Below are 57671 nucleotides of genomic sequence, written 5' to 3'. Positions count from 1 at the left end.
ATAGAGTCTACAGGAAGACTCGAATTAGAGTTTGTTTGCGCCGCCGACAAAGCAGGATTACCTGTTGTTGTTTGCAACCCTTCGCAGATAAGAAGCTTCGCTAAATCCGCAGGGCGCCTCGCCAAAACTGACAAGCTAGATGCAATGGATATTGCACATTTTGGTGAGGCCATGAAACCAAGGCTGTCGGTGCTAAAGCCAGAAAAGCTTAGGGAGATCAGTGACTTACTGGCGGTAAGAAGTCAGTGTTTAGAGATGAGCACAATGCAAAAGAATCGGCTTCAGAGGATGCCGAAATCAGTACACAAGCCTATCCAGACCATTCTAAACACCATCAAGAAGGAGATACAAGGTATCGACAAGCAACTGGATAAACTGGTTAACAGTGTGTCTGAGTGGCGGCAAAGGCGCGACCTATTGTTGAGTGCTAAAGGGGTCGGAAATGTATTGGCTTATACGTTGATGAGTGAGCTTCCCGAGCTAGGAAAATTGAACCGTAAAGAAATCGCTGCACTTGTCGGTGTCGCCCCGATGAACCGTGATAGCGGCAGCTTCCAGGGAAAGAGGTATATTCGAGGCGGAAGGCATCGTGTACGAACGGTTTTGTTTGTTTCCATTATGTCGGCCATACAACATCATCCCAAATTAAAACCGATGTATAAGCGATTGGTCGACGCTGGCAAACCTAAAAAGGTCGCTCTGATTGCCTGCATGAGAAAGCAGATTACGATCCTGAATACGATGGTGAAAAATAACACCTACTGGGATGAAAGCATGGCTTAAAAACTTGACGAGCAACCATAGTCACTTGTTATGTGGGTCTCAGGTATTTCTTGCCTACGAAGTAACAAACTATCATTGATACGAGTATGGATGAAACACACCAGGCAAAAACCCTACTGTAGTACTCAAGGCCACTAAAGAGCAAAAAACCATTAGGCACGAGTGCTATGAACATGCCAACCGGCATTGGAGCAAGTAAGACGGCCGAAAGTGGAACAAAAAGCAACAGTTTTATTGCCATATTCCACTGCACGCTTCTGATTTTCTTTGCATAAAAGTAGAGAACGATTATCAATGGTGTGGACAACAACAACCAAAATGGAATACGCACAAGTAATTGCCAAGCTTGATCAATCATTTGTATCGCGATGTCCATATGCTCTATTTCCTGCTCACATAACGCCGCTAGCAAGGGCAGCCGAAGCAACGCGTAGGCTGTCCAGCCCAGCCCCGTAGGGGTTGGGCGAGCTTGCCTAGCCTGGTTATGGTTGGCGCGCTCGGGACCGACTACTAGCACTTTGCCAGCCATAGTTTGGCTGGCCGCTGCCCAACATTTACGAGGAAAGAATACCGCACTTTCCCCAACCAATTCCTATCTTACTGGCACTCCACGAAATTGCAGCAGACTGCCCACCTCTACCACACTTGAGCAAATACCCTAGGAACGAAACTGCTTGAATAGCAACCAGTAAAAAGGGCTCAATATCGGCTGCAATTTAGTGGCACTAAAGCTTCAGTTACTACGAAAAATCAATAAAATCGACCGCCACAATAACGCCTTGCTCAGCCGCCACCGGAGCGTAGCTGCTTTGTGCTAGCGTAAGCGTACAGCACAAAGCAGGCGGAGTGTAGGTGGTCGGATGCAGCAATTTGTTAAGCGCGTGTTGCAAAACCGACAACTATTGCCTGATTGGAAGCCGGAACTACCAAGTAGATGTATTCACCATGAAACTCTGATTTGGCCTGGAAGATCATAGATTGTTCTTTGTAAATTGGGTTGGCTTCTTCATCAACCTCTCTGCAAGCCATTTCAATGTATTCGGTTATATCCCATTCAATGAGATTTTTTTGGTCTTCACTTACACAGGTTACTTTTTGAAATACGTGTTTGGATAACTCAGCGCTGATGCCTTCGTAATTGGTTCTATACGATTTACCAATGGACACATCTTGGCCATTTAGGTGGCTTATAAGCCCCTTTTCAAGATTGCCATCATGTACATACGAATTTGCCCAGAAGTCGCAAGCATTGTTGCTAAGCCTTCTAAGGCACTGAAGATAGCCATCAAGATTATTAACGATAGTTGGACTTTCCATGTTTGCGCTTAACGTTGCCAACAGGGGCAGCCGGAGCGTTTGCGTGCGAAGCGCGCTGCGTAGGCTGTCCAGCCTAGCCCCACAGGGGCTGGGCGAGCCTGCTTGGCCTGGTTATAGCTGGCGCGCACTGAACAACCTACCTGCTCTCTGCCAGCCAACTTTGGCTGGCCACTGCCCAATATTTACGAAGAAAGAATACCGCACTTTCCCCAACCAATTCCTATCTTACTGGCACTCCACGAAATTGCTGCGGACTGCCTCTTTTTACAGCACCTGAGCGAACGCTCTAGGAGCGAAACTGCTTGAATAGCAATCAATAAAACTGCTCAATACTGGCTGATATTTAGTGGCACTAAACTTTCAGTTACTACGAAAAATCAATAAAACCGACCGCCACAATAACGCTCAGCGCAGGCGCAGCCAGCGCTGAGCGCAATTTGTGTTAATGTTTGAGCGCCAGCGAGTAACACAAAAGGTGCGTAGCGTTGGCTGTCGCTCTGCCGCTGCTTGTTATGTGTTGGATACATTAACTACTTTACGACCTCACACTCTTTACTGTCATACATGAACTTACCGCCACTATCTAAGCACTTATCTATTTTTAACTGAAGCATGATGGCCGGCACGCCCACAGCAAGTACGAGCAGAAGAAGAACAATTGAAACGGGTATGAACCAACTTTTCATGCGACCTATTGAAAATCCATATTTCTGTTGAATATCCAAGCTTGTGCTAACGGTGACACATAACGCTTAGATAACCTGCACTGCAGGCGGTAAAAAAAATGACCTGGCATTGAATTTAGGCCGAACTAAAGAGGCCCATTCCTGCAGTGTCTGGTTCATCGCCATGTTGTACATTCCCGCCGGCACTATCTTGCCGAGCCGCCCCCTTTATAAAGGAAATTCCTTTTTTCGCCTTAGACCACACTCTGCCAGTCAACTTTGTAGATTCATGGCACTGCCCACACTCTACCACCAGATCTTGGATTTGCAATCCAGCTGGGAGTCGTTGATCTTTCATTAAACCCACTTGACTACTACATAGATCGTGCTTTTTCTTATTACACCCAGCATATAATCCATAACTCCGTACCATGTGTTTTCCTATTGGAGGTATGTGCTGCAAGACACGTCTTAAGAACTCTTCAGGCTTTAACCTTAGTCGCTTGCGTCGCTGGTCACGGTGATCAAAATAACGAAATTCCAGCCCCTTATGATCCACGTTTAATATCTGCTTTGGCTTCAGCGGGCCACCTTTGATATATCGTGAAAAATACAGAAGCACTCCTTGTCCATGCTCATATCGATCCTGAATACGAACTGACCATTCTTTGCGATAGCAAGCTTTAAAGAGAATATCAAACTGGCCAATGGGCCAACTGGGAGGGATCTTGATTAACCCAGCACGATACTGCTCTAGTAACAGCGCTTGAAACTTTCCCCTATAAAGACTCTTAACCACTCGAACAGGTAATAAATACTCACCTGTTTCTTTCCACTTTTCCCTTAAGGTCAAACCACCAGCGGTTATCAAGCAGTGTATATGAGGGTGTAAAGTTAACTGTCTTCCCCAAGTATGCAGAGCCATAAGCATCCCGGGAGTTACTCCGTGATAGTCTTTACTCGCCATTAATTCAAACAGGGTTTCTTTGCTCGACAAAAAGAGTATATCTGCAAGCTTCTCTTCGTTGTATTGCCATAACGGCAGATACTCATGAGGTATAGTAAAGACCACATGAAAATGTTCTGTATCAAATAATTTACGACGCTGCTGATCAACCCACTGGAGCTGTTTTCTGCCTGAGCAGAGGGGGCAACTTCTATGCCTACAAGAATGATGCTGCTCAGTGACATGGTTGTGCTTACAACGATAATAACTGCTTCCCATCGATTTTGTACGGCATTCTTGTATCGAGGAGATAGCCTTTAAATTTTTTAGTGGCTGCGCAGTTTTAGATAAATAACCACTGTACGCAGAAAATATATTTTGCAATACCCGGTTATGCATTTTCTAAAATGCCTCTTATAATTTAAAAGTGGCACCACTCCCGCGCAGCGGGTTTGTACAACAGTTAATTCAAAAGAAGCGTCTTTATATCACCCTTCTATATAATTCTACTCACTTCTTTCAAGATAACCTCAAAAACCCAATAATATCAAAAAGTTAAGAACTTTGGCATATTTCTCAACAGGTAGATATATAGCAGGCGCTATATATCTACCTGCTTTTTCTGCTCTTTATAACATTACCAACCCTATAAAAATCAAAGAGATAGATCGTCACCTCCAGAAATAGGAGAAGCTTCTCTTGAATTCTGATATTGACAGCAGGACAAAAGAGCAAATACTGTATATAAAAACAGTCTAAGGGCAATATCATGGACGACATTCGCCACAAAATCCCAGGTAAGCCTGAACGATTTATGGACAATCTGCGATTTCACATTCGAAAGCAGGGACTATCGTACCGAACAGAGCAAACTTACACGCATTGGGTTAAACGTTTCATTCATTTCAATAAAAAGAAGCACCCTGACGATATGGGAGCTGTTGAGATTGAGACGTTTCTCTCTCACCTTGCAGTTCAGGGGCTTTGCTCCGCAAATACACAGCGAATAGCTCTGAACGCTTTGATATATCTGTACAAGAGATTCTTAGGTAGGGATATTCAGGCTCTGGACTTTAAACTGGCAAAACAACAGAAGTACTTGCCTGTGGTTTATAGCCGAAGAGAAATATCAGCAATTTTGGATTGTCTTGAAGGCACCTACAGATTACAGGTTGAACTAATGTACGGTAGTGGTCTTCGCAGTGCCGAACTGCTTTCTTTACGCATAAAGGATATAGACTTCGACAGCAATAATATTTTTGTCCGAGGTGGTAAGGGGGATAAGGATCGCACTACGATATTACCTAATGGGTTAATTGTGCAGTTACATAGGCAGGTAGAGACTGTTTCCCTATTACACCAACAAGATCTTTTGGCTGGTTTTGGTTCGGTTTATTTACCTAACGCTTTGGAAAGAAAGTATCCAAGTGCAAGCCGACAACTCGCTTGGCAATACCTTTTCCCTTCCAGCACCATCGGCCAATGTCCTCGCTCCGGTGAAAACAGAAGGCACCATATGCACGCGTCAACTTTAGCGCGCCAGGTTCGTATAGCTGTCAAGCTAGCGGGAGTCAACAAACCGGCTCGTTGCCATGCATTTCGCCATAGCTTTGCGACTCACTTGCTCGAAGCGGGTTATGACTTGCGTACGATTCAGGAGTTGCTAGGGCATTCCGATGTAAGTACTACTGAAATTTATACCCATGTCGTAAATCGGGGAAATAAAGGCGTTTTAAGCCCTTCAGATCGACTCCGCAACATTAATAAAATTGAGGAGGCTGGAGCTAACTATTTTGTTGGGAATAAGGTAGGGGAAATGCAGGGGCTTGGCTTATTGGCTGCATCTTAGTAGCGAAGAGATTGGATACCGAGCTTTCGCCGGTATCCAATAGAAAAAAGCCGATCGAATTATCCCGGTGTTACATCTCCGTTTTGCGCGCGGTGGCGCAGTGCGTGATCGATCAGAACCAGGGCCATCATGGCTTCGGCGATAGGCGTTGCTCGAATACCAACACAGGGGTCGTGGCGGCCTTTGGTAACGACTTCAATGGGATTGCCGGAGCGGTCAACGCTGCGGCCGGGAATGCGCAAACTGGAAGTCGGCTTCAGGGCGATATGGGCAATGACATCCTGGCCACTGGAAATACCACCCAACACACCACCGGCATTATTCGACAGGAACCCCTCTTCTGGAGTGATCTCATCTCGGTGCTCAGTACCCTTTTGCTCCACGCTGTCAAAACCAGCTCCAATTTCCACGCCTTTTACCGCATTAATACTCATTAAGCCGTGGGCCAGATCTGCATCCAGGCGATCAAAAATAGGTTCACCCAATCCAGCAGGAACGCCGCTAGCGTGTACTGAGATACGCGCACCGATAGAGTTCCCCTCTTTGATCAGCTCCTGCATATAGGTCTCCATCTCGGGGACCCGATCGGCATCCGGGCAAAAGAAGGGGTTTTGCTCTACTTGGTCCCAATCCAGCTTTTGTACTTTGATCGGGCCCAATTGTGAGAGATAACCGCGCACTTCAATGCCGTATTTTTGTTTTAGCCATTTTTTGGCGATGGCCCCAGCGGCAACCCGCATGGCAGTTTCACGGGCGGAGGATCGGCCACCCCCACGGTAGTCGCGAATGCCGTATTTTTGCCAATAGGTGAAATCGGCGTGGGCAGGCCTTACCTGCTCGGCAATATTGCTATAGTCCTTGGAGCGCTGGTCGGTATTTTCAATCAACAGACCAATAGGCGTGCCGGTGGTTTTTCCTTCGAAAACACCGGAAAGGATTTTTACCTGGTCGGGTTCGCGGCGCTGGGTGGTATAGCGGGAAGTGCCCGGCTTGCGGCGGTCCAGCTCTCGCTGAATTTCTTCTTCACTAATCTCCAGACCCGGAGGGCATCCATCGACGATACAGCCGAGCGCGGGGCCGTGGCTTTCGCCAAAGGTGGTGACACAAAACAGCTTGCCAAAGGTATTGCCCGACATAGACGACTTTTCCAGCTAGTAGGTGGTAAAACAGGATGGCCCACAATAGGGGCGCGCATTATAAATGATCTGCCCGCCCCAGTGCGCAGACTGGGGCAAAAAGCACAAGTGTCCGCAGAACCGGGCTTGTACCCATAACCCAGCAACCGAGATTGCCGGGGAGGCAAAAGGAATTATTCCTTTTCGAAGTAGGGTTGATAGGCGAGCAGTTCTTCCCGGCTGATTGCAAAGACACCGTGGCCACCATCCTCAAACTCGGGCCACATAAACGGCACCTCCGGGAAGGCTTTTTCCAGGGCTTCCCAGCTATTACCCACTTCGCAGATCAACAGGCCGTCGGGCTGTAAGTGGTTGGCAGCCTCGCGCAGCAGGCGGCGGGTAAAATCGAGACCGTCATCGCCAGAGCCCAGGGCTATATCCGGCTCCGCGTGGTATTCCTCAGGCATTTCGGCCAGATCGCGGGCATCCACATAGGGCGGGTTGCACACGATCAACTCATAACTCATACCGTGCAGGCCGGAAAATAGGTCCGACTGCACTGCGCGCACGCGTTCGTTCAACTCGTGACGATTGATATTGATCTGTGCCACTTCGATCGCGTCCTCGGAAATATCGCTCACATCGACACGCGCTTCCGGGAAGGCCTCGGCGCAGGCGATACCGATACAGCCGCTACCACAACAGAGGTCCAGAATCGCCAGGGGCTCAACATTGAGCCAGGGCTGGAAGTTGTGGCGAATCATCTCGCCAATCGGTGAACGGGGTACCAGTACCCGCTCGTCCACATAAAATGTCATATCGCAGAAATGCGCTTCCTTGGTCAGGTAGGCCGCCGGTACCCGCTCGCTAAAGCGCCGCTCCAGGATAGTGAGTACGTCGCGGCGCTCCTCCATGGTCAAACGGGCCTGGAGTATCTCCGGCTTACTGTAAGGGGGGAGATGCAGGGCGTGGGTTACCAGTAAAACGGCCTCGTCCCAGGCGTTGTTGGTGCCATGGCCGTAGTAGAGGTCGGCCTCATTGAATCGGCTGGTCCCCCAGCGGATATAGTCCAAAACCGTGGTCAGTTCGTGGAGGCTTGTTTCACGCCTTTCTATCATCAATCTATCCTTAAGTGCTTTGTATCTTGTCGGGGCCCACTGTCACCTGCGGGTGCCCTCTGTTGTTGCTTCAGAGGGGCCAATCAATGCCCGGGGAGTGTAGTTTGCTCACACCAAATAAGCGACGAGTAAGGTTAAGTGGCCATTTTACAGCTGCTACCTAATGGCCCTAAGCCATTTTTCCGCCCAACTTCCTCTGCCCTGCTAACAAAACAGCCTTCGCCAGTGGTCGTCAAATCAGCTAACAGGCTCCTGGGGCCGCGTGGATCTTTACTCTCGGGTTACAAACGCTTAGGGTAGCGCACCCGCCCTTCGGGCTGAGATGTTGGAAAGAGCAGCATGAACGAACATTACGCGCGAATTATTGAAGCAATCGGCGAAGATCCGCAACGCCCTGGGCTCAAAGACACCCCGGAGCGCGCCGCCAAAGCCATGGAATACCTGACACGCGGCTATAAACAGACCGTGGAAGATGTAGTCAACGACGCGCTCTTCCCGTCCGACTGCAGCGAAATGGTGCTGGTTAAGGATATCGAACTCTACTCCCTGTGTGAGCACCACCTGCTGCCGTTTATCGGCCGCGCCCACGTAGCCTATATTCCCAATGGCAAGGTCGTTGGCCTGTCCAAGGTAGCACGCATTGTGGATATGTTTGCGCGCCGCCTGCAGATCCAGGAGCAGCTGACCGTAGAGATCGCCGAGACCCTGCAAAACGTTACCGGTGCTGCCGGTGTCGGCGTGATCATCGAAGCCAAGCATATGTGCATGATGATGCGCGGTGTGGAAAAACAGAACTCTGTGATGAAGACTTCGGCTATGCTCGGTACTTTCCGCAGCAACCAGGCCACCCGCAACGAGTTCCTCTCCCTGCTGCGCCAGTAAACGCCACAGGTACCCAGCGGCCGCCAGGGCCGCTTTGACCGAGGAGTGACCGCTATGCCTCACCTGATCATAGAGTATGCGAAAAATCTGGAAGAGAAGATTTCTATCGCTGCACTGGTCAGCTCGGCTCAGGAGGCGATGCACCGTTCCGGTTTATTCGCCTCTCACAATATCAAGACTCGCGCCAAGTCCTACGATCAGTTTATCGCTGGGGACAATGGCAACAGCTTTATCCACGCAGAGATCCGCTTGCTTGAAGGGCGCTCTACGCGGGAAAGGGAAGCATTGAGCTCGGCGGTTTTTAACAGCCTGTGCCAATTTGCCGAGGGAGTTCCCGCAGTCTCGGTAGAGGTGCGGGAGATGGATGCCAGCTGCTATTCCAAGCGGGTTCCCTTCTAAGCGGTTTCACCGCGCAAGAAAGGCCCAAACCACTCTGCAATCGCCTGGGCACCACTCTCCTCCAGGTGTAAGTGGTGGCTTCCGGGAATCTCGCGCGCCTCAATACCCGGAAACTCTTGCAGTACAGGGCGCAGGCGCTTGAGCATATCTGCAATACCGTCTTCAGCGAGAACCAGCTGCACCGGCATCTTCAATCGGGATAAGTAAGCTTTAATCTGTGGCTCATTGAGCTTGGCCGTGGAAGCCGCCATCAGCCGGGGATCATTACTCCACATATAGCCACCCTCCACTTCCCGGGTGCCCCGCTCGGTCAATACCTTCGCAGCCCACTCAGTTAGCGGAAACATGCCATTCTTGCGCGCTTCGACAGCCTCTTCGAAGGTACCGTAAACCCGCAGCTTGCGCGTGCCATAACGGGCTCTCTGGGCAATGGCCTTGGCCAGGTTCTCCGGAGCTTTTTCATCTTCGGTGGAGGGGGGCACAAGGCCATCGATCAGTGCTAGGCGCTTTACCCGATCGGGAAAAGCACCAGCGGTTATCACCCCGGCGATAGCACCTCGGGAGTGCGCCACAATGGAGAACTTGCGCCAGCCGAGCGCGTGCACCGCCCCCAAAATATCTTCCGCCTCTTCCCAGATGTTGTAGTTGGCATCGAGTGAGCGGTGATAGCTGCGTCCGTGGCCCGGCATATCTATCGCTACCAGATTAATTCCGCTCAGCAGGGGAGCCAGCCGACTGAAGGTGGCACAGTTATCCAACCAGCCGTGAAGAGCAATTACCGGCTCTCCCTCCGGATCGCCCCACTGGCGTGCAGCAATCGACTTGTGATCAAACTCAAGGGTGATTTCACGGGGAGTGATTTGATTTATCGCCAAAGTGATATCCACCGGATAGTGACTAAAACAGGTGGTGAAATGGTGCGGCCCACCAACAACATCCGCAATGACAGTTGTGATCAGCGCAATAGGGATTTACTGGCAGACACGACCGGAAAAATTACTCTGCGTGCTGCAACCACTCCAGGTCAGCGCAGCCATTAGCCCATACATCCGCACTGACACAGGCGAGGCTGGAAGTGCCCATCGGGTGTTCGTTACCGCTGCCACAGAGGCCATTGAGCAGGCTGCCCACCAGAGGCTGGTGACTAACCAGGAGAAGCGGGAAGGTATCCTGGGTTTGCAAATGGTCGAGCAGTTGCTGTGGGTAGGTATTGCCGATCAGCAGCGGTTCGGTAATAACAGGCAATCCCAGTTGAGCGGCAGCAATTTCAGCGGTTTCCTGGGTGCGTACAAATGGACTGGCCCAAATAGCCTTTACCGCCGCCAGTTCCTCGGCGCGCTTTTTACAAACCTGTGCAACCTGCCTGCGCCCGCGCTCTGTCAGGGCTCTCTCTGCATCATTGGCGAGCATGGGCTCGGCTTTACCGTGACGCAAAATAAACAGCTGCATGGGGCTTCCTCAAGGGTAGGTTGTTACTTTGTTGATATCTGCGGGAATATTCGTAGGGAGGGCAGCAGATATTTATCCGGTGCCCACGGATAAGGCACCGGATAAATTAGCGATAGGAAAAGCAATCAGTTCTTGTTCGACAGGTTTGTCGGCGTCGTCGGCACTTTCCTCAACCAGCTCTGGCTTTTCACTGCTCTCGGGCTCGGAGCTACCCAGGATAATGGCATCCTCGGCTTCGTCTTCAGCCTTGTCCTTTTCACGCTTTACTTCCGTAGAAACCACTTCTGCAGAAACATCTTCGGCGCCCTCGTAACCGGACAAATCCTCTACTTCAGATTCAGGCCACTCGGCAAACGGGAAAGGTTTTTCGTCGGAGTTGTAGATCAGGAACTGGATCGCCTGGTAAACATAGGAGGCGAGCTGATCGCCAAAGCGACGCAGATTATCGTTGGATTTCCCGCTGATAATCGAAAACAGGAATTGCAGTATCACTACCGCCATCAGTAACCACGCGGCAACCTGAAGGCACACTGCAAACAGCACCATATAGATAAGGCGCACCCACTGGTTGCCGGAAGTAAGATTGCGCTTTAGATCGTCATTTTTCATATGAGGCTTCCATTTAAGGCTTGGCCGAGTAGGCCACATCAAAAGTTTGCGCGCCCGACATCAAATTGCGAATCACCTCAGGAATCGGCCGCTGTTCAAATAATATGGCGTGAATCGCGGAAACCAAGGGCATGTAGACACCCATTTCGTCAGCTTTCTGTTTAATCAGACGAACCGTATTCACACCTTCGGCCACCTGACCGATTTCTGCGACAGCCTGATCGAGCGGCTTGCCTTTACCGACCATATACCCCACCCGATAATTTCGGCTGAGATCTGAGGAACAGGTCAGAATCAAGTCGCCGACACCGGCGAGGCCGATAAACGTCATGGGATCGGCACCCATCGCTTCGGCAAAACGCATCATTTCTGCCAGGGAGCGGGTGATCAATAAACTGATGGTATTTTGCCCGCGCTCCAGTGCCGCAGCCATACCAGTGATGATCGCGTAGATATTTTTTAGCGCACCGGCAAGCTCTACTCCAAACACATCGCTACTGGAATAAACCCGGAAAGTCTCCGAGTGCAGTGCCGATTGAATCGCTTTGCAAAGTGCCTCGTCTTCACTGGCCACCACCGTTGCAGTGTAGTGCCCCGCAACAATTTCTTTTGCAAAATTTGGTCCGCTCAAGACCCCGACACGCATGTTGGTGGTTTCCTCGCGCAGGATATCGCTCATTAAGTGGAAGTTGTCATGCTCGATTCCCTTAGTGGTGGAGATCAGCATGGTGCCCGGCGCCAACAACGGGGCTACTTTTTTTACCACCTCGCGAAAGGACTTACTGGGTATCGCAACAAAAACGATACTGCAACCATCGACCGCTTGCTCCAGGTCGCTGGTAAGTTGTAATTCCGGGTGCAGGGGCACGCCGGGCAGGTATTTATGGTTTTCTCGAGTGTCGCGACACTCAGCCGCCGTCTCCGCGTTGCGCATCCACTGGCGGGTGTCGTGGCCGTTGCCCGCCACAATGTTAGCAATCGCGGTTCCGAAACTGCCGCCGCCCAATACGGCAATAGCGAGGGGGTTGGAAGTTTCTTTTTGCATTGTCACACCGATAAAGCTTCTTATAAGACTTGCGGATTATAGAGGCATGACCCGCTGAGCCCAATGGGGTCAATTTGTTTTAAACTTCTGCCAATTGTGCGAAACGGCACAGTAAATAGCAAAAACGGCCCTCTGCCTTGACCAACCGATAAAACACCGTTCGATCCGGCAGGGGCCGCTTCTGGGACCAGCAAAGTCTAAAACAACTCCGCTGGCCATCGCTTAGCACCAATCAATAGCGCTGACTTAGCCGTGCATTTCCAGCAGCAGCGTGTTCAGGCGGCGCACATAATCCGCCGGATCTGCCAACTGGTTACCGGCAGCAAGGTTAGCCTGGTCCATCAGGATATTGGTGAGATCCGCAAAGCGATCTTCATCCGCCTCCTGGTCCAGACGCTGTACCAGTGGGTGGGACGGATTGATTTCAAAGATCGGCTTGGCATCTGGCAGGGCCTGGCCGGCCTGCTCCAGAATGCGGCGCATTTGCGGGCCCATATCCTGTTCGCTCACCACCAGACACGCTGGGGAGTCCACCAGGCGAGTGGTTGCGCGTACGGATTCAACGCGACCCTCCAGAACTTCCTGTACCCGCTCAACCAGGGCACCGGACTCCTGCTCAACTTTTTCGCGCTCAGCCTTGTCCTCATCGCTCTCGGCTTCACCCAGGTCCAGCGCACCTTTGGCCACGTCCTGGAACTGCTTGCCGTCGAACTCGTTCATATGGCCCACGAACCACTCGTCCACCTGATCGGTGAGCAGCAGCACTTCGATACCCTTCTTGCGGAATACTTCCAGGTAGGGGCTGGACTTGGCCGTAGCGAAGTTGTCGGCACACACGTAGTAGATCGCCTTTTGGCCATCCTTCATGCGACCCACATAGTCTTCCAGGGATTGATCCTGCTTCTCGGTATCGGTATGGGTGCTGGCGAAGCGCAGCAGCTTGGCAATTTTCTCTTTGTTGGAGAAATCTTCAGCCGGACCTTCTTTTAATACATTACCGAACAGATCCCAGAACTTCTGGTACTCATCGCCATCTTTTTTCGCCAGTTTATCCAGCATATCCAGAACACGCTTGGTCAGCGCACTCTTGATCGCATCGGTATTGCGATCTTTTTGCAGGATTTCACGGGATACGTTCAGCGGCAGATCGTTGGAGTCCAGAACACCTTTCACGAAACGCAGGTACAACGGCAGGAACTGCTCCGCATCGTCCATGATAAAAGTGCGCTGCACATACAGCTTGAGGCCGCGAGCGGCATCGCGCTGGTACAGATCAAACGGTGCGCGCGCAGGGATGTATAGCAGGCTGGTGTAATCCTGTTTGCCCTCTACGCGGTTGTGACTCCAGGTTAAGGGATCGTCGAAATCGTGGGAGATATGCTTGTAGAACTCCTTGTACTCCTCAGATTTCACATCGGAGCGGGGACGAGTCCACAGGGCCTGGGCAGCGTTTACTGCTTCAAACTCAGGCGCCTTTTCTTCTTTCGGCTCTTCGCCCTCTTCCGCCGCCGGCATTTCCTCTTTCAGCATTTCCACCGGAATGGCGATGTGATCGGAGTACTTTTTAATGATGGAGCGCAGGCGCCAGCTATCGGCAAACTCTTTCGCTTCTTCTTTCAGGTGCAGAACCACCCGGGTGCCACGCTGGGGCCATTCAACAGTCTCTACGGAGTATTCCGCTTCACCGTGACACTCCCAGTGCACACCCTGATCGGAATTCAAGCCGGCGCGACGGGTGAATACGTCCACTTTATCGGCGACGATAAAGGCGGAGTAGAAGCCCACACCGAACTGGCCGATCAGGTGCGCATCTTTTTTCTGGTCTCCGGTCAGCTGCTGCATAAACGCAGAGGTACCGGAACGGGCGATAGTACCGAGGTTTTCGATAACTTCATCGCGGCTCATACCAATACCGTTATCGGTAATGGTGAGTGTTCCCTCTTCCTTGTCAAACTCAATGCGAATACGCAGGTCTGCATCTTCGCCCAGTAATTCGGGCTTGGACAGCGATTCAAAACGCAGCTTGTCGGCGGCATCAGAAGCGTTGGATACCAGCTCGCGCAGGAAAATCTCCTTATTGGAGTAAAGCGAGTGGATCATCAGGTGCAGTAGCTGCTTGGCTTCCGTCTGGAATCCATGGCTCTCTTTTTGGGCCTCAACGGTCATCTATTCGGTCTCCCCGTAAACGTCAATCGGAACAGGAAGCAAATATTGGGATCAGCTAGCAGGTTTCAAGGGGGGACTTCACACTTGCCAGTAGAGATCAGCGATCTCCACTGGTTTGAGCGGTAGCGAGATTGCCTTTGCCAGTAATATCGATCACGAAATTGGCAGTGAGATCTGAGATCACTCGGGACTCCGCATTCATCAGGATGGCAATACCCACTTTCAACTTTTCCGAATAGGCCACCGCCGCACGGAAGCCCGCAACCCAACCGCCGTGATAAATAATGCGGTCATCACCGATGGTGTAGAGGCGCCAGCCCAAGCCGTAGCCTGCATGAGACAAGTAGTCTCTCCAGATACGGTGGCGCATATGGCGCTGGGTAGCGACTCGCTCAGTAGTCATATCGGCGATCACTTCCGGTGACAGTACCTTCGGGTAGTAGCCCATCTGGGCTTTCAGCCACTGGGCCATATCGGAGATACTGGCATTCACTCCCGCCGCCGGTGCAGCAAAGTAGTATTCCTTCTCCACCTTTACCGGGCGCCAGCCACTGCCTGTCTGGATATGGGGTGCCGCACGGTTGTCGGAGGCCATAAAGCTCTCCCAACCGACCGATGCGTTCTGCATTTTCAGCGGGACAAAAATTCGCTTTTTCAGCTGGCTGGCAAAGGGGACCCCGGTCGCCTCAAAAATCACATCTTCAATAAGACTGAACAACACATTCTGGTAGCCGTAGCATTTTCCAGGCGTGCAGCGCGGATCGATATTGGCAAACTTGGGCAATATCTTGCTGAGAGGCTTGTTGTCCTCAAGGTAGTTGTCGTAGGCGTTGGGGGTCAGACCCGAGGAATGGCTGAGCAAGTGCTCCACCTGAAGCTGGCGAGACAGCGAGGGCGTCTTAAAGCTCAGGTCTGGCACATAGTTGACCACCTTATCATCCCATTTGAAGCGATCTTCATGCTCCAACATAGTGGCCATACTGGCGGCGAAGGTCTTGGATACCGAGGCCAGACGGAACACCGTGTCCTGATCCACCTTGCCGGATTTCCCCCTGACCCTGACGCCATAGGTGTCCATCGCGACCACCCGGTTGCCATCCACGATGACATAGGCGCCGCCGGGTATAGACTTACCCGCCATCATCTGTTTGAAGTATCGGCCAAACTGTTTGGCCCTGTCGTCTATATCAGCCGCTTGCGCAGGCAGGGACAGACTCCCCAGAATCACCAGGAAGAGGAAAAAACGTGCCATAGAGGCGCGCATGACGTAGACGATATTTGAAAGAATTGCAGGTCTCATAAGCAAATCGAGCCGCCAAAGCAATCCGGTAGTTGCAGATAAGACTAGCAGCCAGCGGGCAAAAACTCTATTTAGGCGCCACGCAGGACTGACCGCTGAATTCTAGTCTGCACTTTTCTCGAGCGCGGGGACGGCCATGCCAATCAGCGCAGATCAGCGCAACAAGGCTTGTACAAACAAAAAAACCGCCTTGCGGCGGTTCTTCTTTTGGGGCCCGGAGACCCCAGCGCAAAAAGCGTCTTACAGCTTCTCAGCGTTCTCGCTCAGGTAAGCCGCTACGCCTTCCGGAGAAGCGTTCATACCTTTGTCGCCTTCCTGCCAGCCGGCGGGGCAAACTTCACCGTGCTCCTGGTGGAACGCCAGAGCGTCAACCATGCGCAGCATTTCGTCAACGTTACGGCCCAGCGGCAGATCGTTAACTACTTGGTGACGCACAGTGCCTTCTTCGTCGATCAGGAAGGAACCGCGGAAAGCAACACCAGCGTCAGCTTCTACGTCGTACGCCTGGCAGATTTCGTGCTTAACGTCTGCAACCAGAGTGTACTTAACCGGGCCGATACCACCGTCGTTGACGGAGGTATTACGCCATGCGTTGTGAGAGAACTGGGAATCGATGGATACACCGATTACCTCAACACCGCGCTTTTCAAACTCAGCGAAACGGTGGTCGAAAGCGATCAGCTCAGAAGGACATACGAAGGTGAAGTCCAGCGGGTAGAAGAAAACTACAGCCTTCTTACCTTTGATTGCTTCTTTCAGGTTAAAAGTATCGACGATCTCGCCGTTACCCAATACCGCTGCAGCGGTGAAATCCGGAGCCGGCTTGCCTACCAGAACTGCCATGAAAACCTCCTCAATCCAATGATGGGTTGTTGATGATACGTAGAGTGTTCAATTTATGAGCAACAGCTATAAATCGAATGGGAATTAATAGTGGGCCGCTATGATACACACCCACTTATTTCAGGCCCATAAATTTTTTAAATCAGGCTGATAGCAGAACGGCTATGCGTGAACTAACACCCAAAATAGGATGACCTACCCGAAAAAATGTACAAATAGCAAACAAAGAGGGCGAAATGCGACCATTCCGGAATCTTATTGACACTCATTCTCAATTGCAATAGGATTCCTACCTGACTACTATTGAGTAAGAGTTGAACAGAGCCACCGCCATGTATGTATGTATTTGTAAGGGCATAACTGACCGCCAGATTAAAGAGGCGATCTATGATGGCTCCACTTCGGTGAAGGCGTTAAGACGCCAGCTGGGCGTTTCTTCTCAATGTGGACGCTGTGCCGAGCAGACCAAGGAGATCATTGATGAGACCATGAGCGGTGGGATGGTATCCTCTGCCAACAACGGCCTCTTCTACTCCGCCAGCTGACCGTCCAATATGGCCACCCTCCTCTGGTGGCCTCTTTACCACTTTTATCTACCCAGTCCTCCAGCTCTTCGTAAAACCTTAAAAACCTGTATAAGACTCCCATCCAAGTCGAACTAGCGTGCCTCCACTGTCTTTATCTCCGTTCTCAACCTGAACACATATCCGCCAACCTTGGGCAGCTATAAATCTCAACCTGTAAACGCGTCTCCCGGCTTTACATAACGGCCAAACTCTAGCCCTCCGATTTACTTACCTCTCCAATCTCACTGCAATACCCCTTGGGTCGGAAAAGTTGGATATTGAGAAAATCTGTTTTAGAAAGCCTCAAAACAACTCCGTGATGTTTTTGGTTTTTACAGCGCAGAGCGTGAATCTGCCATGAAAGCCTGTAGGGTCGGCCCTGTTAGACAAGGCACTCGCAGCGACGTACCTAAAACCTGCTGACTTCAGGAGCCCGAAAATATTACGGATTTATTCAGACACCGCTTTGTTAACCCCTTCGTAATCCACGTGACATTCGACAGTGGTCAACATCAATTCAGGGCATGAGTCCATCAACAAAATATCAACTCAATCGCTTTTATATTCCAGGTAACCATTCAATAAGTCGCTCAGATGGCAAACTATCAAAAGTTGGGATCATTTAATTTAGAAAAAAATTAATTATTCAAGCGCCATTCGAATACTAGAAAAGGTTTTGGCTCAACTTATAACTGCAAGCGTTTCACCCGTATATATAAATAAGAAGCATTATTAATACCAAACATGAAAACATTAACCTCAACTGAAATGCACAACCCACCAATAACAAGGGTTAATATTCGAAATAAATGACTTATTGTTGTATTGCTCACACAACCTAAATGATAATTATTTTCGTTGCCATTTTCGGCTAAATTTGCGTTAAAACCCTTGTTTTTCCCGCATTCCGCAAGAAAAATTATTTCTTGACTTGCCGCAAATCGCAACGCAAACTCAGCCCCGATTGCAGCTTAAACCCTAAAATAAAATTAGGTAAATCAGGCAGCCGCAGACTTTAGTGACTAATAAACTTTAGTAACTAAAAATATCAACTAATCTCTAGCGACTAACAAATAGGAACTCTCTGCAAACCTTATTGAGTTGGCAGGGCTTCAGGAGCACAGGCTATGAAAGGCGACCCCAAGGTAATTGAGCATTTAAATAAAGTACTGGGTAATGAACTGGTAGCTATTAACCAGTATTTCCTACACGCCCGCATGTACGACAATTGGGGTTTAAAAGAGCTGGGCAAACAGGAATATCACGAATCCATTGATGAAATGAAGCACGCCGATTGGCTGATCGAGCGCATTCTTTTCCTCGAAGGTATTCCCAACCTGCAGCACCTGGGCAAACTTCTGATCGGCGAAAATACCGAAGAGATGCTCAAGTGCGACCTGAAAATTGAATCCAAGGCCATTCCCGACTTGCGTGAAGCCATCGCCTATTGCGAGTCCGTTCGGGATTACGGCAGTCGTGAATTGCTGGAGAAAATCCTCGAGTCTGAGGAAGAGCATGTAGATTGGCTGGAAACCCAGCTGGAGCTGATCGACAAAGTTGGCATTCAAAACTACCTGCAAACTCAAATGGAAACTGCAGCCGGCCACTCTGGCAAGTAGTTTAAGTCCTCTCACAGGCATAAAAAAACCGCAGCTTCCGCTGCGGTTTTTTTGTTTCTACAGTATGCCTACCATCTATAGCAGCAGACATATTGGAGCAAAAGCGGAAATTAATCCTCGCCTTCGCTCTCCGCTGATGCCTCATCAATCAAGGTTTTCAGCTCACCGTTCTCATGCATTTCCATAATGATGTCACAGCCACCGATCAGCTCGCCCTTAACCCACAGCTGGGGGAAGGTCGGCCAGTTCGCATACTTAGGCAGCTCAGCGCGGATGTCCGGGTTAGCCAGAATATCAACGTAGGCAAAGCGCTTACCGCAAGCCATCATCGCCTGGGAGGCCCGCATGGAAAAGCCGCACTGGGGGGCATTAGGGCTACCTTTCATATAAAGCAGAATGGTGTTATCAGCGATCTGCTGCTTGATGTTCTCCAGTGTATCCATAAGCGTGAAAAACCTCAGGTGGTCGAAGCAAAAAGTAAGTGTACAGGCACCATACCATCATCTGGTATAGCGCGCCGGCATCCATTGTACCCCAGTGGGGCCGGCAATAAGTACACCATCCCCTCGATGAAAGCAAAAACCGCAGATCTGCAACACCGGATACCATGTTGAAAATTCAGCCAGCCAGATAGCACACAGCTTATAAAGGCTGTGTTACCATTGCCCCAATCAATATAAAGTGCAGCTTAGAAAGCTTAAACAGAATTTTCTGCGGAAAATAGATAGTCCAAATAGTCAATATTTAAGGAGATGCCCCGGTGGCCACCCCGACACTCATGCAAAACTATGGCGATCGAACCCTCACACTGGTGCGGGGTGAAGGCAATTATGTATGGGATGATCAGGGCCGACGATACCTGGATGCAATCTCTGGAATCGCCGTCTGCGGCCTTGGCCACTGCCACCCCAAAGTAACCCTGGCCCTGCACGAGCAGATTCGGACCTTGTTACACGTATCCAATCTCTACAATATCCCTGCGCAGGAGAAACTGGCAGACAAGCTGGTACAGCTATCCGGTATGGACAATGTGTTTTTCTCCAACTCTGGAGCTGAGGCCAATGAAGCAGCGATTAAATTAGCGCGGCGGCTAGGCAATAGCCGCAACATTGAAACCCCTCAAATCCTGGTAATGGAAAGCGCTTTCCACGGCCGCACCCTGGCTACCCTGACAGCAACCGGCAATGAAAAAATCCAAGAGGGCTTCGGCCCTCTGCCCGAGGGTTTTTTACGTGTGCCGTTTAACGATACCGCAGCCATCGAAAAGCTCGCAGGTGAGCGCAACGATATTGTCGCAGTGCTGGTTGAGCCGGTTCAGGGAGAGGGCGGTGTACGCGTGCCCACTTCCAACTACCTGGGGCAATTGCGCGAAATCTGCGATCAACATAACTGGCTCCTGATGCTGGATGAAGTGCAAACCGGAAACGGCCGCAGCGGCAAAATGTTTGCCTACCAGCATGCGGACATATTGCCCGACGTGGTGACCACTGCCAAAGGACTGGGTAACGGTGTCCCCATCGGAGCCTGCCTGGCCAGGGGAGTTGCCGCACAATTATTTTCTGCGGGCACCCACGGCTCCACTTTTGGAGGCAACCCTCTAGCCTGCAGTGCCGCACTGGCAGTGATCGATACGCTGGAAAGTGAATGGCTGTTAGAGCGCGCCGAGGCATTGGGGCAACGCCTGCAGCACCAACTCAAACAGCAGTTATCCGATTGCGACCAGGTCAAAGAGGTGCGGGGCTTGGGGCTGATGATCGGAATAGAATTGCAGCAGCCCTGTGCCAAACTGGTGGACATAGCCCGCGAGCGCGGATTGCTGATAAATGTTACCGCCGGCAATGTAGTGCGCCTGCTCCCCCCACTCACACTCAGCGACGACGAGTGCCATCAATTGGCAAACGATGTCAGCTCACTGATTCACCAGTTTGCACTGCAAGCGGTCTGATGCAAAAAAGGAGAACAGCTTATGGCGATCAGACATTTTCTCACCCTGACAGACTTGTCTTCGGAAGAGCTCAAGCAAATTATTGAGCGCGCGATCGAACTCAAAACACTGCGCACTCAAGGAATAAATACTGACCTTTTTCGCAGCAAAGTGCTGGGGATGATTTTTGAAAAATCCTCTACTCGTACCCGCGTTTCATTTGAGGCCGGTATGGCACAGATGGGAGGCAGCGCCCTCTTCCTATCTCCCCGCGATACTCAGTTAGGCCGCGGGGAGCCCGTTGAAGACAGCGCCCGAGTAATTTCCAGCATGGTGGATATGGTGATGATTCGCACCTTTGGCCACCAGGTACTGGAGCGCTTCTCAGAATATTCAAAGGTACCGGTGATTAATGCCCTCTCCGATAGCTACCACCCCTGCCAGCTACTCGCAGATATCCAAACCTTTGTGGAGCACCGCGGCAGCCCTGAGGGCAAGGTGGTCGCCTGGGTCGGCGATGGCAACAATATGTGCCACTCCTATATCAATGCTGCCCGCCTGTGCAATTTTGAACTGCGCATAGCTTGCCCTCCCGGCTACGAGCCCAACGCCAATATCCTCGCTTCGGCAAGTGATTGGGTCACCGTAGTACACGATCCAGTGGAGGCTGTTAAAGGGGCCGATTGGGTGGCCACCGATGTATGGGCTTCCATGGGACAGGAAACTGAACAACAGATCCGCCTGAAAGCCTTCGAGAACTTCCTGGTGGACCATGAGCTGATGAGCCACGCCAATAGCGATGCCATCTTTATGCACTGCTTGCCCGCCCACCGTGGAGAGGAGGTGAGTGCCGAACTTTTAGAGGATGGCAACATCTCGGTGGTATGGGATGAGGCTGAAAACCGCCTTCACGCGCAAAAAGCCCTGATGGAATTCCTCCAAGACCACAGTCGCTAACCCCTGAAAGGGTACAGCCACTCCTGCGGTTGTACCCTGCTACCTGTACCCACTCTCCCGCGCCTTTCCCCTACAATGTATAAAAGATGCGATTGGCGACAAAAAATCCAAGAGATCGCTAAATTTAGCAATCGGCGCCAACGACTAATTTACAGCCAGCCAAGATGTCAGAATTAAATAAGCGTCAGTAAATTGAGCAATTGAGTACCACTTTGCTCAAAGAGCAGCCATTTGCAAATGGTTATTGCCGTTGTTAATTTACAGCGCTCTAGCTATTAAAAAAAATTGTAAGACACTGTACCCAGCGTTCTTTCCCGGCACCCACTCCTTTGCAGCCCAGGGCTGGCGGGCTCTGCCGCGAAAGTGGCTACTGACTCAGCACCTCTACCCACAATTTATCCACAAACAACTACATAGTTATTCGCCTTGAACTGACCCGCCTACCGCATTATCTTGTAGCGCACTCGAGGCCGACCCCCTATATATTGGGGTAGAGGCTCAAGAGCACCCCCATTATGTGGGGCAAATTCCGGCGCACCACCACACTTTTTGGCGGTGGGCGTCAGGCGCTGCTTTTTTCAAAGCAGAATCAGAGGTAAGCGGGCGGAATGGAATTTCCGCCACAGGCAGCAGCTGGCAAACCTTTTCAGATAGCCGGTGACAAGCCGCCTGTTTCCAGTGTCCACAGCTGTGGATAAACACTGGCAAAGCGAAGGACACGCTCCGCCATGCCACACAGTCATGTGGCCGCCGTTCTTTTGAACGCACGCGGACAGACAACAGAACAAACCTTTCGGAGATTTACATGCACACAGAGACAGGGCGCTCTCAAGCCGTGCCTGCGGAAAAATCAGGCACCTCCAGCGACCAGGCGACTGGCGGCACGACTCTGGCCGCTACTGCACCGGGCCAGATCCGCGTAATCAAGCGCAATGGCACCGTTGTACCCTACGACGACAGCAAAATTGCCGTCGCCGTCACTAAAGCCTTCCTCGCTGTTGAAGGCGGCACCGCCGCTGCTTCCAGCCGTGTCCACGAGCAAGTTGAAGAACTGGTCAGCCAGATCAGTGCCACTTTCAAACGCCGCATGCCCTCTGGCGGCACTATCCACATTGAAGAGATCCAGGACCAGGTAGAACTGGCCCTGATGCGCGCCGGTGAACAAAAGGTTGCCCGCGACTACGTACTCTACCGCGAAGAACACGCCCGCCTGCGCGCAGAGAAAGAAAAAACTGCTCAAATTGCCGAGCAAGCCGTCGATGCCCACCCCAGCATCCGTGTAAAGCAGGACGATGACAGCCTTGCACCCCTGGATATGGAACGCCTGCGCACCGTTGTCAAAGAAGCCTGTGAAGGCCTCAAAGATGTCGACAGTGCGGCAATTCTTAACGAAGCCCTGAAAAACCTGTACGACGGTGTTTCCGAAAACGATATCAACACCGCGCTGGTAATCACTGCGCGCACCTTGGTTGAGCAGGAGCCCAATTACACCTTCGCTACCGCCAGCCTGCTGCTGGACAAGCTGCGCTCCGAAGCTCTGCGCTTCCTCGGTGTTGCCGAGCGCGCCACCCAGCACGAGATGGAAAAGCTGTACGCCTCTACCCTGCCCACTTACGTGAAAAAGGGTATCGAGCTGGACCTGCTGGACCCTGCGCTGGCCACCTTCGACCTGGAAAAACTCGGCGAAGCTCTAAAAGGCGAGCGCGATCACCAGTTCACTTATCTGGGCCTGCAGACTCTGTACGACCGCTACTTCCTGCACAGCGACGATATTCGTTTCGAGCTGCCGCAGATCTTCTTTATGCGCGTCGCCATGGGCCTCAGCATTAATGAAGAGAACAAAAACGATCGCGCGGTAGAGTTCTACAACCTGTTGAGCTCTTTCGACTACATGAGTTCCACCCCGACCCTGTTCAACGCCGGCACCCTGCGCCCGCAGCTGTCCTCCTGCTACCTGACCACGGTACCGGACGACCTGCACGGCATTTACGGCGCGATCCGCGATAACGCCATGCTGTCCAAGTGGGCAGGCGGTCTCGGCAATGACTGGACGCCGGTGCGCTCCCTGGGTTCCTATATCAAAGGCACCAACGGCAAGTCCCAAGGTGTTGTGCCCTTCCTGAAAGTGGCCAATGACACCGCAGTAGCCGTCAACCAGGGCGGTAAGCGCAAAGGCGCTGTCTGTGCCTACCTGGAAACCTGGCACCTGGATATCGAGGAATTCCTCGAGCTGCGCAAAAACACTGGTGACGACCGCCGCCGCACCCACGATATGAACACCGCTAACTGGGTCCCCGACCTGTTTATGAAGCGCGTGTTCGAAGACAAAGAGTGGACCCTGTTCTCCCCGGCCGATTGCCCGGACCTGCACGACCTGTTCGGCACCGCCTTCGAAGAGCGCTACAACCACTACGAGCAACTGGCTGCCGAAGGCAAGCTGCGTCTGTTCAAGAAGATCCGCGCACTAGATCTTTGGCGCAAGATGCTGGGCATGCTGTTCGAAACCGGCCACCCCTGGATCACCTTTAAAGACAGCTGCAACCTGCGCAGCCCGCAGCAACACGCCGGTGTGGTTCACAGCTCCAACCTGTGCACCGAGATCACTCTCAACACCAAGGCCGACGACGAAATCGCCGTGTGTAACCTGGGCTCCGTCAACCTGGCTCAACACATTGGTGAGAACGGTGAACTCGACCGCACCAAGCTGGCCAATACCGTAAAAACTGCGGTGCGTATGCTCGATAACGTTATCGACATCAACTACTACGCAGTTGAAAGTGCGCGTCAGTCCAACATGCGTCATCGCCCTGTGGGCATGGGCCTGATGGGCTTCCAGGATGCGCTGTACAAAGCCGGCATCGCCTACGCCAGCGACGAAGCCGTCGCCTTTGCCGACAACACCATGGAAGCGATCAGCTTCGAAGCCATCTCCGCTTCCAGCGACCTGGCTGCCGAGCGCGGCAAGTACCAGACCTACGAAGGCTCCCTGTGGAGCAAAGGTGTTCTGCCGCTGGATTCCATCCAGATCCTGGCTGAGCAGCGCGGCCTGCAGTTTATCGAACAGGACACCAGCTCCACTCTGGACTGGGATGGCCTGCGCGAGAAAGTAAAAGCCCATGGTATGCGCAACTCCAACGTGATGGCGATCGCTCCTACTGCGACCATTGCCAATATCACCGGAGTTTCCCAGTCGATCGAACCGACCTACCAAAACCTGTATGTGAAATCGAACCTGTCCGGCGAATTCACCGTAGTAAACCCCTACCTGGTACACGATCTGAAAGATCGCGGCCTGTGGGATCAGGTCATGGTTAACGACCTGAAATACTATGAAGGTTCTGTACAGAAAATCGATCGCGTACCGGAAGACCTGAAAGCAAAATACCGCACCGCGTTTGAAGTGGAGCCGCGCTGGATCGTGGACGCTGCCAGCCGTCGCCAGAAGTGGATCGACCAGGCCCAGTCCCTGAACCTGTACATCGCCGGCGCCGACGGCAAGAAGCTGGACCTGACCTATCGCATGGCTTGGTTCCGCGGCCTAAAAACCACTTACTACCTGCGCGCACTGGCTGCCACTACCACAGAGAAATCTACGGTAAATAGCGGCACCCTGAACGCGGTAAGTGCACACGGCGGTAGCAACGGAATGGCTGCGGCAGCACCTGCCGAGCAAGCTGCACCCGCACCGGCCGCAGTGCCTCAGGCCTGCTCACTGGATGACCCGGATTGCGAGGCCTGCCAGTAAAATTTAAGCCCCTTTTTATAGGGGCTGCACTGACTCTCGGGGGAGAGCGTCGTAACCGCAAGTGCGGGCATGACCATGCGCAGCGACCCCGGTCCACCCATTATTTTAATAGTGGGTAATACCATAGGGACCGGGGATCGGCTGCGGCTTATTTTCCCGAGAAAACCCAGTGCAATTGCCAGCGAAAATTCAGTGCAAATAAATGCACAAAAAGCGCAGCAAAAATTGATCTGGCACAGGATTTTCTGTGCCCAGGCGCGTTAAAAATACAAGCCTGTAAAGAATTATTACCGATAAAAAAATACATCGGTATGCCATCCCTGGTTACGCTCAATCTGCGAGTAATACCCCAGGAAGATTTAAGAATTTTTTATCGAATTTTCGATAGTGAGACCGATCAGAAGGGCCAACTATGCTGAGCTGGGACGACATCGACACCAAGCCCCAACAACCTGAAAAAGCACCCGAACCGCAACCGGCGCCGGAGGCCCAGGCCAAACCCGTGCAGGAATCCACTTCCTACACCGCCGCTCCGGCGTCGCCTGCGGCCCAAAGCGGTTCCACTGCCGTTGAAGCCGCCCGTGCAGCAGTTGCCGATATGGACCCGGCTCCCGGCCTGGAAGAACTGGAAATGGGTGCGGCCCGTATCCAGGTAGATGAAAAACGCATTATTAATTGCCGCGCTGACCTCAACCAGTTGGTTCCCTTTAAATACGACTGGGCCTGGCAAAAATACCTGGACGGCTGCGCAAACCACTGGATGCCCCAGGAAATCAACATGAACAAAGACGTGTCCATGTGGAAAGACCCCAACGGTCTGACCGAGGACGAGCGTCGCATCGTGGAATACTCCCTGGGCTATTTCTCCACCGCAGACTCCCTGGTTGCTAACAACCTGGTATTGGCGATCTACCGCCATATCACCAACCCCGAGTGCCGCCAGTACCTGCTGCGTCAGTCTTTTGAAGAAGCCATTCACACCCACGCCTACCAGTACTGTGTAGAGTCCCTGGGTATGGACGAAGGCGAAGTCTTCAATATGTACCGCGAAGTGCCTGCGGTTGCCAAAAAAGCGGCCTGGAGCCTGTCCCACACCCAGGCCATCGGTGATCCCAACTTCAAAACCGGCACCGTTGAATCCGACCAGGAGCTGCTGCGCAACCTGATCGCCTTCTACGCTGTCACTGAAGGTATCTTCTTCTACTGTGGCTTCAGCCAGATCCTGTCCATGGGTCGCCGCAACAAAATGACCGGTGTTGCCGAGCAGTTCCAGTACATCCTGCGCGACGAGTCTATGCACCTGAACTTCGGCATCGACGTCATCAACCAGATTAAGCTGGAAAACCCACACCTGTGGACAGCGGAATTCCAGCAGGAAGTGACCCAGATGATTCTCGAGGGTATGGAGCTTGAAGTAGCCTATGCCCGCGACACTATGCCCCGCGGCGTACTCGGCATGAATGCGAATATGATGGAGGAGTACCTCCAGTTTATCGCCAACCGCCGCCTTAGCCAGCTAGGCCTGAAAGAGCAGTTCCCTGGCGCTCAGAACCCATTCCCGTGGATGTCTGAAATTATGGATCTGCGCAAAGAGAAAAACTTCTTTGAAACCCGCGTTATCGAATACCAAACCGGCGGCGCACTGCAGTGGTAAGCGCTTCCTGGTTAGCGAATTACTAAAAAGGAGAAAGTAGTCGCTCACAGGAAGAGAAGTATTGAAAACGGGCTTAATGCCCGTTTTTTTTATTTTGAGCATTCCAGTTTCCTCTTCACTCTAACCATAGACTTAAGTTCTATAGAAACTCTTTCTCTCCCCCTGCCGCTGACCATCTCGGCAAAGCATTTGGATAGCAGCTTGTATTCGCGCATAATGCCCCGCATTAATTGGTATAACAGCTATGCCTCTAGATGAGCAGGCCTTCAGTTATCCCTACTCGCCTATTACCTAGCTACAATGAATTGATATATGAGCACCCCAGATTTAAGTGAAATAACTAATCTCAGCTGTGAAGATCGCTACGAGTATTTTCTGAGCATAGCCGGAGAAGAGCGGGAGATCTGGATACTGATCGATAGCCAAAATTGCTTTCTTAAAATACACACCGATGAAGATGGTGGCTTTGAATATCTGCCAGTATGGCCAAGCGCTGAATTTTCCCAAGCCTATGCTGAAAATGAAGCAGACCTCACGCCTAAAAGTATTCCCTTACCACAGTTTTTAAAGAAGTGGCTTTCTGGCTTAAGAAATGACGGCATTGAAATTGGTGTGTTTCCTGCGCCGGACAAAAGTGTATGGATTACTAACTCAGAGGAGTTAGAGACCGATCTACGGGAAGAGCTGAACAACTTCTAATAGGCTACTCACGTTGAAGCTACCGCTTCAAAAATCCGACAGAAAAAGTTCAGCTCTATTGAATAAAAATAAGATAACAGGGTAAACACCTGTTATCTTACTTGGGTAATGTACAATTACAGATTCGCCGCCTGATATTTATATATACCATTCACTTGAGGCGTTGCAATGAAAACCAGGAATAAAATAAGTTTCGACGCCACCAAAAACTATAAGGAAGAGAAAGATATAAAGCCGGCCTTGCCCGCTTATAGCAGCGCAGTCGCCAGTGCAAAGCATTCGGAAAAGAAAAGCAAATAGTATCCGGTTGGATAACTTTCACGTCATCTAAATCTCCCCATAAGTCGATATCCGAACTCAAAGCAAAATCCAAAACTCTTCCTCTAGAGAGTAGGTAGATATTAACTCCCTGATCCAGAGACCACCAATCATGTAGGATAACTAACACTTTATCGAGAAATTGATATTGAGCAACAATCTCTCTGCCATAAACGGGTATAGCTCTTTGGTTGGGGCCATCAATTAATACGACTTTACTATTATCAATTGGATTAAGCTTGAAGTGATTCACCTCAGAGAGAAAAGCGTTCGTCACTACCCTACCCCCTTAAATTCCAGACCTCTAACTTTACTACAAACTTTTAATCCAAAATATAGCTCCCTGAATTAGCAGGGTATTAAAAAAATATTAATATGTTCCTCTAATTGGGTAATGGTTATCAGGATTTCGGATAAACTCGATACCCACCAATAGCGTTTGCAAGTCAGGCCTCGCAAAAGGTGCATTGGAAATGTCGACTATTTGCAGCCTTCCAGATTCGTTGATGACAAAAACACCCGGTTCAGCAAAGGGCCTATCTGTTTCTTCAGGGGAGCGGGGTTTTGAAATATAGAGCCCAAGCTGCTGCATTTGGGGTATTGATAAACCGTAACCGACAGTAAATCCCGGCTGAATTGCTTCCATATGCAGAGAAGCTTTTTCCTCCGTATCGGCAGAGACAACAGCCACGTCAATACCCTCCGCATGATAGCGGGGTAGTAGTACACTCAAGACACGCAAATACTTGGTACATAGTGGGCAGTGCTTACCTCGGTAAACGACTACCATTTGCCAAGGGAAACTACCTTCAAGCTTCCCCAGTACCAACTCACCTCCACCAAGTCGCTTTACTTCTATTGCAGGAAAATCGATACCAGCAGCAAGCTTTATATTGCTCATTAGCACCCCACTTGAGAATATAAGAAGAGACTTAGTCAACCAATGAATCCCACCGTTAGTATAGGAGACTCGATGAAAAAGCCCCTTATTCGTTTTCTATCAACGCTATTAGCAGCCGGACTGCTAAGTGGCTGCCCTGCTAACCACCAAAGTAACTCTTCTCCTGAAAGTCATTCCCAGCCTCTTGAGTTCTTACCTGCCCTGAAAGGGGACTACTTTAAGCTGGATTCAGCGATTATTGGGCGCCCCTACCATATCTATACTCGCCTGCCTGAGGGCTATAATCCAAACGAGGATACAACCTACCCGGTCATTTATCTCCTCGATGGGGATTCACTGTTCCCAATTTTGGCTACTAATCACCTGTTTATGCATTACGATGATTACGCCCCCGAGGCGATTATCGTAGGTATTGCTTACGGCTCATTTAAACCCGAGCTCAATCATCGCAGTTTTGACTTTTCACTACCCGGTGACAGTGACACTGACACTGACACTGACACTGACACACTTAAGTATGGCGGTGCACCGCAGTTTCTCAACTTTCTAGAGCAGGAGCTCTTGCCAGCAGTTGAAAGCCGCTACGCGGTAAACCCTCGACAACGGGTTCTCTTCGGCCAAAGTCGAGGGGGATATTTTGTGCTGTACACTGCCTTTACTAAGCCCGACTTATTTCGAGGCTCGATAGCTAGTAACGCCACCTTTCTTCCACAACAGGAGTTTTTCCATAGGGAACCTGTACAAGCAACAAGAGAAGATCTGACTCTGGCAGTAACCAGTGGCTCCAAAGACATGCCAAACCTACGCAATGATGCACTCTCCTGGCATAAGCACTGGAAAGAACGAGAGAACACTCCCTGGCGCATTGCATTTACAACGATTCCAGGCGGTACCCATGCGGCAAATAGTACTGACAGTTACCGTTTCGGAATCCATGAGATTTTTGCGGAAGAGATCGAAATATCTCGTATGAAGGCAGAGAACAATTTGCAAGAGGTAGAGGATCACTAGAGCTAAAAATTAATAGAAGTAAATATATGATTCCCGCAAACTAAAAAGCCCGCTTTTAAGCGGGCCTTTTTTAAAACGATGAGTTAATTACTCTGTACAGGCAGCAATACGACCAGCCGTATTTTTACCGGCACCACAGTTCAGGCCATCGGGGATACCGGTGTAGTCTGGGGCCATAATACCGCCGTTACGCTGAGCGTCATGATCGGTATAAATGCTCGCCAGGTTATAGGAACGCGCTGTCCCCTTATTGTCATTATCGCAGGAGAAGATAGCGCTTCCGTAAGCAATACCCAAGAAGGTCTTGTATTCCTTCAGATTTGACCACAAGTTGCGCTTAGCAGAACCAGAGCAGTTCATCTGGGAAGCCAGATTGATATAACCATCGTCCTCACCGCCCAACAGCAAAGAGCTAGCACTCTCAATACCTGGGAAACCGGCGTAGCCTCCAATGGTATAAACCGGTGCAGCCAGGTTAGTGCCGACATAGTTGCGTACAGCATAGACATCATTGGTTTGCAGGTAACGTACTGCTGCGCACTCACGACCGATAAACCAATCGTTGATCAAATCTTCGATCCAGCTACCGTTACACAGTCGATCAACCCCTTCAGTACCGGTGATTGCACCACCAGTAGTAAAGATTGCCGCGATACCGCTAATGGCAGTATCAAAGTCCACTTCAACTGCGTAGCTATCATTCAGGCCTGCGACATTAACGGTTTCGGTTTTCTTCTTACAGCTTTTCCAGAACCAGGAGCCAGTACAAACCTTCGAGGTTTCGGTCACAGTATTGGAATCCAGCTGGTTGTAAGCACGGTTATAGTAAGGGGACCCCGGTACGGCATTGCCCGCAAGGTACATCATCTGGGTGGCGCCCTGACTGTGGGCGATCACGTAGAAAGTGTCATCGGCAGCACACTGGTTTTCATGCTCATAATCATCGCCTTCGCCATTGCGAATAGCGATTATCTGCCGAGCGATTTCACCCGCGGTGCCGTCATGCCAGTAGGGCATCTCGCCCTCATCGGTGGAGTTGTAACCAACCACACCGTAATTGCCGCCATTTACACGCAACTGTTCAATAAAGTCACTACCCGCGTATTCATCGAAGTAAGCCTCACTCCAATAATCTAAAGCCGGCTGCTCAAGATTACCCTGGGAGTTAGTACGCTGCTTGATATGGCCCTCAGTACCATGGCCATGAACCAGGATGTAGCAGTTATCCGCACTTGCAGAGGCTGATCCCAAAAGCCCCGCTAATAGTAAAGAGAAGCTCGCACCCAATCGTTGATAAAGTGTCATTGTGATGTCCTTTTATTTTTGCTCGGGCTTGGTCCCAATTTATTAAATTGTCTTTTTATGTTGCCGAGACTGTTTTATGGCTTGCGAAAGGTATCCGGTTAATAAGTGCCAAGAATATGACTAATAGCGCCAAATAGAATCTTAGGGCGACAAGCAATATGACTTCTCAGTCATAAAGAAATGGAGGTTTAGATGAATGTGACATAGTTTGCAAAAACTAAGAACCGCGACTTCGCTCTAGGTCACAGTATTGATGAAGCTAAAGGTGAGTGAGCACTTCCAAAAAACTTTTGGAGCAAGCTATCTTTTCGAAGAAATAACTTACGTAAAGAAAAGGTTGAAATCGTTTAAATTTTGATCAACCCCTATCGTAGCACACAAGTATCGTAGCCACTTTTCTATCGATATACCTATGACACGTTATGCACCCTTTCCATAAAAAATTGTGGCACTAAATTAAAACATGCAGCAAGAATTACAAGGTATAAATATATGAGCACCTCTACGGAGATAATTTTTAGAGTCTAACGACTCGGGAAATATACTACATATACTTAAAATCAAAAGGTAATCATCTAGTAGTAGGTTATCCACCGATCGAATGCATACTCATTGAACCTCTACGATAGGAAGGGAAAAATGATAGAGCCAAAAAGGTTTTGGGATAAAACTGCAGCGCGCTATGCCAAAAGCCCTATAAAAGATTTAAAAAGTTACAAGAGAAAACTGGCTATAACACAAGAATATTTGCAGGCAGACTGGTCTGTATTGGAATTCGGATGCGGTACCGGTAGCACCGCCATTCATCACTCATCCTATGTAAACAGTATAACTGCCACTGATATTTCCGAGAAGATGCTGGATATTGCCAAGCAAAAAGTAAAAAGTGCCGCTATTAAAAATATAAGTTTTCAACAAGGCACCTTAGGTTCACTAAAATTCGAACCAGATAGTTTTAACGCCATCTTAGGGTTAAATATATTGCACCTTATCGAGGATATAGATGGTGCTATCGCGCGAGTTTACAATTTATTAAAACCCGGGGGCATATTTGTATCAAGCACTGTATTAATTAAGAAAAGCAATTGGCGATTCTTGATCCCAGTGATGCAACGCATAAACCTGGCCCCTTATGTCCACAAAATTGACAGGCAGGAGCTTTTAGACAAGCTTACACGAGTTGGTTTTTTTATTGATCAGGAGTGGCAGCCTAGTAAAGAATCAATTTTTTTGATAGCAAAAAAGTAAGTTCTTTATTCCCCATATACGTGGCCATATTTCAGAAATCAGGACGAGTTCCAGTAAAAAAGCAGGAGGGAGGTAAGGGGGAGCCCCCTTACCAAATTTATCTCCCAGTATCATTACAACAGTTCAGGAGAAAAAATTAATTAACGCTATTTGAGTGGTAAATCATAGCCTGCCAAACATTTTGCTGACCGCTCACATAGTTGTCATAGGTGGGGTTTTTAATATAAGTCCAAGCCACTTTTCCATCGCCTAAGTACATAGGTTCATCCAAACCACCCCATCCATAATTAGGTAACTCGATTGGCCCTTCAAGTACGTTTAGATCTGCATCGACTTCCATTACATAAAAGGCTTTTGGCACTAATAATCTTTTAGAGCCGCTGTCGGCATAAATACGGTTATAGGCCAGGTTATCAGAAATACACTGGAACTTTGCATACCCAAATAAGTAACGTCCATTTTTTAAATCAATAAGTTGTGGATCACTAATTTGGCAATCATCATCCTCAACCAACCAATTAAAACCCTGGCCTTCCATACTACCAGTAAAGCTGACTTTGGCGATACCAATACGGGTTAAAGAGCTGGAGTCTAATGCATCACCGGAATAAAGTCCCTGCCTTGTTATTGTGGAGAAACTATCGTCATCTTCCCAATAGTTATAACTCATGTAGGACAGGAAACAGTTTGTGGTGTCGTAATCTGCACAATCATCATCAAACGGGCCTTCCCCAGATGGATCAATACCGACTTCGTCCTGAAGAAAGCGATCCATATCCGCATCTTCAATATATTTAGGCGAGACAATCAAAGAAAGGTTCGTATTGGCATCCACTGGTACAACAGTATGACCGCCACCATTTGATACCATCGCAGACGTTGATGGTACGAAGTGATTAAAGCGCCCTTCTGTAGACGAACTGGAAGTTTCCATTTTCACTGCAATGGTTCCGAGTTGCCCATGAGTGCTACCTATCCAGTCGTTCCAATCACTGGTACAAATTGCACCAAACATCTCATTGTCTGGATTATAGAATGAGCGAATGTTTACTACATGACCATCGCCGCAGGCCCAATACCAACCGCGATTATCTGAGCTGCTCATATCCAGGGACCAATTATTACGGTCAATAACCGTTAAGCCTGCCGAATAGTGAGAACTCCCATTTCCATCAAATACCCGTGCAGAAACTGAGAAACCATAGCTACTACGACCCTGGCTGTCATCCTCAACATAAATCAGCTCTTGTGCGCCAAGATGAGTTCCGCCGTGCATTTTATTTACTACGTAAGCATCAGGAACTTCACTTAAAGGCTGATTTTCCCACTCTAGCAGCCAAATCTGCTCGTTATAGCTGTAACTGGCATCTCGAATGTGCTGCAGTAAATCGTCATAGTCGCCAGAGGAAAGACTGGAAATAATATACTCCATCTCCTCTTGCATATCGGACCCTTTAATAGTAGTAAAGGATGGCGAATCCCCAAAATCAGTATCTGGAAAGTTTGCCTCCAAACCAGCAAGAAAATCGTCAAACGTCAGCGTAGGGTGATCAGTAAAGAAGTCGATATATTTACCTTGGTTGGTCGCAACCAGAAGACCAATTTCATTCGCAATACGGGATTCAATGGTGTCAATGTTATCTTCCATTTTCATCCACGTTGAACCGTATTGTTCAACAAGGTCAGCTTCAACCTCATAACGCTCATTGGCTTGATAATCTGTATTGCATAGAACTGCTACTGTGGAGCAATCAGAGCTTACAGCCACACCGTGGGATTCATAACACTGATTTAACAGCGTTGCATTACCTGTTGGCTCAAAACTGGAAGTATCTGGATCATACTGTAGCTCATAAACAGAACCGTGAGTTGTATCCGCAGCAGTGTCCCCCTCTGACAAAGTAGTGGAAACAAACATTCTCGGAGTATCGGTATCTGTTGCACAGGTCGCAGTATAACTACGAATCGGGATATCAATATCCTCTTCATCCTGCTCCCCGTCAGTGCGCGCTATATAGTGCGCCATCTGGTAAACCTCACGGGCATTGTTCATACCTTCTGGCAACGTTACGTCAATGGCAGTCAAAGAGGCGAAGCCTAAATCTGTATGCTCTACGTCCCCCACTACAACTGTAGTGCCCACATTATCCGAGATCGGATTATCATCGCTGCCGGACGAACCCTGATCACTACCGCCACTATTATTACCACTACCGCTACTATCTGAAGAGGGGTTATCCGAATCCGAAGAGGAGCTCCCTCCACCACCTCCACACGCGGCCAGCAATGCCGTCAAAGAAAGCGCTATTAACTTCTTATTTATCAGTAAACCCATCAGCTCTGCCCAACTCGTATGTCACTAAGATAATTTGTTATTGCTTGCTGTCATCCATTGAATTTTTATCCTCAATTGATGACCAAGTGCGCACTTTAAAGTGATGCAATCGATTGTCTGTGAACTGGTTTTAGAACCTGGCTGAGACTGATAGGTGGTAATTTTGCAGCGATAAACGGTACTAAAATACCAAAGCAGTAATAGTCGTATCATGAATGGTAATTGGGCGATACTTTACTAATATACAACTACAACGAACTGTTTCAGCTGCAACAATTGGATAGAAACTAGGAAAGCCGATATAGTGCTATTGATCGGCAATAAGCCAGTTTCCTGATAGATTGTCATTTATTCACAGTTTGGAAGTGTCAATATGAAAAGACTTGCTCTTTTAGCTTCGCTACTCATTCCCAGCCTTTCAATGGCAACCCCAGAGATTAAAGGCTCCCCCCAGGACTTACGCGACCTAATTTACCCAACATCAAGAGTTGTGACTCTCCACGGCAGTGCAAAAGAAACGGCTTATTCAGACCAGGCTATAGTCAATATTATTGTCACCACTGAAGAGCCTCTCCTATCAGACGCCATTGCTAACAATAGTTCTTTGCGTGAACAATTAACCGAGAGCTTGATAAAGGCTGGCATAGACCGAGCTAAGATTAAAAATTCAAAATTTTCATCTTCCCCACAATTTGGTTGGCTAGGCAAAAATCCTTCCAGCTATAAAGTTATTAACAGGGTCGCAATAACTATTAACAAGGAGGGACATTTACAGTCTATCGCAAAGCTAACCGATGAAAATAAAGAAATAGAAATAGTGAGTACTTCTTTTGAGCATTCAGAAGTATCTGAATATACAAAAAAGGTCCGATCTAAGGCACTAGCCAAAATCATGGAACAAAAAGCTGACTATGAGAGAACCCTGAGCATTCAGTTAACACCAGTTAATGTCCGTACAAATAATATCGGCTATCATGGGACAGCGGGAGCTGGAGCAATAGAAGAGGTTATCGTTACTGCTTCCAGAACTCGAAAAAGTAAATTTGAAGATAGCTTTTCAGAAGCATATATAGAAACAGAGGTTAGCTCCTTCGACGAAGTTCAGTATGAGGCTTCGTTGTCCGTGGACTTTCAGGTTGTGCCGTCAGCTACAGCCGATTAACTTTCGATCAAGCATTCAGGTTGGTAGGAGTGAAATAGATACTTCTACCAACTAAATACCCCAGTTGTTTAACCTACCGAAAGTGATAATATCTGGCTAATCTCATTCAAACTACGATTTGACTGGGACTGCCAAGTTTCGATGGCTGCTTTTAGTGCAGCCCAGTCTTTCTTGGAGGAGGGAGACTTGTCGACAACCCCTTCTCGGATTAAGGCTCGAATGGTATCACTTGCAAAAACCAAAGTATCAACTCCCATTCGTCTTAGAAATACTTGGGCAGTCTTACCGCCGAGTCGATCACCACCTTTACGCAAGTACAGAAGATTCTCAATATAGTTGTCTGTATTCCAGCTAGAGAAATACGCTCCCAAACTTCCATGCTCATTAGATAAATGCCAGAAAAAGTCTGCATTTCTCTGAATGGAGCGAGTTTTAGTCCAGTGCTTGATCATACCTTCCTGCCGCATTAGATCATCTAACGCCTCTTCCGGTAAGTAACGACAGAACGAAACATCAAAGCCATAAAAGATCCTCTCTATATCTGGCCACTTTTTTTCAACAACCTTCCAACTAAAACCGGCTTGAAAAACAGCCCGGGATGCCGATGACAACCACTGACTGTCATGTATCTCTCTCAAGAGCTGCGCAGGCTTTGGCTTCACCAGCTTCGACTGAAGTCCATCTAACCCTCCAAATCGATCAATTACAGGTGCCTCAATGGCGGCGAACTCACGCATAATTCAGACCTTCCAATAAATCTATCTCCATTCTACGCCTATAAATAGAAATTCAAAGTATTTGGATTTTTAGCGGAATACTAACAAGGTGGTGCGTATTTATCCTACCTAAACAACGCGAAAAGCCAACTGACTCTAGAAGTTAATATTTCAGAAAGCTGAAAAAGAAAAGGACATTTCAACTTCCCCAACAAATAAAGGGAAGCTATCTCCCCTTTATTTACATGATACTTAAGTAGAAATATAAAGAATAATTAGCTACCCATAATCAGACCTATATCTCTAAAATAAGCATAACAGATTTATTACTTAACCTTGTTATCAGTCTCTCCATTTTTATACCCAAGTAAATCGAGGTAAAATGCATACTGTAAAGCGGTCTCCTTATAGCGACGGAAACGACCCGAAGAGCCACCGTGACCTGCTTCCATATTGGTATTGAATAACAACTGATTTTCATCGGTCTTCAATTCGCGTAACTTTGCCACCCATTTCATTGGCTCAAAGTATTGCACCTGGGAATCATGTAGCCCAGTGGTTACCAACATATTGGGGTAATCCTGAGCTTTCACCTGGTCATAGGGAGAATAGGAAAGCATATATTCGTAACTATCCTTATTATTAGGATTGCCCCACTCGTCATACTCATTAACAGTCAGGGGAATTGACTCATCCAGCATGGTAGTTACCACATCAACAAATGGCACCGCCGCAGTAACTCCCCGGTACAAATCCGGCTCCATATTGACTACCGCCCCCATCAACAGCCCCCCGGCACTACCACCTGAAGCAAAGATCTTATCAGGGGCGCCATATTTTAATTTCCCCAACGCCTTGGTAACGTCGATAAAATCAGTGAAAGTATTCTTTTTATTGAACATCTTTCCATCTTCGTACCAGGCACGCCCCAACTTTTGGCCGCCACGAATATGGGCAATAGCAAATACAAAACCACGATCAAGCAAAGACACTACTGAAGAGCGGAACCAGGGGTCAACGGTACTACCGTATGAGCCATAGGCATATTGCAGTAATGGATTAGAGCCATCTTTCTTAAATTTATCTTTACGATAAACCAAAGATACTGGCACCTTAACACCATCGCGTGCAGCTACCAGGATTCCTTCGCTCTGATAGTGCTCTGGGTCAAAACCACCCAGAACCTTGTCTTGTTTAAGCAATTCCAAATCGCCACTATCTAGCTTGGCTTCATAGACACTATTTGGTGTCGTTAAACTCGAATAAGATACTCGAACACTCTCTGAGTCCAAGTTTGGGTTTGAACTCAAGCCCAGCCTGTATACTGGATCATTAAACCCGACTTGAAAGTCTTTATTATTCTCTAAATTGATAATTCGGAGACCCGTTTGCCCCGCTTTTCGTTCTATTACTGCCAGATGATGATCAAATAAAGTGAAATCTTCCAACAAAACCTCACTACTATGAGGTATGACTTCCTGCCAATTAGACTTATCTGCTGCGTCATCCATGGCAACCTTCATAAGTCGGAAGTTTTCAGCTTGCCAGTTAGTCATGATATAAAAATCATTCCCTAACTTTAGCGCTGAATACTCATGATCCTCTTCCCGGGGGTATAAGGGAGCAAAATCCGCGAGAGGGGTGTTTGCGTCCAGGATTGACTGGCCACTGCTAGTTGTAGAGCTGTGGTGAATGCGTATCAGCTCCCCATCCCGGGATTTGGAAATCCACGTATAGAAAGCCTTATCCATCTCTTCGTAAACAACAACATCTTCACTCTGTGGCGTGCCCAACTTATGGCGCATTACCTGATAGCCGAGCAGAGTTTGATGGTCTTTATTGATATAGAAGACAGTTTGGTTATCGTTTGCCCAAACGGCAACTGGTGAAGCATTCTCCAATTTATCTGGCAGCATCTCACCAGTCTTTAAGTCCTTGAAGCGAATCGTGTAAACACGGCGCCCAACACTATCTTCAGGATATGCTACCAATTGATTACTGGGAGAAACCGCCAGGCGCCCTACACTAAAGTAGCCGTGGTCTTCAGCCAGCATATTCACATCCAGCAAAACCTCTTCAGGTGCTTCCTGGGTCCCTTTACGTCGCGCGTGGATCGCGTATTCTTTCTCGGGAAGATAGCGGCTGTAATACCAATAACCATTATAGTAAACGGGGACCGTTGATTTATCTTTCTCCAGACGGCCAGTCATTTCCTCAAAGAGTAATTCCTGTAACTCTTTGGTGTGGTTCATTACCGAATCGGTATAAGCATTTTCTGCTTCCAGATGAGCAATAACATCTGGCGCCTTACGTTCATCGTCGCGCATCCAGTAGTAATTATCGATGCGCTCATGGCCATGCATAACCATTTTATGGGGCACCTTCTTGGCTACAGGAGCGGAAGCCTGTTCGCTAAACAAGGTTTTGTCCTCTGCTACTTGGTTATTTTCTGTCTCGCCACACCCTACTAAACCAAGGGTGAGCAACAGTGTTGCTGTGGTTTTATTCATCGAACTCTATCTCCCCTATCTATGGACCCTCTGATCAACGAAGCATTTTTCCAGAATTAAGCTGAGCTGCTTGAAAAATTCACTTTATTACGCACAAACGCGTAATTTGCGCGTAATAGTCCACTAATTTTTCATCTGAAACCCTCAATAGGTGGATTTCAGGCGAACCACCCCTAGGCAGCCAAGTATTTTCTCCCTATTATTAAGTTGGTAAAGCCTGCCAGTAAGCACAGCCTCTCAGTATTTTTTACCAGTCCCCGATAGCGGACCTTGTCATAACCAAATACCCGTTTGATGTAGCGGAAGGGGTGCTCGACCTTCGCTCTTATCTGCGCCTTGATCTTTTCCGCTTTACGAAGTGCATCACGCCCTGGAAGAGTTTTTAGCTTGCTCGGCTTCATTGCTATATACCAATCCGCCTCCCGCTCTTTCAACTCTTCACGTTTCTCCGCACCAATGTACCCAGAGTCTCCCCAGATTCTTTTCTCCTCCCCGTGGAGAACTCGCTCTGTAGTTGTGACATCATGCGAATTCGCTGCTGTTGTATCTATGCTATGTATTACTCCGAGCACATCATCAACCCCGATATGCATTTTCATTCCAAAATGCCACTGATTGCCTTTCTTTGTTTGATGCATTTCTGGATCACGTTTTTTCTTTTTATTCTTGGTTGAAGTTGGCGCAGAGATAATAGTGGCATCTACAATCGTGCCTTCACGCAGTACCATGCCATTCTCAGCAAGATGCTTGTTGATTTCATCAAAAAGAGCTGCACCTAGCTGATTGAGCTCCAGTAAGTGGCGAAAGTTAAGAATCGTTGTTTCATCGGGAATTGGGCCGCTCAAAGTCAATCCAGCAAAACTACGCATGGATTCAATTTCATACAGTGCATCCTCCATAGCGGGATCACTGAGATTATAAAATAGCTGCATGCAATGAATACGGAGCATGACACTCAATGGATATGGCTGTCGGCCACGTTTGCCTTGTGGATAGCAAGGAGTGATCTGAGCTTCTAGTCGCTGCCATGGGATGAGGGCTTCCATTTGAGAAAGAAACTTCTCTCGGCGAGTTATACGGCGCTTTAGCTTATATTCTGCTTCGGCAAAGGTGACTTGGTGCATAATTCATCGTAGTCTTGATGGGTAGGTGAATATTACCAATATTGGCTTGGAATTATTCAGAGGTTCCCTATTTTTCTTTTATCCATTCGCCTGCTTATGCACATCTCACGCTGGCTATGATATAGACAAACACTAACCAGCCAGGATCAACCAGCTCATCCCCGCTATTATCAGCGATGCCGTCACACTGAGTATCGCGCCCTCTCGAACCATATCCTGTATACGTACTTTACCGGTTCCATACGCAATCGCATTAGGCGCTGTAGCTACAGGCAACATAAATGCACAACTGGCACTCATCGCCGCAGGTATCATCAGCACCATGGGCTCAAAACCCGCTGAAGTGGCGGCTACAGCTAAAATTGGCATAAGTAGAGTTGCCGTAGCTGTATTGCTGGTTATCTCTGTCAAGAAGGTCACACTAAGGCATAGAATGACCAACAACAACCACAGTGGCATCGCCGTCAGGAAAGAAAGACCGTTTCCGAGCATATCGCTCAGTCCGGAACTGGAGAAACCTTTTGCTAGCGCTATACCACCGGCAAACAGTAACAACATTCCCCAGGGAATCGTCTCTGCCGTCTGCCAATCGAGCAGCCGCCCTCCCTTACCGTTAGGCACTAGAAACATAGCGACAACGGCTGCTAGAGCCACGGTTCCATCGCCGGCAGCATCAATACCTATCAATTCGCTCCAACCGCCAAACGGTGCATTGCGAGTAACCCATAGGAGAATTGCCACACCGAAAACCATTAAGGTTCGCTTTTCCTCTTGCCTCCACTCCCCCACTTGAGGGGGCTCAATGTCATTTTTCAGATGCACATGACGGGTCAGCCAGAGAGCCATTGTAGGCAGCGTCACCAAAGCAACTGGGACTCCTATTTTCATCCAGCCCAAGAAGCTAAACTCTCGTCCGGTTACTTCCTCGTATATTCCCATAAAAATCACATTGGGCGGCGTGCCCAGAGGAGTACCTACCCCACCCAGACTTGCGGCGTAGGCAATACCCAGGATCAGGGCAATACTTAAGCGTTCGTTATCGATCTTACTGAGAATCGCCAGGGCTATAGGCAGCATCATCAATGTGGTAGCGGTATTGGAAATCCACATGCTCAGGAAGCCTGCCGCCAACATAAATCCAAGTACCAGCCTGCGGCCGCTGGAGACCCCCACAATACGCAACATATACAGGGCAAGGCGCTCGTGGGCCCCACTTTTCTCCAGGGCCTTGGACAAAATAAAGGCCCCCATCAACAACAGAATGACATGACTTCCCAAGGAAGCTGCGACCTCCCGATGATCCGCTACTCCAAATAGAGGCAAGAGGACAAAAGGCACCAGTGACGTTGCGGGGATTGGCAGTGCCTCCGTTATCCACCAAATCACGGTTAACAAGGTAATTGCAGCAGTTACTGCCGGTAGATACTGCATCCCCAACGCTGATAAAAAGAAATAGAAGGCCACAGCAAAAAGAGGCCCCAAAACTATAAAGCGCTGCCGCGCGATTGACATACCTGCCCCCAACTACTCAAGGGTTTAATTTTTATTAGCTTGAATCTTAGGGGGGGTGCAAACCCCTCGGCCAAGATGGACAATAAAAATACAAGAAACTTGCCCTTTTGCGCAGACCTATAACCAAGAAATTATTCAAAATTCAAAGCACCCAAATTTTCTCTTACCCTTACCACCACCTATAGTTGGCGCTCACTTACTAGCAGATCCTTGCTAAAAGCAGGTTAATAACTTTCAGCTGAGGCGGTACAAGTGTAAAATAAGCAGATTGGTACAAACTACTTAAACTCTGCTATATGTCCCATTTGAATACATAGATATCGCGAATCTATGACCAATCGTTAGTTTTCTTTTATTGAGGTACCCCTTGAGACGCATCACACTCCTATCCCTGTTCATTCTCGCATTGGCATCAGGTGCCAACACTTACGCTTCAGAAAAGCCCTTTTATGCCAAAGCTACACTGGGCTATATGAGCTTTGATACCAGAGCCCGCTATACAGAGAGTGAAGACCTTAATTCGACTGAATATAGCTTTACTCTTGGCTACCGCATAAATGACTATTTAGCTGTCGAAGGTGGGGTGGTGAATTTGGGAGAGGTTCGCCAGGAGTATAAAGGTGATGAGGAATTCTATTATTCGGACTATTATCAAGGCCAGGATGTAAATGTAGTTTACAACCATACTTACGAATGGAACAGTAAAACCGACTATAAATCCTACAGCCTGGGACTTGCTCTCACCCAGAAATTCCAGCAAAACTTCAATGCTGTTGTTCGCTTAGGTGTACACCAGTGGTGCGCGAATCGAAGCGGTCAAGCACAAAGGATAGGTACTCTTAGCTACTACGAAAACGACGGTATTTATGATGTCTATATAATGTCGGAACCCTACGAAATCAGCTACAGCACAGATAGCTCCACAGACGGCTCGGACCTCTACTATGGTGCAGAGATATCCTGGTCTACTGGTACTTGGGATATTGGCCTTGAACACACCATCTATGAAGTCGAGGAGGAAAAGGCCGATTTTACTGCGCTGGGAGTAACTTACAACTTCTAGTCCGGGTCGCAAGGCCCCAAGTGTAGGTAATCACTTACATTTAGGGCCTGCTTTGGTACATCTAGAGCCACCCCCGTAGTCCAAACTTTCGAATCTGGTCATCTCCCCTGTACATCTCGCTGGCATCCGTCAAACTATCGCCCACAATAGCTAGAAGTAGAATGAGGGCGAAAAGGAATCATGAGCACTATACCTAATACCGTGGAAGTCCTGGAGAAGCTCCGCTGGAATGCTCACCTGTGCAAACACAGCCACTTTCGAGCCTCTATGAAGGGGCGCAATTTGCATGTGCTTTGCGGGGTGCCCATCGTTGTCGTCAACTTATTCCTCGGTTCGCTTTTCTTCTCCTTGATCAATGCGGAGCTGCCTGATTGGACCAAGTGGAGTGGTGCGGCGCTGGCCCTGCTGGCCGCGCTATTGGGCGGTGTGCAGACTTTCTTCAATTTTAAAAAGAACTATGAGGGACACCGGCAGGTAGGCAACGAGTACCTTGCAATCGCCAGGGAGTGCGAGCGGCTGATCGCCCTTTACTTCGACGATATCCTGGATCTTGAACATCTATCCAAGAAGATCTCAGAACTGAATACACGCTACAGCGAAATCAACCAGCGAGCGGAAGAGTTTATTGTGTCAGATAAGGTATACAGGCAAGCGGTACATATCCAGAATCAAAAGGCCAACCGGGAGCCCTCCCTGGTAGAACAGATACGTAATCGCCAGGCCGCTGCGCAAAGAGTCGCCGAGGAGGCTCTCGAAATCGCAGAGAGCAGCCACTAACTCCCCCATCAATACCGCAGTACTTTCTTGGGGAAGTGGTGACTTCCCCACTTCCTATAGTAACAAACCGAAAAATGCAGACAGATCACAGTAGTCATCAACCCAGCACAAACACTTATCCATTATGCTATTTAGCCACCGATATCGGTACTCCGAGCAATGTCGGCGGCTTGTTTCGTATCGCCGATGCACTCGGCGTAGAGAAAATTTATTTAACCGGTGAAAGCCTGGTTCCACCTAATTCCAAAATTCGAAAAGTTTCCAGGTCTACAGAAAAGTACGTTCCCTACGAATATCACTCATCTGCAGCCAATATCGCACAAACCTTAAAAAATAAGGGCTATCGATTAATTTGCCTGGAAATTGCCTCAAATAGCGTCGAACTCAAAGATACTCCTGTTTCCAACGGGGATAAAATATGTTTGGTATTGGGTTCTGAAAAGGATGGGGTCAACCCTGAACTTCTGGGACTGGCAGATGCTGTGGTACACATACCTATGCAGGGTATCAATTCCTCAATGAATGTTACTTCCGCCTGCGCTATAGCGACCTATGCTTTGTTGGAAAAAATTTAATCGGGCACTTTGACCATTATATTTTTCTGATTAACATAATCGGGATCACCGCCCAACCTTTTATTGCAGTTCAATCCATTAATTGCCTGGATCTCCGCATTGCTCAAATTAAAATCAGATAATAAGAAGTTATTGCGTATGTGATCCAGGCTTTCCGCCTTGGGAATAACTATGCGATGCTGCTGGATATTCCACTTAAGGATAACCTGCCCCGAAGTCACCCCATGATTTTGCGCAATGTCCACAATTACTGGATCTATGAGAGGTTTTTCATGAGCCTCGACACCGCTCCATGTAGATCCCGACCCCAAAGGAGACCAGCTGCAAATCGTAATTTTATGGAACTGGCAATAATCGACTAAAGGCTGCTGAGTAAAATAGGGATGCAGTTCAATTTGATTACAAACAGGGCGCACTTCCGAGAAAGTCGCCAGTTGTTCAATATCAGATTTACGAAAGTTTGACACTCCCAGGGCCCGCACTTTTTTCTGCTGGTAAAGCGCCTCCATTGCACCCCAGGTTTCCCGGGTATAGGCCGGCATGGGCCAATGGATCAGATATAGGTCCAGGTATTCCAGCTGTAAACGCTCCAGGCTACGGGCAAATGCATCGTGAGTTTTATTGGTTCCCTGCTCCGTATCCCAAACTTTACTGGTAATAAAAAGCTCTTCCCTCGCTAGGCCGGATTCTTTGATCGCTCTTCCCAGAGCTCGCTCATTTCCATAGACCGATCCTGTGTCAAAATGACGATATCCCACAGACATGGCTTTCAAGATAACTTCTGTTACATACTCATCATCCTGCTGCCAGCTGCCAATCGCAGCCATTCCCATGCCGAGCTGAGGTATCTCTACACCGTTATTCAATTCGAGAAAATACATAATCAATATCCTTTCAGACTACTGAGCGGTAAATCAGCAAGGACCAAGAGGGAGTAGAACCGGGGTCACATTTATTTCGCTGAGTGTAGGCCGTACAGAAGTCAACGCGTAGAAAACAGCGAACTCACGCCAACTCCTGACTGCTAATCACTCACCATGCAATAAAAAGAAACTAATTTGCTAAGTTCAGTGAATATAAGCGATTATTTTGGAGGAAGTGAGCCCGCAAATACCGCTCCACGACTGACCCAGTTATCCAAATCCTCTGCGACAGCATCTTCTTCCACATACACCATGCCTTTTAAGGGGCGCCCGGTGTAATCCATAGGCCGGGTATAGCGTTCGGCCAACGCAGTTTGATACTCATCAGGCCCAACCCGGACCATCAACTCCTCTCCAACAACCCCACAGGCCATATTGCCATTCAACATAAAAGCGAGACCTCCAAACATCTGCTTTTCACTGAGGCCTTCATTTCCCTGAAGTAATTTGCGCACTTTTTCAGCCAGAGTTTCGCTGTACGCCATAGTTTTCTCCTTAATCACTTTTACCAGGCAGGAATACCCCCTCAGAAACTGCTTTTTTCTGAAAAGGTTAAAAACGATGAAATTTGAAAAGAATCGAGCGGAATTAAATGTGAACCCTAATCCCAGCAAGACATTGGATGGAGCAATGAGCAAGTAAACTGCAAATACAACAGATAACTGCACCATAGCAAAAACGTTATTTCGAATAATCGTTTAAGTATAGCAGTAGCTGAAGTTTCTACTTTAAGGAAGGGAAAAAATACGCCAAGAAATGAAAGGGCTGAAAAATATTACAGAAATATTTCTATTTTTACTAAAGATTGTGGTGACCTGAAACGGCCACCACAATCTTTACGCGTACCTCGGCAGGCAAAAACCGAGGGAATGACTTGTCTTAGTCGACAAACACCCGCGCGTTGCGGAACAAGCGCATCCAGCCGGAATCTTCTTTCCACTCATCTGGATGCCAGCTATTGCTGACAGCCCGAGCAACACGCTCAGGATGCGGCATCATAATAGTCACGCGGCCATCCTCAGAACTCAGGGAGGTAATACCATTTACCGAGCCGTTGGGGTTGGCCGGATAAGTTTGGGTAATTTCCCCTTTGTTATTCAGGTAGCGCATCGCGATAGTGCCGGAAGCTTCACACTTCTCCAGCGCCTGCTGGTCAGCAAACTCTACGCGCCCCTCACCATGAGCAACGGCAACCGGCATATAAGTACCCGCCATACCTTTAAACAACACGGAAGGTGAGTCTTCAATGCCTACCAGTGCGAAGCGCGCTTCATATTGCTCAGAGAGGTTGCGTACAAAGCGCGGCCAGTGATCCGCACCTGGAATCAGCTCTTTGATCACAGAGAACATCTGGCAACCGTTACACACCCCCAAGCCGAAGGTATCGTTGCGATTGAAGAAGCCCTCAAACTGATCGCGGGCACGATCGTTAAACAGGATGGTTTTAGCCCACCCCTCACCGGCACCCAGTACGTCGCCGTAAGAGAAGCCACCACAGCCCACCAAGCCTTTGAACTCATCCAACGCTACACGGCCAGACAGGATGTCACTCATATGTACGTCGACAGCGTTAAAGCCAGCGCGGTGGAAAGAGTGCGCCATTTCCACTTGGCTATTCACACCCTGCTCTCGCAGTACAGCAACTTTCGGGCGAACACCTTTAGCGATATAGGGTGCGCTGATATCGTCGTTGATATCGAACGTGAGGTTTACAGTCAGGCCCGGGTCTTCCTTGGCAATTGCAGCGAATTCCTGCTCGGCGCACTCGGCGTTATCGCGCAGGGACTGGATACGGAAGCTGGTTTCCGACCAGATCTGCTGCAATTCAGCACGGGAGCGCTTGAAGATTTCAACACCGTTATTGGTGATGCACAGGTGTTCGTTATTGTTCAGGTAACCGATCTTGTGGGTGGGTACACCCACAGCGGCAAAGCGCTGTACCAGCATATCCGCTTCACAGGCGGGAACCTGCAATACCGCACCCAACTCTTCACTGAACAGCGCCGCAATCGGGTCTTCACCCAATTCGTAGATTTCCACATCCATACCCACGCGGCCGGCAAAGCCCATTTCCGCCAGGGTTGTAAACAAACCGCCGTCAGCGCGGTCGTGGTAGGCCATGATCAGGTCTTCATTCAGAGCCTGCTGTACCACCTCGAAGAAACCTTTCAGCTTCTTGGCATCGTCCATGTCTGCGGGCTTGTCACCCAGCTCGTTGTAGACCTGCGCCAGACAGGAGCCGCCCAAGCGATTTTTGCCGGCACCCAGATCGATAAACAGTAACTCACTCTCACCTTTATCGGTGCGCAGCTGCGGTGTCACTGTCTTGCGGACATCAGTTACCGGAGCAAAGGCAGAAATTACCAGAGACAGCGGTGCAGTAACCGATTTCTGCTCGCCCTCTTCCTCCCAGGCAGTGCGCATAGACATGGAGTCTTTGCCCACCGGGATGGTAATGCCCAATTCAGGACACAACTCCATACCCACCGCTTCTACGGTTCGATAAAGTTTTTCCTCTTCACCCGGATGGCCCGCTGCACACATCCAGTTGGCGGAGAGTTTGATATCGGACAGTTGCTTCACTGGGGTACAGGCGATATTGGTAATTGCCTCACCCACTGCCAGGCGGCCCGAGGCCGGTGCATCCAGCAATGCCACCGGGGTGCGCTCACCCATAGACATGGCTTCGCCGGCGTAGCTGTCATAGGCAACGGTAGTTACCGCGCAATCGGCCACCGGCACCTGCCAGGGACCGACCATCTGATCGCGGGAAACCTGACCGGTTACAGTGCGGTCACCGATAGTGATTAGGAAGCTCTTGCTAGCCACTGTGGGCAGGCGCAGCACCCGCTCAGCCGCTTCATTCAGGTCGATATCTACTGTGGAAAATGCCTTACTTTCCACCTGGCGAGTTTCTGCTTCACGGTGCATGCGCGGCGGCTTGCCGAACAACACCGACATCGGCAGGTCCACAGGCTTGGATTCAAACTTCTTGTCATTTAACAGCAGGTGCTTGTCTTCGGTAGCTTCACCGACAACGGCGTAAGGCGCGCGCTCACGCTCACAGATTTGCTCGAAGCGCTCCAGGTCTTCCGGCATCACTGCCAATACATAGCGTTCCTGGGATTCGTTACACCAGATTTCCAGCGGGCTCATACCCGGCTCATCACAGGGCACATTGCGCAGTTCAAAATTACCGCCGGTACCGCCATCTTTCACCAACTCGGGGAAAGCATTGGACAAACCGCCCGCACCCACATCGTGGATAAAGGCAATAGGATTGCTCTCACCCAGCTGCCAGCACTGGTCGATCACCTCTTGGCAGCGACGCTCGATTTCCGGGTTTTGGCGCTGTACTGAAGCGAAATCCAGATCTTCAGAGCTGGAGCCGCTGGCCATACTGGAGGCTGCACCACCACCGAGGCCAATCAACATCGCCGGGCCACCCAGCACTACCAGTTTTGCGCCAGGGGAAAACTCGGGCTTGTCTACATGCTCTTCGCGGATATTGCCGTACCCACCAGCCAACATGATCGGCTTGTGATAGCCGCGACGCTCGCCATCGAAATTTTCTTCAAAGGTACGGAAGTAACCGCAGATATTCGGGCGGCCAAACTCATTGTTAAATGCTGCACCACCGATCGGGCCTTCGATCATAATATCCAGAGCGGTAACAATACGCTCAGGCTTGCCATAGTTGGCTTCCCAAGGCTGCTCCCAGCCGGGAATGCGCAAGTTGGAAACCGTAAAACCGGTCAGGCCCACTTTTGGTTTGGAGCCACGGCCAACTGCACCTTCATCACGAATTTCACCACCGGCCCCGGTACCAGCACCGGAGAAAGGAGCAATCGCGGTAGGGTGATTGTGGGTTTCAACTTTCATCAGCAGATGAATGGCTTCAGTGCTGAAACCGTATTCCTTGCTGTCAGGATCCGGGTAGAAACGCCCCGCTTCGCTACCAGTAACGACGGCTGCATTATCCGCATAGGCGGATAACACATTGTCCCCCCCCTTCTGGTAGGTATTCTTGATCATGCCGAACAGGGAGTGCGGCATTTCTTCGCCGTCGATGGTCCAGGAGGCATTGAAGATCTTGTGGCGGCAGTGCTCGGAGTTTGCCTGGGCAAACATCATCAGCTCTACATCTGTGGGATTGCGCTCCAGCTCTTGGAAACTGGTGAGCAGGTAATCAATCTCATCCTCAGCCAAGGCCAAGCCCAAGGTGACATTGGCATCTTCCAGAGCTTCGCGACCGCCCTCGAGAATATCCACACCGCGCAACGGGCGCGGCGCTTCTTCCACAAATAATTGCTCAGCTTGAGCAAAATCGGTGAATACCGCTTCAACCATACGATCGTGTAAGCGGGAGGCCAGCACAAGGCGTTCAGCTTCAGTTAACTCGACACCGGTAACGTAGTAGGCGATGCCACGCTCCAGGCGATGAACTTTGTTCAGGCCAGTGTTATGAGCAATGTCAGTAGCCTTGGAAGACCAGGGAGAAATTGTGCCCGGACGCGGCACGACCAGGATCAACTCGCCTTTCGGCTCGTGCTTTTCCTCGGTTGGGCCGTATTGGAGCAGTCGCTCCAGCAGGGCCATCTCCTGGTTATCCAGTGAGTCGCTGTCTGCAAAGTGAACGAACTCAGCGTAGAGATCGTCGATGGTCGGTTGCAGCGCGCGCAGTTGATTGAGCAGGTTTTTATGGCGGAATTTCGACAGTGCAGGAGCACCACGCAGAACTAACATTGCGGGAGATAGCCTCTTGTCTAAATGAGAAAGATTGCGCGAATGGGATTTCGCACAAGGCCCCGGAAATTTGAGAGGCGCAATTGTACCTGAAGCATCGCTACTCCAACACACCCGCCCGACACTTGGGTACACATGAACTAATTAGTAACCTGAATGTTCAAAAGACCAGCAAGCTTGGCTGTAAATAAACCAACTTTGTATCAAAGTCAGGCTCGCCTATCTAAGTCTGTAATGCTTTGCAAGCGCGCAGATCACAGTGTTCAAAAGACAAACTGGGCAGATTGTCGTCAAATAATGTAAAATTGGCGGACTGCGTCAAATTTTGCCCTCGTATTTGAGAGCGAAATCGACATACAGGGCCTTAGGCACAACAGCAAATAAACCAACGGACTAGCTAGAGAGGACAGCCTATGATGATGAAAAGCCGTATGCTGCGCTACGTCCGCCGTGTGTGCAAAGGGATCGCCTTGTCCTGCTGCGCCTCCCTGCTGGTTGCCAGTAAAGCACCGAATACACTCGAGCGTGTCAAAGCCACCGGTGAATTGGTTGTCCTGTCACAAAACGGCCCCACCACTTATTACGAAGACGCCTCTGGCAACCCGACCGGCTTTGAATACGGCATGCTGCGTGCATTTGCTGAAGAGCTGGGGGTGAAATTGGTAATTCGCGACGTGCACGATCTGGACGAAATGTTCGACCAGCTGCGCGACCCGGAGGGTGGCGCGCACTTCGCAGCTGCCGGCCTCACGGTAACTCCAGAGCGTCGCGAACAAGTCCGCTTTACCCCATCCTATTTTGAAATTCGCCAGCAGGTTATCTACCGAGTTGGCGAAAAGCGGCCGCGCAAAACTAGCGATCTCGAAGGAAAAAAGGTCGCCGTCATCGCGGGTAGCGCTCACGCAGAAGAAATGAAGAAACTCTCCGCCCGCTATACCGAGTTGGATTGGGAGGAAGTTTCCGACGTGGACGCCATGGAATTGGTAGAGATGGTGCAGGAAGGAAAATACAATTATGCAATTGTCGATTCCAACGCCTATGCGGTTCACCGCGGCCTTTACCCAAACACCGCGGTTGCGTTCAACCTCACCCAGTTCCAGCCGGTTTCCTGGGCCTTCCCACAAAGTGATGACGACAGCCTCTATCGCAGTGCACGCCGCTTTATGTTGCGCGCCAATACCAATGGCATGATTGCCCAGTTGCGGGAAGAGTTTTTTGGCCACGTCAGCGACCTAAATGTGGGCGGCGCCAAGGCCTTTGCCAAGCGCAGCCGCGAGCGCCTGCCCCAGTGGCGCGGCACCATGCAAAAGGTTGCCGACCAATATGACCTCGACTGGCACCTGCTAGCGGCCCTCAGCTACCAGGAATCCTATTGGAATCCGCGTGCCCGCTCTCGCACCGGTGTGCGAGGCCTGATGATGCTGACTCTGAACACCGCAAAAGATCTCGGTGTAAACCGCCTAAACCCCGAAGAGAGCATTGAGGGTGGTGCCCGCTATATCGTACAAATCCGCAACAAACTGCCGGATCGCATTCGCGAGCCCGACAGAACCTGGATGGCCCTGGCTGCCTACAACGTAGGCTATGGCCACCTTGAGGATGCCCGGGTACTGACAGAACGAATGGGCGGCAATCCAGATCTTTGGCCCGATGTGCGCGAACACCTGCCCCTTCTGGCCAAGCGCCAGTATTACAAGACCACCAAACACGGCTATGCCCGAGGCTGGGAGCCGGTGACTTATGTACAGAATATCCGCCACTATCAAGCCCTTCTGAGCTGGAGTAGCCGCATCGAGGAACAACGATTGGCCGCAGCCAATGATGAAAACGGCGGGATCCTTGCTGAGCACAGCGCAGTGAATTCCGAAGCCAGCGCCGCCCCCGCTCTCTAATCCCCCTCTAGGCCAGCTTAGCCTGGCCGAAGAAAGCCCCAAATATCTCCACCTTAATCTATATTCATCTGGTCCCGATTGGAGTGCCTGAGCAATGGATAATCCAGATACGGTAAGAGAGATCGAGCAGTTTATTGACTACCTCGTGCAGGCCGGGGTGTACTGCAGAGAAGACGAACTGGAAAGTGTCTACCACCAGGAAATGCAGGTCTTCATACTAGACCCTTCGGACCGGGTCACGGTGGCAGACAAAACGGCCTTCATCAATATGTTTAAAGCCAAGCGTGACGCGGGTGAACTACCTCTCAACGACTGGAAAAAAATTCACCACATAGTGGCAAGTGAAAACAGTGCTTTAGTAATCTTCTCGCGAAAAAACAATTTGGCTGGCCAGGAGCAACTGTTAAAACTGGCGATCGATTTGGTTTATGAAGATGGGCGCTGGCAGGTCACGCGGGAAGTTATATTCCTAGAGCCGGCACTTCCTGGTTCAAGCTAGAAATACCCCTTACTCTCGATTGCTTTTAATCTGCTTCCCGAAAATCTGCCAGACTCCTCGAAAGAGCTCCAGGTAAAAACTGCAAATCCTCAGGGTCATCAATATCCGCAAGCACATCCAATTGCTGACACTGCATATCACATTCCAGTAATCGCTCCAGGGTTTGCTGGGCAACGACTTCAGTACTCCAACATATATCTTCAAACAAGCGAGAATGCAGGTACTTCAATCCCAACAGGGTGTAGCCACCATCATTTGCGGGATACATAACGGAGTCCGTATGCACTAGCGCCACAGCTGCGGCTCGGATTCTTTCTGCATTTAATGCAGGGCAATCTGTCCCCAACAAAAATAGCCCCTGGCCAGCGGCATAAGAACTTTTCGCAGCCCGCCACAAGCGCTGACCGAGATCACCTTCTGACTGGCTGTAAAGCTTTACCCCCTGAGGCAACTTGAACTCCTGCCAGAAAGGGTGCCTGGAGTTAGGCGCAGCATGCAGCTCGACAGGGCCCAGATCCGCCTTAACCGCTTCTGCCAATGTATCCTGTAATAACTGTAATGCGAGAGCGGCTGCGCCCTTCTCTCCCAAAGTAGGAATTAGCCGAGTTTTTGCATACCCTGGCAACGGAGCCTTAGCCATCACTACAAGACGCATGCGCGGCAATAGAAAACTACTCATAGCGCTTTGCCAAACTCTCTGCTGATACGCCCCGCCAGTAATCAAAACGCAATCGCCACATCAATAAAATAGTTCTCAATACGCCGTACTTTTCCCAGCGACGTCCTGAGGTTTCTACTTTTTCCCGAGAACAATAGGGCCAGTAATAACTGCGCAAACGACGACTCAGCTCAATATCTTCCATCAACGACTGCGCAGGGAATCCACCGATAGCTTCGAACAAACCACGGCGCACAAAAATAGCCTGATCCCCTGTAGCAATACCACTAAAACGAGAGCGTAAATTAACTAAAGTCGCAATCAAGGGAAACCAAAAACTGTGTCCGACAATTTGAATATTAAAACGCCCCCAGTGGGCATTCTCCTTTTCGAGGTTTGTGATGGACTTGAGGGCATCTGCGGGTAGACGGCTATCGGCATGCAAAAACACTAACCACTGACCTTTAGCCATTAACGCACCGGCATTCATCTGAACCGCCCTACCCCGAGTGGCGTGGACCAGCTGCAAACCAGACTGCTCTAGGGTCTCAACACTACCATCGGTACTGCCGCCGTCTACGACAATAACCTCACAATCTTCCTGCACGCTCAATTGCTGCAAGTGCTCCAGTAAAGAGGCTATGTGTTCCTTTTCATTTAATAGAGGAACTATCACACTGAATTGCATTAGTTGCGCCTCCAGCGGTTAAAAACCTCTAAGAAACGTAAAATAGCTGCTGGTGCGTGAGCACGTTTCCAATTGCCCGCGACAAATTTATTGGCTTCACTCATGGTCGGATAGATATGGATGGTTGAGAGAATTTTATTCAACCCCAACCCATGCTTCATCGCTAAAATAAACTCCGCAATTAGTTCTGCAGCATTTTCCCCAACAATAGAAACACCTAGTATTTTATCTTTTCCCGGCACCGTAAGGACTTTGACAAATCCTCGCCGCGCACCATCGACTATAGCTCGGTCCAAATGCTCGATATCATAGCGGGTTATCTCGTAATTCACTCCCTGCTCACTAGCAGTTTTTTCAGAAAGGCCTACAGTCGCCACTTCCGGATCGACAAATACAGCACTGGGAACCAGAGAGTAGTCTACGGCAAATTTTTTAATGTCACCGAAAAGGGCATTTACCGCTGCATACCAAGCTTGGTGTGAGGCCATATGGGTAAATTGGTATGGCCCTGCCACATCCCCAGCTGCAAGGATATGTGGATAGCGAGTTCGCAGGTAGCCATCAAGTTTCAACCTGCCATTATCCAGCAAGTCCAGGTTCTCGAGACCTTCGTCGGTTACTTTCGCCTTTCTGCCGAGAGCTAGTATCACCTCATCAAACTCGAGCTTAACCCTATCGCCCTTATTTTCTACAATGAGTATGCCTCCTTCTCGATCAGGAACACCTTCAAACTCAACAGCTTCGTGGTCTGTCAAAATTTTAACGCCATCCAGAGTAAGCGCCTCAGCGACGGCCGCAGATACGTCAGCATCCAACTCCAATAATATAGTGTCGGACCTCTCCACCAGAACCACTTCCGAACCCAACCTGGCCATGGCTTGTGCCAGCTCACAACCAATAGCTCCCCCACCCAGTAATACCAGCCTGTGGGGAGGGGTTTTTAACTGAGAAAACCGCTCCCATAAAGTATCACTGGTGAGGTAATTCACTTGATCGAGCCCAGGAAAAGGCGGAACACTCGGCTCGGCGCCAGTGGCTAGTACAATAGCCCTTGCCGTCAGGGTTTTCTCCCCTCCACTATTTAATTGGGTTTTAACTGTCCAGGGATCGATAAGCTCTGCAGTTCCCTTGAGCACTTCAACCCCCAGCTCGTTATAGCGCTCCACACTATCATTGGGTTCAATAGTTTTAATCGACTCCTTGATATGTTGCATAACCCGGGGAAAATTAATTGTTGGCTCATGGAGTACAACCCCAAACTCACCCGCACATCTTGCCCTATGGGCCTGTCGCGCACACATAATCAATGCTTTACTGGGTACACAGCCGGTATTGAGACAATCTCCCCCCATTTTACCTGCTTCGATCAAAGTGACTCTTGCTTTTATCGCCGCAGAGATGTAAGCCGTAACCAGGCCCGCCGCACCACCACCAACGACAATTAAGTTACGATCAAACTTCTTAGGTTTCTGCATAATTAGATCATCCAGCCTGACGCCTGCGCTTAAGCCAGTTGAGCGCATATTTTGCAATTAAGGGAAATACACCCAAGAGAACAAAAGATAACAACAGTGGTAAAGATAAAATATCCTTGAGATTTTCCACTCTCATCAATTGAGTTCCCGCGTTTACGTAAACTATCGTACCCGCCAGCATCCCGAGCTGACTAACCCAGTAGAAAGTCCAAGCTTTAATATGGGTGAGCCCCATCAAGATATTAATTAGGAAAAAAGGGAAAGCCGGCACCAATCGCAGCGCAAAAAGGTAAAATGCTCCCTCCCGCTCAATTCCCTTATTGACGACTTGAAGCCGCTCTGAGAAACGCCCCTGAATATAGTCTCGGAATAAATATCGAGCCATTAAAAAGGCCAGGGTGGCACCGATACTGGAAGCAAAAGAAACGATTACAGTACCCCAGAAAAGACCGAACAATGCGCCGGCTGCAATAGTTAGAATTGCTGCCCCGGGAAGTGATAAGCCAGTCACCAAAATATAGAAGACCAGAAACAAAAATCCGACTAAAAGCGGCGACGACATCTGCCAGCGCTTAAAGTCCTCCGCTCCATCCTTTAACTTTTCCAGGCTCAACCAGTGGTGCAGATCAAGCACGTAGAAAGCCACCACCAATACAACAATGGCGGCTACCAGCAGGATTTTTTTACTCATCGTTTTCAGGTTCCATCCGCCATAACAAAAAGCTAGAGAGCCCCACCACAACTACTGCCCTGCCCGGCTGTACAACCGTAACAGTGATCTGCAACGCAAATTGCCGATCCCTTCAGATCCATCTCGATTAAATCTCGCAAATGTAATCGGCCGGGAATAGGCATATTGAGTTGTTGGTTAAAATCGCAATCAAATAGGTTTCCCTGCCAATCGACGCTAACCAAGCTACGACACATAACATCAGCGAGATTATCCGCACTGTAACTGTCTTTAAGTAGCGCCATATAATCGTGAAACTGCCCCTTGGAAACCAACATGGAACCAAAACGCTTGATTGGCATATTGGCGAGAGCGAACAAATGATTAAATTTAATGGAGAAGTGGTTCGCCAACTCTCTTCGGTAGTCCGCCTCCAAAGCACTTTGCTCCGGGGGTAAAAAGGGTCCCTGGGGGTTATAGACCAAGTTGAGCTCTAAGCCACTGCCGGGCTTGCCATAGCCCAATGCATTTAATTTTTGTAGCGCCGCAATGCTCTTATCGAATACCCCTTTACCTCGTTGCTTATCGACATTATCGATTGAGTAACACGGCAGGGAGGCAACGACCTCAACCTGGTTTTCAGCGAGGAATTCAGCAGTATCTTCCTGGCCCGGCTCAAAAAGAACTGTCAGGTTACAGCGATCTATTACATGTACTCCGCGCTCTCGCGCCCCTCTTACAAGGGATCGAAAACCCCAGTGCAATTCCGGGGCCCCACCAGTCACATCCAGCACACGGGGTTTACGGACCGTAAGAACTTCCAATAACAGCGCCAAATTGTCGTCCGACATCATCTCGGTTCGATTAGGCCCAGCATTGACGTGGCAGTGTAAACAGCGCTGATTACAACGGTAGCCAATATTGACCTGCAAGGTCTCAATGGCCCCTCGGTGCAGAGAGGGGAAGTCCGATAGCTCCAGCAGGGGTAAGGTCTCACGCATCGATATCACTGCTCCATTTCTTCAAGCTCCGGTTCTGTCGGAGCGAGCAGTGGTTTTATTACAGCTTGTGTTTCCTCAGGCATAGCTTCGAGGGGAGTCACCAGACCGCTCAACAGCGCTGTATGAGCGGAGGACTCCGGTTGCTCAGCGCCTAATATACGTATGGCTTCCATCGCAATCTGCTGGGCGCGCATGGCATTTTGTTGAAGATTCGCAATCGCTACCTCTGCGGTTACCGCCTCCTCACGAGGGTGCCAACAATCATAGTCAGTAGCCATAGCCAGCGTGGCGTAGGCAATTTGTGCCTCCCGGGCCAACTTGGCCTCAGGCATATTGGTCATGCCGATAACCGACGCCCCCATACTGCGATACCAGTGGGACTCGGCACGGGTGGAAAACTGTGGGCCCTCGATACAGATATAACTGCCGCCTCGGTGTAACTCAATTGGCTGCTCTGCCTGGGTCAGCGTGAAAGCACGCGCCAAACTATCAGCGACAGCAGAGCATACTGGATCGGCCATGGACACATGGGCAACCGCGCCATCTCCAAAAAAGGTACTCTGCCGCCGGCGAGTCATATCAATGAACTGATCGGGGATTAACATATCCAGCGGCCGTACCTCTTCCTCTAGGGAGCCCACAGCCGAGAGAGACAGGATGTAGCGCACGCCGAGCTGGCGCAGGGCATGGATATTTGCCCGATAAGGTACTTGGGAGGGGATCAGGTGATGATTGCGACCATGACGGGCCAGGAAAGCTACTGGTACACCTGCGAGCTTACCGCAGACAATGGCGTCCGAAGTCCTGCCAAAGGGAGTGTCGATATGGACCTCCTCCACCTCAGTCAGCCCCGGCATATCGTAAAGGCCACTTCCTCCAATCACCCCAATCAATGCCCTGGTCATATTCGCT

Annotated in this window: 49 protein-coding genes (1 of these 49 only partly in view); 19 read left to right on the top strand and 30 right to left on the bottom strand. The window is 49.6% G+C overall.

Translation table 11 applies throughout. The features are described from left to right. Positions 1-783 carry the 3' portion of an IS110 family RNA-guided transposase gene (locus ACJJIN_RS00465; RefSeq protein WP_444896461.1) on the top strand. 159 nt of this gene lie to the left of the window's left edge, so 783 of the gene's 942 nt are visible here — the last part of the coding sequence; its start codon lies beyond the left edge, outside the window; its stop codon occupies positions 781-783. A 28-nt stretch (positions 784-811) separates the two neighbouring features. On the opposite strand, the gene ACJJIN_RS00460 is transcribed toward ACJJIN_RS00465, so the two are convergent. From ACJJIN_RS00460 to ACJJIN_RS00450, 3 genes are all read right to left on the bottom strand, one after another. Continuing rightward, positions 812-1312, bottom strand: coding sequence for a hypothetical protein (locus tag ACJJIN_RS00460; RefSeq protein ID WP_444896460.1), 501 nt, complete (start codon positions 1310-1312; stop codon positions 812-814). Positions 1313-1656: 344 nt separating this feature from the next. After that, positions 1657-2100, bottom strand: a complete 444-nt coding sequence (locus tag ACJJIN_RS00455) for a hypothetical protein (protein ID WP_444896459.1) — start codon at positions 2098-2100, stop codon at positions 1657-1659. An 801-nt stretch (positions 2101-2901) separates the two neighbouring features. Then, entirely contained in the window at positions 2902-4095 is a 1194-nt protein-coding gene (locus ACJJIN_RS00450) for an IS91 family transposase (protein ID WP_444896458.1), read from the bottom strand. 385 nt (positions 4096-4480) lie between these two features. On the opposite strand from ACJJIN_RS00450, the gene ACJJIN_RS00445 reads away from it, so the two are divergent. Then, positions 4481-5560 carry an integron integrase gene (locus ACJJIN_RS00445; RefSeq protein WP_444896457.1) on the top strand — a complete coding sequence of 360 codons (1080 nt, stop codon included), beginning with the start codon at positions 4481-4483 and terminating at the stop codon, positions 5558-5560. Positions 5561-5619: 59 nt separating this feature from the next. Here the strand turns inward: ACJJIN_RS00445 and aroC are convergent, their stop codons facing one another. Both aroC and prmB read right to left on the bottom strand, forming a co-directional pair. Continuing rightward, positions 5620-6696 (bottom strand): chorismate synthase, encoded by a 1077-nt coding sequence (gene aroC / locus ACJJIN_RS00440; RefSeq protein ID WP_413662948.1) that lies wholly within the window; start codon positions 6694-6696, stop codon positions 5620-5622. A 173-nt stretch (positions 6697-6869) separates the two neighbouring features. Then, a complete protein-coding gene (gene prmB / locus ACJJIN_RS00435; protein WP_444896456.1) occupies positions 6870-7793 on the bottom strand; it encodes a 50S ribosomal protein L3 N(5)-glutamine methyltransferase in 924 nt (307 codons plus the stop codon). A 339-nt stretch (positions 7794-8132) separates the two neighbouring features. Between prmB and folE the strand changes: the two genes are divergently transcribed. Together folE and ACJJIN_RS00425 are read left to right on the top strand one after the other, a co-directional pair. Next, a complete protein-coding gene (folE, locus tag ACJJIN_RS00430) occupies positions 8133-8675 on the top strand; it encodes a GTP cyclohydrolase I FolE (protein WP_282933775.1) in 543 nt (180 codons plus the stop codon). A gap of 54 nt (positions 8676-8729) precedes the next feature. Continuing rightward, complete coding sequence (locus ACJJIN_RS00425; RefSeq protein WP_444896455.1) at positions 8730-9074, top strand: 5-carboxymethyl-2-hydroxymuconate Delta-isomerase; 345 nt, start codon at positions 8730-8732, stop codon at positions 9072-9074. Here the strand turns inward: ACJJIN_RS00425 and ACJJIN_RS00420 are convergent. The 7 genes from ACJJIN_RS00420 to ACJJIN_RS00390 form a co-directional block, all read right to left on the bottom strand. Then, entirely contained in the window at positions 9071-9949 is an 879-nt protein-coding gene (locus tag ACJJIN_RS00420) for an alpha/beta fold hydrolase (protein ID WP_444896454.1), read from the bottom strand. The genes ACJJIN_RS00425 and ACJJIN_RS00420 overlap by 4 nt on opposite strands. Before the next feature lie 121 nt (positions 9950-10070). Further along, positions 10071-10523 carry a phosphohistidine phosphatase SixA gene (gene sixA / locus ACJJIN_RS00415; protein ID WP_444896453.1) on the bottom strand — a complete coding sequence of 151 codons (453 nt, stop codon included), beginning with the start codon at positions 10521-10523 and terminating at the stop codon, positions 10071-10073. A 72-nt stretch (positions 10524-10595) separates the two neighbouring features. Beyond that, positions 10596-11132 (bottom strand): DUF4389 domain-containing protein, encoded by a 537-nt coding sequence (locus ACJJIN_RS00410; protein WP_444896452.1) that lies wholly within the window; start codon positions 11130-11132, stop codon positions 10596-10598. A gap of 13 nt (positions 11133-11145) precedes the next feature. Then, a complete protein-coding gene (locus ACJJIN_RS00405; protein ID WP_444896451.1) occupies positions 11146-12177 on the bottom strand; it encodes an NAD(P)H-dependent glycerol-3-phosphate dehydrogenase in 1032 nt (343 codons plus the stop codon). A gap of 246 nt (positions 12178-12423) precedes the next feature. Continuing rightward, complete coding sequence (gene htpG / locus ACJJIN_RS00400) at positions 12424-14343, bottom strand: molecular chaperone HtpG (protein ID WP_444896450.1); 1920 nt, start codon at positions 14341-14343, stop codon at positions 12424-12426. Between the two features lie 97 nt (positions 14344-14440). Beyond that, positions 14441-15643, bottom strand: a complete 1203-nt coding sequence (locus ACJJIN_RS00395; RefSeq protein ID WP_444896449.1) for a serine hydrolase domain-containing protein — start codon at positions 15641-15643, stop codon at positions 14441-14443. Between the two features lie 240 nt (positions 15644-15883). Continuing rightward, positions 15884-16486: a peroxiredoxin gene (locus ACJJIN_RS00390; protein ID WP_444896448.1), complete on the bottom strand. Its 603-nt coding sequence runs from the start codon at positions 16484-16486 to the stop codon at positions 15884-15886. Between the two features lie 314 nt (positions 16487-16800). Between ACJJIN_RS00390 and ACJJIN_RS00385 the strand changes: the two genes are divergently transcribed. Both ACJJIN_RS00385 and bfr read left to right on the top strand, forming a co-directional pair. Next, the gene (locus ACJJIN_RS00385; protein WP_413662956.1) at positions 16801-17031 is read left to right on the top strand and encodes a bacterioferritin-associated ferredoxin; all 231 of its coding nucleotides are present in this window, start codon (positions 16801-16803) and stop codon (positions 17029-17031) included. 1148 nt (positions 17032-18179) lie between these two features. After that, positions 18180-18671, top strand: coding sequence for a bacterioferritin (gene bfr / locus ACJJIN_RS00380; RefSeq protein WP_020412720.1), 492 nt, complete (start codon positions 18180-18182; stop codon positions 18669-18671). 110 nt (positions 18672-18781) lie between these two features. Here bfr and grxD read toward each other — a convergent pair whose 3' ends face one another. Next, positions 18782-19114 (bottom strand): Grx4 family monothiol glutaredoxin, encoded by a 333-nt coding sequence (gene grxD, locus ACJJIN_RS00375; protein WP_282933784.1) that lies wholly within the window; start codon positions 19112-19114, stop codon positions 18782-18784. Positions 19115-19431: 317 nt separating this feature from the next. On the opposite strand from grxD, the gene ACJJIN_RS00370 reads away from it, so the two are divergent. From ACJJIN_RS00370 to ACJJIN_RS00350, 5 genes are all read left to right on the top strand, one after another. Further along, positions 19432-20616: an acetylornithine transaminase gene (locus ACJJIN_RS00370; RefSeq protein WP_444896447.1), complete on the top strand. Its 1185-nt coding sequence runs from the start codon at positions 19432-19434 to the stop codon at positions 20614-20616. A gap of 21 nt (positions 20617-20637) precedes the next feature. Beyond that, positions 20638-21552 carry an ornithine carbamoyltransferase gene (gene argF / locus ACJJIN_RS00365; RefSeq protein WP_444896446.1) on the top strand — a complete coding sequence of 305 codons (915 nt, stop codon included), beginning with the start codon at positions 20638-20640 and terminating at the stop codon, positions 21550-21552. Between the two features lie 805 nt (positions 21553-22357). Beyond that, positions 22358-25297 carry a ribonucleoside-diphosphate reductase subunit alpha gene (locus tag ACJJIN_RS00360; protein ID WP_444896445.1) on the top strand — a complete coding sequence of 980 codons (2940 nt, stop codon included), beginning with the start codon at positions 22358-22360 and terminating at the stop codon, positions 25295-25297. 412 nt (positions 25298-25709) lie between these two features. Further along, complete coding sequence (locus tag ACJJIN_RS00355) at positions 25710-26951, top strand: ribonucleotide-diphosphate reductase subunit beta (protein ID WP_444896444.1); 1242 nt, start codon at positions 25710-25712, stop codon at positions 26949-26951. Between the two features lie 312 nt (positions 26952-27263). Continuing rightward, the gene (locus ACJJIN_RS00350; RefSeq protein ID WP_444896443.1) at positions 27264-27650 is read left to right on the top strand and encodes a DUF2750 domain-containing protein; all 387 of its coding nucleotides are present in this window, start codon (positions 27264-27266) and stop codon (positions 27648-27650) included. A gap of 151 nt (positions 27651-27801) precedes the next feature. On the opposite strand, the gene ACJJIN_RS00345 is transcribed toward ACJJIN_RS00350, so the two are convergent. Both ACJJIN_RS00345 and ACJJIN_RS00340 read right to left on the bottom strand, forming a co-directional pair. Further along, entirely contained in the window at positions 27802-28245 is a 444-nt protein-coding gene (locus ACJJIN_RS00345) for a hypothetical protein (RefSeq protein WP_444896442.1), read from the bottom strand. A gap of 93 nt (positions 28246-28338) precedes the next feature. After that, positions 28339-28869 (bottom strand): redoxin domain-containing protein, encoded by a 531-nt coding sequence (locus ACJJIN_RS00340; RefSeq protein WP_444896441.1) that lies wholly within the window; start codon positions 28867-28869, stop codon positions 28339-28341. Positions 28870-28941: 72 nt separating this feature from the next. Between ACJJIN_RS00340 and ACJJIN_RS00335 the strand changes: the two genes are divergently transcribed. After that, complete coding sequence (locus tag ACJJIN_RS00335) at positions 28942-29880, top strand: alpha/beta hydrolase (protein ID WP_444896440.1); 939 nt, start codon at positions 28942-28944, stop codon at positions 29878-29880. Positions 29881-29967: 87 nt separating this feature from the next. On the opposite strand, the gene ACJJIN_RS00330 is transcribed toward ACJJIN_RS00335, so the two are convergent. Next, positions 29968-31185 (bottom strand): hypothetical protein, encoded by a 1218-nt coding sequence (locus ACJJIN_RS00330; protein WP_413662963.1) that lies wholly within the window; start codon positions 31183-31185, stop codon positions 29968-29970. 639 nt (positions 31186-31824) lie between these two features. Between ACJJIN_RS00330 and ACJJIN_RS00325 the strand changes: the two genes are divergently transcribed. Next, positions 31825-32433, top strand: a complete 609-nt coding sequence (locus ACJJIN_RS00325) for a class I SAM-dependent methyltransferase (protein WP_444896439.1) — start codon at positions 31825-31827, stop codon at positions 32431-32433. Between the two features lie 136 nt (positions 32434-32569). Here ACJJIN_RS00325 and ACJJIN_RS00320 read toward each other — a convergent pair whose 3' ends face one another. Further along, complete coding sequence (locus ACJJIN_RS00320) at positions 32570-34768, bottom strand: hypothetical protein (RefSeq protein WP_444896438.1); 2199 nt, start codon at positions 34766-34768, stop codon at positions 32570-32572. Positions 34769-35141: 373 nt separating this feature from the next. Here ACJJIN_RS00320 and ACJJIN_RS00315 point away from each other — a divergent pair, with 373 nt between their 5' ends. After that, complete coding sequence (locus ACJJIN_RS00315; protein ID WP_444896437.1) at positions 35142-35930, top strand: SIMPL domain-containing protein; 789 nt, start codon at positions 35142-35144, stop codon at positions 35928-35930. Between the two features lie 68 nt (positions 35931-35998). On the opposite strand, the gene ACJJIN_RS00310 is transcribed toward ACJJIN_RS00315, so the two are convergent. The 4 genes from ACJJIN_RS00310 to ACJJIN_RS00295 all read right to left on the bottom strand — a co-directional run bounded on the left by ACJJIN_RS00310 (position 35999) and on the right by ACJJIN_RS00295 (position 41792). Beyond that, positions 35999-36667 (bottom strand): DNA-3-methyladenine glycosylase I, encoded by a 669-nt coding sequence (locus tag ACJJIN_RS00310; RefSeq protein ID WP_444896436.1) that lies wholly within the window; start codon positions 36665-36667, stop codon positions 35999-36001. 305 nt (positions 36668-36972) lie between these two features. Beyond that, positions 36973-39156: a S9 family peptidase gene (locus tag ACJJIN_RS00305; protein ID WP_444896435.1), complete on the bottom strand. Its 2184-nt coding sequence runs from the start codon at positions 39154-39156 to the stop codon at positions 36973-36975. 173 nt (positions 39157-39329) lie between these two features. Further along, positions 39330-40280, bottom strand: a complete 951-nt coding sequence (locus ACJJIN_RS00300; protein ID WP_444895065.1) for an IS5 family transposase — start codon at positions 40278-40280, stop codon at positions 39330-39332. A gap of 132 nt (positions 40281-40412) precedes the next feature. Next, positions 40413-41792, bottom strand: a complete 1380-nt coding sequence (locus ACJJIN_RS00295; RefSeq protein WP_444896434.1) for an SLC13 family permease — start codon at positions 41790-41792, stop codon at positions 40413-40415. A 367-nt stretch (positions 41793-42159) separates the two neighbouring features. Between ACJJIN_RS00295 and ACJJIN_RS00290 the strand changes: the two genes are divergently transcribed. The 3 genes from ACJJIN_RS00290 to ACJJIN_RS00280 all read left to right on the top strand — a co-directional run bounded on the left by ACJJIN_RS00290 (position 42160) and on the right by ACJJIN_RS00280 (position 44207). Further along, a complete protein-coding gene (locus tag ACJJIN_RS00290; protein ID WP_444896433.1) occupies positions 42160-42855 on the top strand; it encodes an outer membrane beta-barrel protein in 696 nt (231 codons plus the stop codon). Between the two features lie 180 nt (positions 42856-43035). Further along, positions 43036-43632: an SLATT domain-containing protein gene (locus ACJJIN_RS00285; protein WP_444896432.1), complete on the top strand. Its 597-nt coding sequence runs from the start codon at positions 43036-43038 to the stop codon at positions 43630-43632. A gap of 74 nt (positions 43633-43706) precedes the next feature. Further along, positions 43707-44207 carry a TrmH family RNA methyltransferase gene (locus ACJJIN_RS00280; protein ID WP_444896431.1) on the top strand — a complete coding sequence of 167 codons (501 nt, stop codon included), beginning with the start codon at positions 43707-43709 and terminating at the stop codon, positions 44205-44207. Here ACJJIN_RS00280 and ACJJIN_RS00275 read toward each other — a convergent pair. The 3 genes from ACJJIN_RS00275 to purL all read right to left on the bottom strand — a co-directional run bounded on the left by ACJJIN_RS00275 (position 44204) and on the right by purL (position 49876). Continuing rightward, positions 44204-45088 carry an aldo/keto reductase gene (locus ACJJIN_RS00275; RefSeq protein ID WP_444896430.1) on the bottom strand — a complete coding sequence of 295 codons (885 nt, stop codon included), beginning with the start codon at positions 45086-45088 and terminating at the stop codon, positions 44204-44206. The genes ACJJIN_RS00280 and ACJJIN_RS00275 overlap by 4 nt on opposite strands. A gap of 203 nt (positions 45089-45291) precedes the next feature. Beyond that, a complete protein-coding gene (locus tag ACJJIN_RS00270; protein WP_282933807.1) occupies positions 45292-45615 on the bottom strand; it encodes a TfoX/Sxy family protein in 324 nt (107 codons plus the stop codon). A 394-nt stretch (positions 45616-46009) separates the two neighbouring features. Further along, positions 46010-49876 carry a phosphoribosylformylglycinamidine synthase gene (gene purL / locus ACJJIN_RS00265; RefSeq protein WP_444896429.1) on the bottom strand — a complete coding sequence of 1289 codons (3867 nt, stop codon included), beginning with the start codon at positions 49874-49876 and terminating at the stop codon, positions 46010-46012. Positions 49877-50289: 413 nt separating this feature from the next. Between purL and mltF the strand changes: the two genes are divergently transcribed. Then, a complete protein-coding gene (gene mltF, locus ACJJIN_RS00260; RefSeq protein ID WP_444896428.1) occupies positions 50290-51768 on the top strand; it encodes a membrane-bound lytic murein transglycosylase MltF in 1479 nt (492 codons plus the stop codon). Between the two features lie 94 nt (positions 51769-51862). After that, a complete protein-coding gene (locus tag ACJJIN_RS00255) occupies positions 51863-52267 on the top strand; it encodes a hypothetical protein (protein WP_444896427.1) in 405 nt (134 codons plus the stop codon). Between the two features lie 25 nt (positions 52268-52292). Here the strand turns inward: ACJJIN_RS00255 and ACJJIN_RS00250 are convergent, their stop codons facing one another. Genes ACJJIN_RS00250 through mtnP form a run of 6 tightly spaced genes read right to left on the bottom strand, consistent with a single transcriptional unit; the run spans position 52293 to position 57664 of the window. After that, the gene (locus ACJJIN_RS00250; protein ID WP_444896426.1) at positions 52293-52946 is read right to left on the bottom strand and encodes a TIGR04282 family arsenosugar biosynthesis glycosyltransferase; all 654 of its coding nucleotides are present in this window, start codon (positions 52944-52946) and stop codon (positions 52293-52295) included. Further along, entirely contained in the window at positions 52939-53613 is a 675-nt protein-coding gene (locus ACJJIN_RS00245; protein ID WP_444896425.1) for a TIGR04283 family arsenosugar biosynthesis glycosyltransferase, read from the bottom strand. The genes ACJJIN_RS00250 and ACJJIN_RS00245 overlap by 8 nt, the downstream gene beginning before the upstream one ends. Next, positions 53613-55088: a dihydrolipoyl dehydrogenase family protein gene (locus tag ACJJIN_RS00240; protein WP_444896424.1), complete on the bottom strand. Its 1476-nt coding sequence runs from the start codon at positions 55086-55088 to the stop codon at positions 53613-53615. Before ACJJIN_RS00240 ends, ACJJIN_RS00245 begins: the two co-directional genes overlap by 1 nt. A 7-nt stretch (positions 55089-55095) precedes the next feature. After that, on the bottom strand, positions 55096-55779 hold the full coding sequence (locus ACJJIN_RS00235; RefSeq protein ID WP_282933814.1) for a TVP38/TMEM64 family protein: 684 nt from the start codon (positions 55777-55779) through the stop codon (positions 55096-55098). A 32-nt stretch (positions 55780-55811) separates the two neighbouring features. Next, on the bottom strand, positions 55812-56759 hold the full coding sequence (arsS, locus tag ACJJIN_RS00230; protein ID WP_444896423.1) for an arsenosugar biosynthesis radical SAM (seleno)protein ArsS: 948 nt from the start codon (positions 56757-56759) through the stop codon (positions 55812-55814). A gap of 5 nt (positions 56760-56764) precedes the next feature. Beyond that, complete coding sequence (gene mtnP, locus ACJJIN_RS00225) at positions 56765-57664, bottom strand: S-methyl-5'-thioadenosine phosphorylase (RefSeq protein WP_444896422.1); 900 nt, start codon at positions 57662-57664, stop codon at positions 56765-56767. Between the last annotated feature and the right edge of the window lie 7 nt (positions 57665-57671).

The sequence above is a fragment of the Microbulbifer maximicatervae (SeqCode) genome, from assembly GCF_052467505.1.
Note: the sequence above shows the minus strand (reverse complement) of the source record. Positions and strands in the feature narration are given on the sequence as shown.

What these genes read in the sequence shown, in the direction of transcription:
- ACJJIN_RS00460 (WP_444896460.1), bottom strand. Translation starts at nt 1,312, where the DNA reads ATGGCTGGCAAAGTGCTAGTAGTCGGTCCCGAGCGCGCCAACCATAAC.
- ACJJIN_RS00455 (WP_444896459.1), bottom strand. Translation starts at nt 2,100, where the DNA reads ATGGAAAGTCCAACTATCGTTAATAATCTTGATGGCTATCTTCAGTGC.
- ACJJIN_RS00445 (WP_444896457.1), top strand. Translation starts at nt 4,481, where the DNA reads ATGGACGACATTCGCCACAAAATCCCAGGTAAGCCTGAACGATTTATG.
- aroC (WP_413662948.1), bottom strand. Translation starts at nt 6,696, where the DNA reads ATGTCGGGCAATACCTTTGGCAAGCTGTTTTGTGTCACCACCTTTGGC.
- prmB (WP_444896456.1), bottom strand. Translation starts at nt 7,793, where the DNA reads ATGATAGAAAGGCGTGAAACAAGCCTCCACGAACTGACCACGGTTTTG.
- folE (WP_282933775.1), top strand. Translation starts at nt 8,133, where the DNA reads ATGAACGAACATTACGCGCGAATTATTGAAGCAATCGGCGAAGATCCG.
- ACJJIN_RS00425 (WP_444896455.1), top strand. Translation starts at nt 8,730, where the DNA reads ATGCCTCACCTGATCATAGAGTATGCGAAAAATCTGGAAGAGAAGATT.
- sixA (WP_444896453.1), bottom strand. Translation starts at nt 10,523, where the DNA reads ATGCAGCTGTTTATTTTGCGTCACGGTAAAGCCGAGCCCATGCTCGCC.
- ACJJIN_RS00410 (WP_444896452.1), bottom strand. Translation starts at nt 11,132, where the DNA reads ATGAAAAATGACGATCTAAAGCGCAATCTTACTTCCGGCAACCAGTGG.
- ACJJIN_RS00405 (WP_444896451.1), bottom strand. Translation starts at nt 12,177, where the DNA reads ATGCAAAAAGAAACTTCCAACCCCCTCGCTATTGCCGTATTGGGCGGC.
- htpG (WP_444896450.1), bottom strand. Translation starts at nt 14,343, where the DNA reads ATGACCGTTGAGGCCCAAAAAGAGAGCCATGGATTCCAGACGGAAGCC.
- ACJJIN_RS00395 (WP_444896449.1), bottom strand. Translation starts at nt 15,643, where the DNA reads ATGAGACCTGCAATTCTTTCAAATATCGTCTACGTCATGCGCGCCTCT.
- ACJJIN_RS00390 (WP_444896448.1), bottom strand. Translation starts at nt 16,486, where the DNA reads ATGGCAGTTCTGGTAGGCAAGCCGGCTCCGGATTTCACCGCTGCAGCG.
- bfr (WP_020412720.1), top strand. Translation starts at nt 18,180, where the DNA reads ATGAAAGGCGACCCCAAGGTAATTGAGCATTTAAATAAAGTACTGGGT.
- grxD (WP_282933784.1), bottom strand. Translation starts at nt 19,114, where the DNA reads ATGGATACACTGGAGAACATCAAGCAGCAGATCGCTGATAACACCATT.
- argF (WP_444896446.1), top strand. Translation starts at nt 20,638, where the DNA reads ATGGCGATCAGACATTTTCTCACCCTGACAGACTTGTCTTCGGAAGAG.
- ACJJIN_RS00360 (WP_444896445.1), top strand. Translation starts at nt 22,358, where the DNA reads ATGCACACAGAGACAGGGCGCTCTCAAGCCGTGCCTGCGGAAAAATCA.
- ACJJIN_RS00355 (WP_444896444.1), top strand. Translation starts at nt 25,710, where the DNA reads ATGCTGAGCTGGGACGACATCGACACCAAGCCCCAACAACCTGAAAAA.
- ACJJIN_RS00350 (WP_444896443.1), top strand. Translation starts at nt 27,264, where the DNA reads ATGAGCACCCCAGATTTAAGTGAAATAACTAATCTCAGCTGTGAAGAT.
- ACJJIN_RS00340 (WP_444896441.1), bottom strand. Translation starts at nt 28,869, where the DNA reads ATGAGCAATATAAAGCTTGCTGCTGGTATCGATTTTCCTGCAATAGAA.
- ACJJIN_RS00335 (WP_444896440.1), top strand. Translation starts at nt 28,942, where the DNA reads ATGAAAAAGCCCCTTATTCGTTTTCTATCAACGCTATTAGCAGCCGGA.
- ACJJIN_RS00330 (WP_413662963.1), bottom strand. Translation starts at nt 31,185, where the DNA reads ATGACACTTTATCAACGATTGGGTGCGAGCTTCTCTTTACTATTAGCG.
- ACJJIN_RS00325 (WP_444896439.1), top strand. Translation starts at nt 31,825, where the DNA reads ATGATAGAGCCAAAAAGGTTTTGGGATAAAACTGCAGCGCGCTATGCC.
- ACJJIN_RS00320 (WP_444896438.1), bottom strand. Translation starts at nt 34,768, where the DNA reads ATGGGTTTACTGATAAATAAGAAGTTAATAGCGCTTTCTTTGACGGCA.
- ACJJIN_RS00315 (WP_444896437.1), top strand. Translation starts at nt 35,142, where the DNA reads ATGAAAAGACTTGCTCTTTTAGCTTCGCTACTCATTCCCAGCCTTTCA.
- ACJJIN_RS00310 (WP_444896436.1), bottom strand. Translation starts at nt 36,667, where the DNA reads ATGCGTGAGTTCGCCGCCATTGAGGCACCTGTAATTGATCGATTTGGA.
- ACJJIN_RS00305 (WP_444896435.1), bottom strand. Translation starts at nt 39,156, where the DNA reads ATGAATAAAACCACAGCAACACTGTTGCTCACCCTTGGTTTAGTAGGG.
- ACJJIN_RS00300 (WP_444895065.1), bottom strand. Translation starts at nt 40,280, where the DNA reads ATGCACCAAGTCACCTTTGCCGAAGCAGAATATAAGCTAAAGCGCCGT.
- ACJJIN_RS00295 (WP_444896434.1), bottom strand. Translation starts at nt 41,792, where the DNA reads ATGTCAATCGCGCGGCAGCGCTTTATAGTTTTGGGGCCTCTTTTTGCT.
- ACJJIN_RS00285 (WP_444896432.1), top strand. Translation starts at nt 43,036, where the DNA reads ATGAGCACTATACCTAATACCGTGGAAGTCCTGGAGAAGCTCCGCTGG.
- ACJJIN_RS00280 (WP_444896431.1), top strand. Translation starts at nt 43,707, where the DNA reads ATGCAGACAGATCACAGTAGTCATCAACCCAGCACAAACACTTATCCA.
- ACJJIN_RS00275 (WP_444896430.1), bottom strand. Translation starts at nt 45,088, where the DNA reads ATGTATTTTCTCGAATTGAATAACGGTGTAGAGATACCTCAGCTCGGC.
- ACJJIN_RS00270 (WP_282933807.1), bottom strand. Translation starts at nt 45,615, where the DNA reads ATGGCGTACAGCGAAACTCTGGCTGAAAAAGTGCGCAAATTACTTCAG.
- purL (WP_444896429.1), bottom strand. Translation starts at nt 49,876, where the DNA reads ATGTTAGTTCTGCGTGGTGCTCCTGCACTGTCGAAATTCCGCCATAAA.
- mltF (WP_444896428.1), top strand. Translation starts at nt 50,290, where the DNA reads ATGATGATGAAAAGCCGTATGCTGCGCTACGTCCGCCGTGTGTGCAAA.
- ACJJIN_RS00255 (WP_444896427.1), top strand. Translation starts at nt 51,863, where the DNA reads ATGGATAATCCAGATACGGTAAGAGAGATCGAGCAGTTTATTGACTAC.
- ACJJIN_RS00250 (WP_444896426.1), bottom strand. Translation starts at nt 52,946, where the DNA reads ATGAGTAGTTTTCTATTGCCGCGCATGCGTCTTGTAGTGATGGCTAAG.
- ACJJIN_RS00245 (WP_444896425.1), bottom strand. Translation starts at nt 53,613, where the DNA reads ATGCAATTCAGTGTGATAGTTCCTCTATTAAATGAAAAGGAACACATA.
- ACJJIN_RS00240 (WP_444896424.1), bottom strand. Translation starts at nt 55,088, where the DNA reads ATGCAGAAACCTAAGAAGTTTGATCGTAACTTAATTGTCGTTGGTGGT.
- ACJJIN_RS00235 (WP_282933814.1), bottom strand. Translation starts at nt 55,779, where the DNA reads ATGAGTAAAAAAATCCTGCTGGTAGCCGCCATTGTTGTATTGGTGGTG.
- arsS (WP_444896423.1), bottom strand. Translation starts at nt 56,759, where the DNA reads ATGCGTGAGACCTTACCCCTGCTGGAGCTATCGGACTTCCCCTCTCTG.
- mtnP (WP_444896422.1), bottom strand. Translation starts at nt 57,664, where the DNA reads ATGACCAGGGCATTGATTGGGGTGATTGGAGGAAGTGGCCTTTACGAT.